Source organism: Actinocatenispora rupis, assembly GCF_016861975.1.
Classification (GTDB): Bacteria; Actinomycetota; Actinomycetes; order Mycobacteriales; family Micromonosporaceae; genus Actinocatenispora; species Actinocatenispora rupis.
Genome location: NZ_BOMB01000025.1, coordinates 57,672 through 113,750, shown reverse-complemented (window position 1 = coordinate 113,750; position 56,079 = coordinate 57,672). Strand labels below are relative to the sequence as shown.

General features: G+C 71.9%; 53 protein-coding genes (2 of these 53 running past the window's edge). 17 read left to right on the top strand and 36 right to left on the bottom strand.

Annotated elements, in window-relative coordinates:
• Together Aru02nite_RS22585 and Aru02nite_RS22580 are read right to left on the bottom strand one after the other, a co-directional pair.
• Window positions 1-912: the 5' portion of an IucA/IucC family protein gene (locus Aru02nite_RS22585; RefSeq protein WP_203660896.1), read on the bottom strand. The gene continues 717 nt to the left of window position 1, outside the view; the window shows 912 of its 1,629 coding nt (coding positions 1-912); the start codon lies at window positions 910-912; the stop codon falls past the left edge of the window.
• The gene (locus Aru02nite_RS22580; RefSeq protein ID WP_239076874.1) at window positions 909-2,396 is read right to left on the bottom strand and encodes a pyridoxal phosphate-dependent decarboxylase family protein; all 1,488 of its coding nucleotides are present in this window, start codon (window positions 2,394-2,396) and stop codon (window positions 909-911) included. The genes Aru02nite_RS22585 and Aru02nite_RS22580 overlap by 4 nt, the downstream gene beginning before the upstream one ends.
• A gap of 828 nt (window positions 2,397-3,224) precedes the next feature.
• On the opposite strand from Aru02nite_RS22580, the gene Aru02nite_RS22575 reads away from it, so the two are divergent.
• The gene (locus Aru02nite_RS22575) at window positions 3,225-4,112 is read left to right on the top strand and encodes a hypothetical protein (RefSeq protein WP_203660894.1); all 888 of its coding nucleotides are present in this window, start codon (window positions 3,225-3,227) and stop codon (window positions 4,110-4,112) included.
• 120 nt (window positions 4,113-4,232) lie between these two features.
• The gene (locus Aru02nite_RS22570) at window positions 4,233-4,883 is read left to right on the top strand and encodes a hypothetical protein (RefSeq protein WP_203660892.1); all 651 of its coding nucleotides are present in this window, start codon (window positions 4,233-4,235) and stop codon (window positions 4,881-4,883) included.
• A 36-nt stretch (window positions 4,884-4,919) separates the two neighbouring features.
• Here the strand turns inward: Aru02nite_RS22570 and Aru02nite_RS22565 are convergent, their stop codons facing one another.
• Complete coding sequence (locus Aru02nite_RS22565; protein ID WP_203660890.1) at window positions 4,920-5,435, bottom strand: PadR family transcriptional regulator; 516 nt, start codon at window positions 5,433-5,435, stop codon at window positions 4,920-4,922.
• 88 nt (window positions 5,436-5,523) lie between these two features.
• Here Aru02nite_RS22565 and Aru02nite_RS22560 point away from each other — a divergent pair, with 88 nt between their 5' ends.
• Window positions 5,524-6,096 carry a hypothetical protein gene (locus Aru02nite_RS22560; RefSeq protein WP_203660888.1) on the top strand — a complete coding sequence of 191 codons (573 nt, stop codon included), beginning with the start codon at window positions 5,524-5,526 and terminating at the stop codon, window positions 6,094-6,096.
• Here Aru02nite_RS22560 and Aru02nite_RS22555 read toward each other — a convergent pair.
• A complete protein-coding gene (locus Aru02nite_RS22555; RefSeq protein WP_203660886.1) occupies window positions 6,093-6,827 on the bottom strand; it encodes a Fic family protein in 735 nt (244 codons plus the stop codon). The two genes, Aru02nite_RS22560 and Aru02nite_RS22555, sit on opposite strands and share 4 nt — an antisense overlap.
• 216 nt (window positions 6,828-7,043) lie before the next feature.
• Here Aru02nite_RS22555 and acs point away from each other — a divergent pair, with 216 nt between their 5' ends.
• The 3 genes from acs (at window position 7,044) to Aru02nite_RS22540 (ending at window position 13,145) form a co-directional block, all read left to right on the top strand.
• Entirely contained in the window at window positions 7,044-9,041 is a 1,998-nt protein-coding gene (acs, locus tag Aru02nite_RS22550; protein WP_203660883.1) for an acetate--CoA ligase, read from the top strand.
• 430 nt (window positions 9,042-9,471) lie between these two features.
• The gene (locus tag Aru02nite_RS22545; RefSeq protein ID WP_203660881.1) at window positions 9,472-9,822 is read left to right on the top strand and encodes a hypothetical protein; all 351 of its coding nucleotides are present in this window, start codon (window positions 9,472-9,474) and stop codon (window positions 9,820-9,822) included.
• 1,025 nt (window positions 9,823-10,847) lie between these two features.
• A complete protein-coding gene (locus Aru02nite_RS22540; RefSeq protein WP_203660879.1) occupies window positions 10,848-13,145 on the top strand; it encodes an immune inhibitor A domain-containing protein in 2,298 nt (765 codons plus the stop codon).
• A gap of 214 nt (window positions 13,146-13,359) precedes the next feature.
• Here Aru02nite_RS22540 and Aru02nite_RS22535 read toward each other — a convergent pair whose 3' ends face one another.
• The 3 genes from Aru02nite_RS22535 to Aru02nite_RS22525 all read right to left on the bottom strand — a co-directional run bounded on the left by Aru02nite_RS22535 (window position 13,360) and on the right by Aru02nite_RS22525 (window position 15,834).
• Window positions 13,360-13,992 carry an HAD family hydrolase gene (locus Aru02nite_RS22535; RefSeq protein WP_203660877.1) on the bottom strand — a complete coding sequence of 211 codons (633 nt, stop codon included), beginning with the start codon at window positions 13,990-13,992 and terminating at the stop codon, window positions 13,360-13,362.
• Window positions 13,993-14,054: 62 nt separating this feature from the next.
• Window positions 14,055-14,297 carry a glutaredoxin family protein gene (locus Aru02nite_RS22530; RefSeq protein ID WP_203660875.1) on the bottom strand — a complete coding sequence of 81 codons (243 nt, stop codon included), beginning with the start codon at window positions 14,295-14,297 and terminating at the stop codon, window positions 14,055-14,057.
• On the bottom strand, window positions 14,290-15,834 hold the full coding sequence (locus Aru02nite_RS22525) for an AMP-binding protein (protein WP_239076873.1): 1,545 nt from the start codon (window positions 15,832-15,834) through the stop codon (window positions 14,290-14,292). The genes Aru02nite_RS22530 and Aru02nite_RS22525 overlap by 8 nt, the downstream gene beginning before the upstream one ends.
• A gap of 385 nt (window positions 15,835-16,219) precedes the next feature.
• On the opposite strand from Aru02nite_RS22525, the gene Aru02nite_RS22520 reads away from it, so the two are divergent.
• The 3 genes from Aru02nite_RS22520 to Aru02nite_RS36815 all read left to right on the top strand — a co-directional run bounded on the left by Aru02nite_RS22520 (window position 16,220) and on the right by Aru02nite_RS36815 (window position 19,417).
• Window positions 16,220-17,068 (top strand): ECF subfamily RNA polymerase sigma factor, BldN family, encoded by an 849-nt coding sequence (locus tag Aru02nite_RS22520; protein WP_308446273.1) that lies wholly within the window; start codon window positions 16,220-16,222, stop codon window positions 17,066-17,068.
• Between the two features lie 247 nt (window positions 17,069-17,315).
• Window positions 17,316-18,470: a DUF5667 domain-containing protein gene (locus tag Aru02nite_RS36820; RefSeq protein WP_239076872.1), complete on the top strand. Its 1,155-nt coding sequence runs from the start codon at window positions 17,316-17,318 to the stop codon at window positions 18,468-18,470.
• A gap of 32 nt (window positions 18,471-18,502) precedes the next feature.
• Entirely contained in the window at window positions 18,503-19,417 is a 915-nt protein-coding gene (locus Aru02nite_RS36815; protein ID WP_373324945.1) for an HAD family hydrolase, read from the top strand.
• On the opposite strand, the gene Aru02nite_RS22510 is transcribed toward Aru02nite_RS36815, so the two are convergent.
• Window positions 19,404-20,588, bottom strand: coding sequence for an FAD-dependent monooxygenase (locus Aru02nite_RS22510; RefSeq protein ID WP_203660871.1), 1,185 nt, complete (start codon window positions 20,586-20,588; stop codon window positions 19,404-19,406). The genes Aru02nite_RS36815 and Aru02nite_RS22510 overlap by 14 nt on opposite strands.
• A gap of 101 nt (window positions 20,589-20,689) precedes the next feature.
• Here Aru02nite_RS22510 and Aru02nite_RS22505 point away from each other — a divergent pair, with 101 nt between their 5' ends.
• Window positions 20,690-21,259, top strand: coding sequence for a TetR/AcrR family transcriptional regulator (locus Aru02nite_RS22505; RefSeq protein ID WP_203660869.1), 570 nt, complete (start codon window positions 20,690-20,692; stop codon window positions 21,257-21,259).
• A gap of 4 nt (window positions 21,260-21,263) precedes the next feature.
• On the opposite strand, the gene Aru02nite_RS22500 is transcribed toward Aru02nite_RS22505, so the two are convergent.
• The 12 genes from Aru02nite_RS22500 to Aru02nite_RS22445 form a co-directional block, all read right to left on the bottom strand.
• Entirely contained in the window at window positions 21,264-22,154 is an 891-nt protein-coding gene (locus Aru02nite_RS22500) for a lysophospholipid acyltransferase family protein (RefSeq protein WP_308446274.1), read from the bottom strand.
• A 338-nt stretch (window positions 22,155-22,492) separates the two neighbouring features.
• The gene (locus tag Aru02nite_RS22495) at window positions 22,493-23,569 is read right to left on the bottom strand and encodes an NAD-dependent epimerase/dehydratase family protein (RefSeq protein WP_203660867.1); all 1,077 of its coding nucleotides are present in this window, start codon (window positions 23,567-23,569) and stop codon (window positions 22,493-22,495) included.
• A gap of 93 nt (window positions 23,570-23,662) precedes the next feature.
• On the bottom strand, window positions 23,663-23,764 hold the full coding sequence (locus Aru02nite_RS22490) for a 30S ribosomal protein bS22 (protein ID WP_084131757.1): 102 nt from the start codon (window positions 23,762-23,764) through the stop codon (window positions 23,663-23,665).
• A 310-nt stretch (window positions 23,765-24,074) separates the two neighbouring features.
• Complete coding sequence (locus Aru02nite_RS22485; RefSeq protein ID WP_203660865.1) at window positions 24,075-24,299, bottom strand: DUF397 domain-containing protein; 225 nt, start codon at window positions 24,297-24,299, stop codon at window positions 24,075-24,077.
• Complete coding sequence (locus Aru02nite_RS22480) at window positions 24,299-25,147, bottom strand: helix-turn-helix domain-containing protein (protein ID WP_203660863.1); 849 nt, start codon at window positions 25,145-25,147, stop codon at window positions 24,299-24,301. The genes Aru02nite_RS22485 and Aru02nite_RS22480 overlap by 1 nt, the downstream gene beginning before the upstream one ends.
• A gap of 364 nt (window positions 25,148-25,511) precedes the next feature.
• Window positions 25,512-26,432, bottom strand: coding sequence for a proline dehydrogenase family protein (locus Aru02nite_RS22475; RefSeq protein ID WP_203660861.1), 921 nt, complete (start codon window positions 26,430-26,432; stop codon window positions 25,512-25,514).
• Window positions 26,433-26,614: 182 nt separating this feature from the next.
• Window positions 26,615-28,516 (bottom strand): bifunctional metallophosphatase/5'-nucleotidase, encoded by a 1,902-nt coding sequence (locus tag Aru02nite_RS22470; protein WP_203660859.1) that lies wholly within the window; start codon window positions 28,514-28,516, stop codon window positions 26,615-26,617.
• A 208-nt stretch (window positions 28,517-28,724) separates the two neighbouring features.
• Window positions 28,725-29,597 carry a helix-turn-helix domain-containing protein gene (locus Aru02nite_RS22465; RefSeq protein ID WP_203660857.1) on the bottom strand — a complete coding sequence of 291 codons (873 nt, stop codon included), beginning with the start codon at window positions 29,595-29,597 and terminating at the stop codon, window positions 28,725-28,727.
• A 94-nt stretch (window positions 29,598-29,691) separates the two neighbouring features.
• Window positions 29,692-31,482, bottom strand: a complete 1,791-nt coding sequence (locus tag Aru02nite_RS22460; protein WP_203660855.1) for a glycoside hydrolase family 36 protein — start codon at window positions 31,480-31,482, stop codon at window positions 29,692-29,694.
• 20 nt (window positions 31,483-31,502) lie between these two features.
• A complete protein-coding gene (locus tag Aru02nite_RS22455; RefSeq protein WP_203660854.1) occupies window positions 31,503-32,825 on the bottom strand; it encodes an ABC transporter substrate-binding protein in 1,323 nt (440 codons plus the stop codon).
• A 29-nt stretch (window positions 32,826-32,854) separates the two neighbouring features.
• Window positions 32,855-33,685: a carbohydrate ABC transporter permease gene (locus Aru02nite_RS22450; RefSeq protein WP_203660852.1), complete on the bottom strand. Its 831-nt coding sequence runs from the start codon at window positions 33,683-33,685 to the stop codon at window positions 32,855-32,857.
• Between the two features lie 12 nt (window positions 33,686-33,697).
• Complete coding sequence (locus Aru02nite_RS22445) at window positions 33,698-34,642, bottom strand: carbohydrate ABC transporter permease (protein ID WP_203660850.1); 945 nt, start codon at window positions 34,640-34,642, stop codon at window positions 33,698-33,700.
• A gap of 324 nt (window positions 34,643-34,966) precedes the next feature.
• Between Aru02nite_RS22445 and Aru02nite_RS22440 the strand changes: the two genes are divergently transcribed.
• Complete coding sequence (locus Aru02nite_RS22440; RefSeq protein WP_203660848.1) at window positions 34,967-35,494, top strand: CGNR zinc finger domain-containing protein; 528 nt, start codon at window positions 34,967-34,969, stop codon at window positions 35,492-35,494.
• 6 nt (window positions 35,495-35,500) lie between these two features.
• On the opposite strand, the gene Aru02nite_RS22435 is transcribed toward Aru02nite_RS22440, so the two are convergent.
• The 4 genes from Aru02nite_RS22435 to Aru02nite_RS22420 all read right to left on the bottom strand — a co-directional run bounded on the left by Aru02nite_RS22435 (window position 35,501) and on the right by Aru02nite_RS22420 (window position 38,437).
• Complete coding sequence (locus tag Aru02nite_RS22435) at window positions 35,501-36,208, bottom strand: DUF2625 family protein (protein WP_239076875.1); 708 nt, start codon at window positions 36,206-36,208, stop codon at window positions 35,501-35,503.
• 2 nt (window positions 36,209-36,210) lie between these two features.
• Entirely contained in the window at window positions 36,211-37,038 is an 828-nt protein-coding gene (locus tag Aru02nite_RS22430; protein ID WP_203660844.1) for a sugar phosphate isomerase/epimerase family protein, read from the bottom strand.
• 82 nt (window positions 37,039-37,120) lie between these two features.
• Window positions 37,121-38,050, bottom strand: coding sequence for a Ppx/GppA phosphatase family protein (locus Aru02nite_RS22425; protein WP_203660843.1), 930 nt, complete (start codon window positions 38,048-38,050; stop codon window positions 37,121-37,123).
• Between the two features lie 9 nt (window positions 38,051-38,059).
• Window positions 38,060-38,437, bottom strand: a complete 378-nt coding sequence (locus tag Aru02nite_RS22420) for a hypothetical protein (protein ID WP_203660841.1) — start codon at window positions 38,435-38,437, stop codon at window positions 38,060-38,062.
• Between the two features lie 87 nt (window positions 38,438-38,524).
• Between Aru02nite_RS22420 and Aru02nite_RS22415 the strand changes: the two genes are divergently transcribed.
• Window positions 38,525-39,328 (top strand): DUF3109 family protein, encoded by an 804-nt coding sequence (locus Aru02nite_RS22415; protein ID WP_203660926.1) that lies wholly within the window; start codon window positions 38,525-38,527, stop codon window positions 39,326-39,328.
• 409 nt (window positions 39,329-39,737) lie between these two features.
• Here the strand turns inward: Aru02nite_RS22415 and Aru02nite_RS22410 are convergent, their stop codons facing one another.
• Together Aru02nite_RS22410 and Aru02nite_RS22405 are read right to left on the bottom strand one after the other, a co-directional pair.
• Window positions 39,738-40,418 (bottom strand): response regulator, encoded by a 681-nt coding sequence (locus Aru02nite_RS22410; protein ID WP_203660839.1) that lies wholly within the window; start codon window positions 40,416-40,418, stop codon window positions 39,738-39,740.
• Window positions 40,415-41,761, bottom strand: a complete 1,347-nt coding sequence (locus tag Aru02nite_RS22405; protein ID WP_373324948.1) for a sensor histidine kinase — start codon at window positions 41,759-41,761, stop codon at window positions 40,415-40,417. The genes Aru02nite_RS22410 and Aru02nite_RS22405 overlap by 4 nt, the downstream gene beginning before the upstream one ends.
• A 283-nt stretch (window positions 41,762-42,044) precedes the next feature.
• Between Aru02nite_RS22405 and phoU the strand changes: the two genes are divergently transcribed.
• Entirely contained in the window at window positions 42,045-42,692 is a 648-nt protein-coding gene (gene phoU / locus Aru02nite_RS22400) for a phosphate signaling complex protein PhoU (RefSeq protein WP_203660837.1), read from the top strand.
• A 232-nt stretch (window positions 42,693-42,924) separates the two neighbouring features.
• On the opposite strand, the gene Aru02nite_RS22395 is transcribed toward phoU, so the two are convergent.
• Together Aru02nite_RS22395 and Aru02nite_RS22390 are read right to left on the bottom strand one after the other, a co-directional pair.
• Window positions 42,925-43,707 carry a phosphoglyceromutase gene (locus tag Aru02nite_RS22395; protein ID WP_203660835.1) on the bottom strand — a complete coding sequence of 261 codons (783 nt, stop codon included), beginning with the start codon at window positions 43,705-43,707 and terminating at the stop codon, window positions 42,925-42,927.
• A 63-nt stretch (window positions 43,708-43,770) separates the two neighbouring features.
• Window positions 43,771-44,094 (bottom strand): hypothetical protein, encoded by a 324-nt coding sequence (locus Aru02nite_RS22390; protein WP_203660833.1) that lies wholly within the window; start codon window positions 44,092-44,094, stop codon window positions 43,771-43,773.
• A gap of 300 nt (window positions 44,095-44,394) precedes the next feature.
• Between Aru02nite_RS22390 and Aru02nite_RS22385 the strand changes: the two genes are divergently transcribed.
• Window positions 44,395-45,627, top strand: coding sequence for a globin domain-containing protein (locus Aru02nite_RS22385; protein ID WP_203660831.1), 1,233 nt, complete (start codon window positions 44,395-44,397; stop codon window positions 45,625-45,627).
• 78 nt (window positions 45,628-45,705) lie between these two features.
• Here Aru02nite_RS22385 and Aru02nite_RS22380 read toward each other — a convergent pair whose 3' ends face one another.
• Window positions 45,706-46,236: a type III secretion system chaperone family protein gene (locus Aru02nite_RS22380; RefSeq protein WP_203660829.1), complete on the bottom strand. Its 531-nt coding sequence runs from the start codon at window positions 46,234-46,236 to the stop codon at window positions 45,706-45,708.
• A 12-nt stretch (window positions 46,237-46,248) separates the two neighbouring features.
• Complete coding sequence (mshA, locus tag Aru02nite_RS22375; protein WP_203660827.1) at window positions 46,249-47,598, bottom strand: D-inositol-3-phosphate glycosyltransferase; 1,350 nt, start codon at window positions 47,596-47,598, stop codon at window positions 46,249-46,251.
• Window positions 47,599-47,694: 96 nt separating this feature from the next.
• Here mshA and Aru02nite_RS22370 point away from each other — a divergent pair, with 96 nt between their 5' ends.
• The 3 genes from Aru02nite_RS22370 (at window position 47,695) to Aru02nite_RS22360 (ending at window position 50,928) form a co-directional block, all read left to right on the top strand.
• A complete protein-coding gene (locus Aru02nite_RS22370; RefSeq protein WP_203660825.1) occupies window positions 47,695-48,465 on the top strand; it encodes an SDR family oxidoreductase in 771 nt (256 codons plus the stop codon).
• A 36-nt stretch (window positions 48,466-48,501) separates the two neighbouring features.
• Window positions 48,502-49,272 (top strand): class I SAM-dependent methyltransferase, encoded by a 771-nt coding sequence (locus Aru02nite_RS22365; RefSeq protein WP_203660823.1) that lies wholly within the window; start codon window positions 48,502-48,504, stop codon window positions 49,270-49,272.
• 114 nt (window positions 49,273-49,386) lie between these two features.
• Window positions 49,387-50,928 carry an esterase-like activity of phytase family protein gene (locus Aru02nite_RS22360; protein WP_203660821.1) on the top strand — a complete coding sequence of 514 codons (1,542 nt, stop codon included), beginning with the start codon at window positions 49,387-49,389 and terminating at the stop codon, window positions 50,926-50,928.
• Between the two features lie 49 nt (window positions 50,929-50,977).
• Here the strand turns inward: Aru02nite_RS22360 and ccsB are convergent, their stop codons facing one another.
• The 6 genes from ccsB to hemL all read right to left on the bottom strand — a co-directional run.
• The gene (ccsB, locus tag Aru02nite_RS22355) at window positions 50,978-51,988 is read right to left on the bottom strand and encodes a c-type cytochrome biogenesis protein CcsB (protein WP_239076870.1); all 1,011 of its coding nucleotides are present in this window, start codon (window positions 51,986-51,988) and stop codon (window positions 50,978-50,980) included.
• A 5-nt stretch (window positions 51,989-51,993) separates the two neighbouring features.
• Complete coding sequence (locus tag Aru02nite_RS22350; RefSeq protein ID WP_239076869.1) at window positions 51,994-53,781, bottom strand: cytochrome c biogenesis protein ResB; 1,788 nt, start codon at window positions 53,779-53,781, stop codon at window positions 51,994-51,996.
• Window positions 53,782-53,881: 100 nt separating this feature from the next.
• The gene (locus Aru02nite_RS22345; RefSeq protein WP_203660819.1) at window positions 53,882-54,688 is read right to left on the bottom strand and encodes a cytochrome c biogenesis CcdA family protein; all 807 of its coding nucleotides are present in this window, start codon (window positions 54,686-54,688) and stop codon (window positions 53,882-53,884) included.
• The gene (locus Aru02nite_RS22340) at window positions 54,685-55,257 is read right to left on the bottom strand and encodes a TlpA family protein disulfide reductase (RefSeq protein WP_203660818.1); all 573 of its coding nucleotides are present in this window, start codon (window positions 55,255-55,257) and stop codon (window positions 54,685-54,687) included. Before Aru02nite_RS22340 ends, Aru02nite_RS22345 begins: the two co-directional genes overlap by 4 nt.
• A gap of 1 nt (window position 55,258) precedes the next feature.
• A complete protein-coding gene (locus tag Aru02nite_RS22335; RefSeq protein WP_203660815.1) occupies window positions 55,259-55,906 on the bottom strand; it encodes a histidine phosphatase family protein in 648 nt (215 codons plus the stop codon).
• A gap of 10 nt (window positions 55,907-55,916) precedes the next feature.
• A protein-coding gene (hemL, locus tag Aru02nite_RS22330) for a glutamate-1-semialdehyde 2,1-aminomutase (RefSeq protein WP_203660813.1) crosses the window boundary here: on the bottom strand, window positions 55,917-56,079 show its final stretch. 1,271 nt of this gene lie beyond the right edge of the window; only the last 163 of its 1,434 coding nucleotides appear in the window; the start codon falls outside the window, past its right edge — the gene reads right to left on this strand; it ends in the stop codon at window positions 55,917-55,919.

Genomic DNA, 56,079 nt, shown 5'->3' with positions numbered 1-56,079 from the left:
GGGGCCGCCGTCCGGGAACACGGCCGCCAGGTACGCGGGGTCCGCGACGATCCGGAACCCCGGGTACGCCGTGGTCACCGCGTCCGCGATCCCGGCGTCCAGCAGCCGGCAGACCTCGATGCCGCGAGCCAGTTCGGTGAGGGTGTTCTCGCGTCGGGAGTTGGTGATGCGCAGGCCGAGCGACAGCTTCAGCATCACCGGATGGCCCGGCCGGTAGACCGTACGCAGCGACGACGTCGGGTGCCACGCGGGACCGTCCGGCCCGAGCGGCGTGATCCGACCGTCCGCGACGAGTTCGCGGAAGCCGTTGCGGTGCACCAGATCCCCGGCCTGCCACGGATGCGCCGGTACGAGCACCCGCCCGGCCGTACCGGTCCGCAGCGTCGCCAACGCCTCCCCGAGTACGGGATGGTCGGCGTGGGCGGAGCGCACCAGCGCGGGGTCGACGGCGAACCAGTGCAGCGGGAAGCTGCCGCGCAACTCGGGCGCGTACCGCTCGTCCTCGGCATCGGTGATCCCGTCGCGGCTCTTCGCCGCCGGGTGCGTCAGGTGGCCGAGCAGCAGGTCCTGCTCCGCGGCGAGGAACGCATCCCCGTGCGGCACAACGGTTTCGGCCGCGCGCGCCGCCAGGTACCGACCAATCCGCGCGGTACTGTCGGCGACCAGCCCGGCGAGCGTGTCGTCCCCGATCAACCGCGCCAGCTCCACCGGCCCGAGCGGCACACCATCCACTGTGGACACCGGGCCGAACCGGTGGTGCCCGGTCGCCGACCGGTACGCCACGCTCGTCGACACCCGACCACCCGGTACCGGAATCGTGATGGTTCCGTTGTCCGGCAACGGAATTCCGCGCTCGGTGACCCAGCAGCGGAGCAGCGCGTCGGTCGCCGCGACCGTACCCCCGGCGGTCATGCGGCCACCTCCGCACCCGCCGCGGCGACCGCGGCCAGCAGCTCGTCCACGTCCTCCGGCCGCGCCGCCGGGTTCAGCATCGTCAGCTTCAGGTGCACGCCCCGCTCCGGCACCGCGGTCCGCCCGAGCAGCGCCGTTCCCGACCGCATCAGCCGCCGTCGCAGCGCCCCGTTCACCCCGTCCGTGCCGTCCCGGTACCGGAAGACGACGGTGGTCAGCGTCGCGCCGGCGGCCAGGTCGAACCGCGGGTGCGCGGCGATCCGGCGCTCCGCGTGCCGGGCCAGGTCGTGGCAGGCGTCCAGCATCCCGCCGAGCCCGTCCCGCCCGTACGCCAGGAACGTCGCGGCCACCTTCAACGCGTCCGCCCGGCGCGTGGTGGCGAGCACCGACCGGTCCAGCAGCCCGTCGTACCCGGCGGCGCCGTCGTCCGCGGGGTTCAGGTAGTCCACCCGGTGCGGCGCGAAATCGGCCGCGTCCCGGGACAGCAGCACGCTCGCCGCCGCCGGCTGCCACCCGACCTTGTGCAGGTCGAGGGTCACCGTGTCGGCACCGTCCACACCGGACAGCAGGTGCCGCAGCCGGTCCGAGAACAGCGCGCCCCCACCGTACGCGGCGTCCACGTGCAGCCGCGCCCCGTACCGCCGGGCCAGGATTCCGCACTCCCGCAACGGATCCACCGATCCGTAGTCCGTCGTACCGGCGGTGGCGACGACCGCGACCGGCACCGCGTCGTCCCCCAACGCGGCCAGTTCCCGGGCCAGCACCTCCACCCGCATCCGGTACTCCCCGTCCACCGGCACCGTGCGCACCGCGTCCGCGCCCAACCCGAGTACGGCGCAGGCCCGCGCGGTCGAGAAGTGCGCCGCGGCCGAGCAGTACACGACGGGTCGGGCCGGCCAGCCGCGCGCCGGATCCACGCCCAGCCGGCGCGCGGCCGCGTCCCGCGCGATGAGCAGCGCGTGCAGGTTCGACGCCGTACCGCCGGAGGTGAACACGCCGTCGCCGGTCGCCGGCAACCCGACCAGGTCGAGCAGCGCGCGCACCACGTGCCGCTCCAACTCCACCGCGTACGGCCCGGAGTCCCAGGTGTCGACGCTCGCGTTGAACGCCGCCGCCACCGCCTCCGCGGACACCGCAACCGTCAGCGCCGGCGGTTGCAGGTGCGCCGCCGCGGCCGGGTCCGCCAGGTCCACCGTGCCCGCCGCGTACCGCCGGACCAGGTCGACGACCGCCGCCGTCCCCCGCCCGTCCCGCGGGAGTACGCCACCGGCGAGGTCGGCGCGGACCTGCGCGGCGAGTTCGTCCGGGGTGAGCGGGGGCAGCGGCCCGGACCGGCGGCGCAGCCCGGCGCGCGCGGCCCGGGTCAGTTCGGTGACGAGCATGCCGAGCCGGGCGAGCCCGACCGGGTCGCCCGCCAGCAGGCCCACCTCGTGAGGCACCGGCTCGGTACGTCCGGGCGGCGACGACGTTGGTGACGTGATCATGACGGCAGCTTAGGGTAGCCTGACCTAAGCTCACAATCGGCCCCCGTGAACAGCGGAGAGTTGCCCGATCGACGGGTCATCCGCTCCGGACGCTGGCGTATCAGCGCAGGTCGGCGTAGAAAGGGGGTACGGACCTCGTCCAAGCTCGTGGGCGGACGTTCCCCGTCTCGGTCGAGCTCCGTGGCACGACACCGGGCACCCACGCGCGACCAGCCGCGGGAGGCGCGTCGACCGGGACCACAGGTCCCGCACCGACGAGAACAGGTGCACGCTTGGTAACCCGGCCGTCCGTGTCGAGGGGCGCCACGAGGCGCCCCTCTTCCATGTCCCCCTGGTTCCATGTCCCCTTGGGGAAACCCGACCGCAGCGGCCTGAAACACGGGGCCACCGCACCGATCCCCGCGCCGTACCGCCACGACCGCGCCCCTCGACCGTCGGCGCGAACCCGGAACGACCGGGAGACCCTGGCCGCTGCACGTTCTCCCAAGGACTCTGGCCGGTGAGGGAGGGCGTGGTCCTCGCCCGCATCCGCGCGGAAACACGAACGGCGAACACCGGGGAAACTCCACGCGCCCGCGCCGAGCTGGCCGAGTACCGGGGGATGTGCAGGTCGGGGGGCCGAGGCCGGGGGCACGGCGGCAGGGCCGGCCACCCCTGTCGCGGCTCCGATAGTCTGCAAAGCTGCCGAATGCGCCGACGTTGACGAGCAAGGAGCCCCCACCGATGCAGCCGACCGACCCGTCACAGGCGAATCCCCCCTCGCCGTACGGGCAGCCACCGCCACCGCACCCGTCCGCCGGATATCCGCAACCGCAGCAGGGGCAGCCGGTGCCACAGCAGGCGCCGGCCGCCCCGCATCCGTCGTCGGCGCCGCCCGGCCCGCCGCCGCAACAACAGCAGCAGTACGGCCAGCCGATGCCGCAACCGTCGGGTGCACCGTTCGCGAAGCTGCCCGGCCCGGGTTGGGCGCCGGAGCGGCGGATCCTGATCGGTGACGCGATGACCGCGTTCGGTGGGCTGCTCGTGTTCGTGTTCTCGTTCGCGCCGTTCGTGGGCTACTCGGACAGCCGGTTCAGCAACGACCTGGAGCGGCACCACCTGCCGACCTGGTTCAGCGCGTGGGCGACCGAGACGTTCATGGCGCCGCTGACCTGGTTCGTCGTACTCGGTGGGCTGGTCGCGATCAGCCTCGCGGCCGCGCGGATGGCGGTGCCGCGGGACCGCGAGGTCGCCGGCTTCCGTACCGGTCACCTGCAGATCGGCGTGACGATCTTCCTGTTCCTCGCCCTGTTCGGGTACGCGACGTCGTCGAAGAGCGCGATCTTCGGCCACGACTTCGCGGTGCAGTTCAGCAGCGAGACCGATTCGGCCGTGGAGATGTCGTTCTCCTGGGGCGGGTACCTGATGCTGTTCGGCGCGCTGGTCGCGGCGGTCGGCGCGGTGCTCAGCCATCTGGAGATCGGGCCGACGATCTACCCGCAGCCGCCGAGGCCGCAGGCCCCGATGCCACCGCAGGGCTACCCGCAGGCCCCGCAGTACCAGCCGGAGCAGGCCATGTACCAGCAGCCGCCGGAGGCGGCGTATCCGCAGGCCGGTGACTCGCCGACGGCACCGTACCCGGTGGTCAACCAGCCGGTGCAGCAGGCGCCGCAGGGGCAGCCGGCTCCGCAGCCGCCGATGCCGCCGCAGGGCCAGCAGTGGCCGAACCCGCAGTAGCCGGGCGGTAGCACGGACGCGATCCCTGGCCGCAGGCGATGGCCAGGGGTCGTATCCATGTCCTAGTCTCGGGCGACGCCGGCAACCACCCGGCCACACATCCCCCCGAGGAAGTCATTCATGAACCACACAGCGACTCTCGCCGTGGGCACGATCAGCGAGGGCGGCATCCGGGCCGTCGGGGTGTTCTACATCATCGCCGGTCTGATCTGCGCCGGCCTCGCGATCCTGGCCTTCGTGCGCAAGTCCGGCTCGGGCCGCACGGTGTTCACCGGGATTGTCGGCGTGGTCGGCCTGATCTACGGGCTGTACCTGGAGCTCGGCGACCCGGACAGCGTCTTCATCTCGTTCTACATCTTCATCCTGCCGATCATCGCGATCATCAACGGGATCGTGGCGCTGGTGAAGGGGAAGAACTCGACGGGCCCGGCGCAGGCCACGCCGTACGCCGCACCCCAGCCGTACGGCCAGCCGGGGCAACCGCAGCAGCAGTTCGGGGCGCCGCAGTACGGGGCGCCGCAGGGTCAGCCCGCGCAGTACGGGGCGCAGCCGCAGCAGCAGTACGGCGGCCAGCAGGGCCAGCCGGCGCAGTACGGCGCGCAGCCGCAGCAGCAGTACGGGCAGCCGCAGCAGGGCCAGCAGTACGGTCAGCCGGCGCAGCAGGGTCAGCCGACGCAGCCGCCGGCCGCCCCGTCGTACGGGCAGCAGCAGGCGCCGCCGCCTCCGCCGCCGCAGCAGACGAACCAGCCGCTCTGGCCGGGTCAGCAGTAGGTCACCGGGGTCGGGCCGGATCCACCGGCCCGACCCTCAGGTGCGGATGCGGTCGACGGCCCACTCGGCCCATTCGCGCCTGGTGTCGGTGAACCGCAGGCCGTACTCCAGGGCGAGCCGACCGTAGGTCGCCAGGTCACCGCCCTCCCAGTCGGTCCGTTCGAGAATCCCGACCAGCTCCTCGTGTTCCTGGCGCGCCTTCTCGGCGAGCCCACGCAGGTACTCCCGCGCCTGTTCCCGGTCGACCACCCCGAGGAAGAACACGCGCAGCAGGACGTCGCTGCGCTGCGGCCGGTTCGGCGGTATCTCGGTGAGCCAGTGCCGCAGCTCGGCGAGCCCGGCGTCGGTCAGCGCGTACTCCTTGCGTCCGCGCGGGCCGGCGTCGGTGACGGTGATGAGCTCGGCGGCGGCCATCTTGGTCAGCTCGGTGTAGATCTGGCTCTGGGTGGCCGGCCAGACGTTCGCGAGCGATCCGGCGAAGTCCTTGAGCAGGTCGTACCCGCTGGCGGGCTTGTCGACGAGCAGGCCGAGCAGTGCGTGACGGAGACTCATGCCGCACAGCCTACATTCCAACCTTGACATGTCGCCAGCGCACGTTCTAGTTTCGACATGTCAATGAAGGAGTGTTCAAGGAGCGCCCATGTCGTACCTGCTGGCCTTCGCCCCCTGGATCGTGTACGCGGTGGTCCCGTCCGCACAGTGGAAGTGGGCCGCGCTCACGGCGCTGGTCCTCACCGGCGCGACCCTCGTGGCCGGCTTCGCGCGACACCGCCCCGCCGCGTCGCTCATCATCGAACTCGGCTCGGTCGTCTTCTTCGCCGCGACCACTGCCTTCGCCTTCGCCGTACCGGACTCGGGCCTGCGGGCGTACATGCCGGCGATCTCCTCGCTGTGGCTCGCCCTGATCTCGTGGTTCTCGCTGGCGATCCGGCAGCCCTTCACGCTGGGCATCGCGAAGCTGAGCCAGCCCCGCGAGGTCTGGGACAAGCCGCTGTTCATCCGTACCAACGTGATCATCACGCTGGCCTGGGCCGTCGCGTTCACGCTCAGCGGCGCCATCAACCTCACGTGCGCCGCCGCGGGTGCCGGGACCACGATCGTGGTGATCGTGCACATCGCCAGCTTCGTCCTGCCGATGCTCTTCACCGTCCGGTACGTGGCGGTGGCGCAGGCCCGCGCCGCGCGGCTGCAGGCCGCGGCCGCCGAGCGCTAACCGACCAGGGTCTTCTGGACCGCCGCGGTCTCCTCGGCCGCGGCGGTCACGGCTGCCGCGTAGTGCCGCAGCCACGAGCGCACCCCGTCCGAGGTACCGGTCGCGTACGCGTTGGCCGCGCCCTGGTACTCGGGCTGGCGGGCGAGGTGCGCGACGTCGATGAGCGCGAGCCCGCGGGGGTCGACCCCGCGGGCCGTCAGCGTCAGCCGGGCGGCGGCGCGGGCGACCACCCCGTTCGGACCGGGGAACGGCGCGAGGGTCAGCAACTCGGCGTGTACGACGGCGGCGTGCAGCAGGCCCGGCCCCGGCTCGGGGTCGGCGATCAGGCCCAGCAGCCCACCGAACCTCAGCCGCGCGGACCCGGCCAGTGCCGGCCGCCCGAGCTGGTCCTCCGGCAGGATGTCGCGGGCGGCGAGCAGGTGCAGCCGGGCCAGCGCCTGCCCGGGCGCGCGTACCCAGGTGTCGCCGAGACCGGGCAGCGCCTCGGCCACCCGCAGCGCCCCCTGTACGAGGGGGTCCGTGACGGTGCCGGCCCGTACGGCGTCGAGGTCGGCCTCGGTGCCCTCCAGCTCGGCGGAGGCGTGCGCGCAGCGCAACGAGACCTCGGCGGCCAGCGGCCCCCCGGTACGGCGGAGCGCGCGATCGGCCAGGACGGTGTCGAGCGCGGCCCGGGCGGCGTCGAGATCCGTCGATACGTCGGGTAGGTCGAGCAGGCGCTTGAGCACGGTCATGCCTGGCACGGTACCTACCGGGCGCCCGTGGCGGGTGCCGGCGGAGCGCGCAGTTTCTGCACGCCCGATGACCGGTGATGACCGAAACCTACCCGTACCGATCAAGGTCCACCATGCGGTCAGGCGGACCCAGCACTCGCCATGTGTGGGTCGTCGCACTAAGTTGACCATCAGGAAACGTCGCCGGAATGGCACGTCGGAGAGGGAGTCGCGCTGATGACCGATACCGCTAGTGCAGGCGCCGCGCCAGAGGGCGGCGCCCTGTCGAACCTGCTGCACGAGACCCGCCGGTTCGATCCGCCGGCCGAGCTGGCGGCCAACGCCAACGTCACGGCCGACGCGTACCAGCGGGCCGCGGACGACCGGCTGGCGTTCTGGGCCGACGCGGCCGAGCGGCTGACCTGGACGAAGAAGTGGGACCAGGTGCTCGACTGGTCCAACGCCCCGTTCGCGAAGTGGTACGTCGGCGGCAAGCTGAACGCCGCGTACAACGCGGTGGACCGGCACGTGGAGGCCGGCAACGGGGACAAGGTCGCGTTCCACTGGGAGGGCGAGCCGGGCGACACCCGCACCATCACGTACGCGGACCTGCAGAAGATGGTGTCGCAGGCGGCGAACGCGCTGATCGAGCTGGGTGTGCAGACCGGCGACCGGGTCGCGATCTACATGCCGATGATCCCGGAGACGGTCGTCGCGATGCTCGCGTGCGCGCGGCTCGGCGCGCCGCACACGGTGGTGTTCGGCGGGTTCTCGGCGAGCGCGCTGCGGGACCGGATCCAGGACTGCGACGCGCGGATCGTCATCACCGTGGACGGGCAGTACCGGCGGGGTTCGCAGGCGGCGCTGAAGCCGGCCGTGGACGAGGCCGTCGCCGAGTGCCCCGACGTACGCAACGTGCTGGTGGTGCGGCGTACCGGGCAGGACGTGGCGTGGACCGACAAGGACCTCTGGTGGCACGACGTCGTGGACCGCCAGTCCACCACGCACACGCCCGAGTCGTTCGACGCCGAGCACCCGCTCTACGTCATGTACACGTCCGGCACGACCGGCAAGCCCAAGGGCATCCTGCACACCACGGGCGGCTACCTGACGCACGTGGCGTACACACACTGGGCGGTGTTCGACATCAAGCCGGAGACCGACGTCTTCTGGACCGCCGCGGACATCGGCTGGGTCACCGGCCACTCCTACATCGTGTACGCGCCGCTCATCAACGGCGCGACCTCCGTGATGTACGAGGGGACGCCGGACACGCCGCACCAGGGCCGCTGGTGGGAGATCATCGACAAGTACAAGGTGACGATCCTCTACACGGCGCCGACCACGATCCGCATGTTCATGAAGTGGGGCGCCGAGGTGCCCGCCCGGTACGACCTGTCCACGCTGCGGATCCTCGGCAGCGTCGGCGAACCGATCAACCCCGAGGCGTACGTCTGGTACCGGCACAACATCGGCCACGACCGTACGCCGGTCGTCGACACCTGGTGGCAGACCGAGACCGGCGGGCACATGATCAGCCCGCTGCCGGGCGTGACGGCCGGCAAGCCGGGTTCGGCGATGACCGCGATCCCCGGCGTCAGCGCCGACGTGGTCGACGACGCCGGCCAGTCCGTCGGCAACGGCCAGGGCGGCTACCTCGTACTCACCGAGCCGTGGCCGGGCATGCTGCGCACCATCTGGGGCGACGACCAGCGCTACGTGGACACGTACTGGTCGCGCTTCCCCGGGTACTACTTCGCCGGTGACGGCGCCAAGAAGGACGAGGACGGCGACCTCTGGCTGCTCGGCCGGGTCGACGACGTGATGAACGTGTCGGGCCACCGGCTGTCCACCACCGAGATCGAGTCCGCACTGGTCAGTCACGAGAAGGTCGCGGAGGCCGCGGTCGTCGGCGCGTCCGACGAGACCACCGGGCAGGCGGTCGTGGCGTTCGTGATCCTGCGCGGCGCCGTACCGAAGGAGGAGGCGCAGGGCGCCGAACTCGTCAAGGAGCTGCGCAACCACGTGGCCCACGAGATCTCGCCGATCGCCAAGCCGCGCTCCATCATGGTCGTGCCGGACCTGCCGAAGACCCGGTCCGGGAAGATCATGCGGCGGCTGCTCCGCGACGTCGCCGAGCACCGCACCATGGGCGACGTGACCACGCTCCAGGACTCGTCCGTCATGGACCTCATCTCCGCGGGTCTCGACTCCGCCAAGGGCGACGAGGACTGATCCGGTACCGCCGCGACGCGGCCCGCACCGACTTCGGTGCGGGCCGCTTTCCGTTGCGTACCAAACCCTTCCGGGTACTGTGGTCGCGTCGTCACCGGAGGAGGCGTGTCGATGGACCCGGACCACGGGGCGCAGCGCGCCGAGGCGTACGGCGCGGCCCGGCAGGCGAACCTCCACCACGGCACGCAGTACTGCTCGCCTCGACCGCGCCCGGCCCCATCCCCTACAACCTGCTCACCCGCGATCTGGCTCCGCTGCGTACCTCGGATCTCTTCGCCGCCGACATCGACCGGACGTCGTCACGGCGACCGCGGAAGACGGCCCGCCGCTGCTGCGCAGCGCTCGCATCCATCCACTCGTCCGGGCGACCACCCGGGCCGCCACCGGTGCGGCCGACGCCTCCCGGTACCGTGCGCTCCTGGTCCGGATCATGCGCGCCGTCGCGTACTCCCGAGCGGCAGGTAACCCGGCCAACGACCCCGAGGCCGTGGCGCCCTGGGCACTGCTCGCCCAACACGTCGGCGAACTCGTCGCCCAGATCGAAGCGGCACCGGACGCCGAACGGCACCTCATCCGCGCCCTCATCCCCGCGGGCATGAGGGCCGCGGACGCGCTGGAACAGGACGACGGCGTCCCGGGTACCAACGACGTGCCGCGGCGGGTCGGCCGGGCGGCGGAACTGCGGACCACCCTGCTCCGACATGCCGAGTACTGGCTCGGCCACGACGACTACCGCACCGTCGGCCTCCGCCGCGCGGTACACCCGAACCCGGGAGTCTGAGGCTGGCGCGGCCCGGCCGGCACCCGGTGCATCGAGGATTCTTCGACCGCGCTTTCGGCTCAACCGTACGGGATTCCGGCGGTGCTGTCCGGGGCGGTTGAGGGGCGGCGCCGTACGGGGTGGGCGGGGTCGGGCTGGGGCTGGGCGCCGACGGAGCTGAGCGATTACGCTCGGCCACACTGTTCAACTGTGTCATTGTTCGACAATTGGACAATGACACAGTTGAACAATGTCCAAAAAGCGTGCGTTTGAGCCGCGCGTCGCCCACGACACCAAGGTCGCCGCACGACCGCCCAGCGCCCCGACCGCCTGGCCCCCTGCCGTCCACGCGCCTCAGACCCACTTCACCGGCCGCCGCCGGCCTGACCGCGCGCCGCCACCGACACCAAGGTCCCCACGCCGACCACCCAGCACCCCGACCGCCCGGATCCCCGCCGTCCACGCGCCACCAGTACGACCACGTCCACGACGCGCGCCAGCCCCCATCCGTTGCAGTACAACGGACACAGACTGTCCTCAGTGGACGGTTCCGACCCGGCCACCCTCCGCACGTCCCAGACGGGCCGGGCGCCGGAAAGGTTGCCGGGGCGCACCCGCGAGACCCGTCACGCACGGCCGCCCGGCACCCCCCACGACCGTCCACTGTGTACGGACCGGGTCCGGCGCGGACGCGCGGTGACCTGCGGCGCGGGTACCGGCCGGGCTGCCTAAGCGGTCCTAACAGAAAGGACTGTCGGCGCCTGGCGGACTCAGGACGACGCTGCCGACGTTGTCGGCACAGTCGCATACAACACCGGTATGCGACTGCACCTCCGCCTTGGCAGCCCCGCCCTGAGCCTCGCCAGCCATCCGACGCCTTTCTGTCAGGACCTCTAAAGAGCGCCTTAAGCCGAGGTCTAAACCGGATTTCCTTTGCGGACAAGGGAAGTCGAGTGTGCCAGGGTGGGGCGGCGTGACCCCCTGACCCCAGGGGCCACCACCATCCGGCGACCCCAGCCCGCCGGAAGGACACAGAGGAGGAACTCGTGCGGAGAACCCTGGCCGGCGTCGTCGCCGGCGCCGCGGCGGGTCTGCTCGTGCTCGGCGCCGTCGGCTCCACGGCACTCGCCGGGCCGAACGGCAACACCGCCACGAAGGCACCCAAACCGGCCCGCGCCCATGCCGAGGACGACCTGCCCAGCCCGCTGTCGGACAAGCGGCGCGCGCTGATGCGCGAGGCGGCCGAGAAGCAGGCCGACGGCGTCGTCACCCCCAAGAGCATCGCCGGCTCCGATGTCGTACGGCTCGGCAAGCGCGCCGACGGCAAGCCGCAGTACGTGGAGACCAAGAGCACCCGCAAGGACCAGATCTTCACGATCCTGGTCAGCTTCGGCGACAAGACCGACCCGCGTACGGGCGGCGCCGCCGGCCCGGTCAACGGCCAGATCCCGCAGCCCGACCGGAACTGGGACGGCAGCGCGACCGACGACAACTCGACGTACTGGGTGCCCAACTTCGACACCCAGCACTACAAGGACATGTTCTTCGGCAAGAAGGACTCGTTCAAGGACTTCTACGAGAAGCAGTCGAGCGGCAAGTTCACCGTGGACGGTGACGTCAGCGGCTGGGTCACCGTGCCCTACAACGAGGCGCGGTACGGCAGCAACGAGATCGCCGAGTCCGACGGCTACTGGAACCTCGTCAAGGACTCCGTCAACGCCTGGTACCAGTCGGAGAAGGCGAACGGCGCGACCGACGAGCAGATCGACTCGTACCTGTCCCGGTTCGACCAGTGGGACCGGTACGACTACGACGGCGACGGCAACTTCAACGAGCCCGACGGGTACCTCGACCACATCGAGATCGTGCACGCCGGTGTGGGCGAGGAGGCCGGCGGCGGCACCGAGGGCGCGGACGCGGTCTGGTCCCACCGGTGGTACGCGTACTCGACGGACGCCGGCAAGACCGGCCCCGAGGGCAACCTGCTCGGCGGTACGAAGGTCGGCGACTCGCCGCTGTGGGTCGGCGACTACACCACCGAGCCGGAGAACGGCGGCCTCGGCGTGTTCGCCCACGAGTTCGGCCACGACCTCGGCCTGCCCGACGAGTACGACACGGCCGGCGGGGACAACGGCACCGGCAGCTGGACGCTGATGTCGTCCGGATCGTGGCTGGGCAAGGGCTTCGACTCGATCGGCACCACCCCCGGGTACATGAACGCGTGGGACAAGTACCAGCTGGGCTGGCTCGACTACGACGTCGTGCCGTACCGGGGCGCGAGGACCAGGCTGACGCTGGGGCCGGCCGAGCGGCAGGGCAAGAACCCGCAGGCGCTCGTCGTCACGCTGCCCGACCAGAACATCACCACCGACTACAACACGCCGGCCTCCGGCAGCTACGAGTGGTGGAGCGGCAGCAAGGACAACCTGAGCACCAGCCTGACCCGCGAGGTCGACCTCACCGGCGCCACGAAGGCCAGCATCGGCGCCAAGGCGTGGTACGAGATCGAGGAGGACTACGACTACCTCCAGGCGCAGGTCTCCACCGACGGCACCAGCTGGACCTCGCTGAACGGCGACGGGGTCACCGGCTCGTCCGACGGCACGTGGACCGACCTGTCCTACGACCTCTCCGCGTACGCCGGCAAGAAGGTGCAGGTCCGCTGGCACTACACGACCGACGGCGGCACGCACTACGCCGGTGCGTTCCTCGACGACCTGGCGCTGACCGTCGACGGCACCACCACGACCGACGACGTCGAGTCGGCCACCTCGGACTGGACCGCCTCCGGCTTCACCCGGATGACCGGCTCCACCACCGAGCAGAAGCCGCACTACTACATCGTCGAGAACCGGCAGTACGTCGACTACGACGACACGCTGCGCACCGGCCCGTACAACTTCGGCTTCGGTGACACCCGGCCGGACTGGGTCGAGCACTTCCCGTACCAGAAGGGCCTGCTCGTCTGGTACGTGAACGACGCGTACGAGGACAACAACACGCTGGCGCACCCGGGCGGCGGGCTCGTCCTGCCGGTCGACGCGCACCCGGCGGCCCTCAAGTGGTCCAACGGAACCCTTGTCGGCAACCGGATCCAGCCGTTCGACGCGACCTTCGGGCTGCACCGGACGGACGCGCTGAGCCTGCACCGCGCCGGTGGTCTCACCGCCAGCCTGCCCGCGCAGGCCGGTGTCGGGACCTTCGACGACAGCGACCCCGGTCGCTACTACGATCCGGCCAACGCCAAGGGCTCGGTCAAGGTCGCCGGCTCCGGTACGAAGATCACCGTGACCAAGGAGTACCAGGACGGTCGGCTCGGCGTCGAGGTGTCGTTCGCCAAGTGACCGGTGACGGTCGGAGGCACTGGCGGGTGCCTCCGACGCGCGGGGCGGGAGCAGTCGGATGACTCCCGCCCCGCACCATGTCCCCGGACCATGCCCGCCCGACACCATGCCCGCCCGACACCATGCCCGCCCTGGTTCCCTGCCACAGCCCCGTTCCCGGGTACGCCCGCGCCCGTCGCGGCGCGCTCGGCACGTACCGACGGCGGCCGGCGGGTCAGATACGGGTGGCGCGGGCGACCGCGGCGGGCAGCGACGGCGCGACCGGGAAACCGGTGCCGCGCAGGCGTTCCTCGTCGGTGAAGCCGCCGGTGACGAGTACGCAGTCGGCGCCCACCGCGCGCGCCGCCGCCGCGTCGTCGAGGGTGTCGCCGATCAGGACGCAGTCACCGCCGGACATCCCCAGCGCCGCCAGGTGACGTACCAGATGGTCGGTCTTGGAACCGCCGCCGACGCGGTCGCGCAGCCCGTCGATGCGGGCGAAGTGCGGGGTCAGCCCGAAACCGTCGACGAACGGGACGAGCTGGTCGTGGAACCACATCGACAGCAACGACTGCGTGCCCGGCCACGCCGCCAGCGCCTCCGCCGCACCCGCCGCGAGCCCGACCTCCCCGAGCCGCCCGTGGTACGTGTCGTGGAAGACCTTGTCCAGCCGGGCGAACTCGGCCGCGTCGACGGGCTGGCCGAGCACCTCCGCGTAGTACTCGGCGATCGGGCGGCGGAAGCGGCGCCGCAGCTCCTCCTCGTCGACGACCCGCTCCGAGCACGTCCGGAACGCGGCGTTCGTCGCCTCGGCGGTCAACCGGAAGTCGTCGAGGAGCGTGCCGTTCCAGTCCCACACCAGATGCATGGCCCGAGCGTACGAGAGCGCCGGCGCGCCGCGCATCGACGGACGTCGTCGGATGCCGGGGGTCACCCCGACGCGAGGTCGCGGAGCAGCCGGTCCTCCTCGACCCGCCAGTAGCCGTGCTCGCGGCCGTCCAGGAGGATCACCGGCAGCCGGTCCCCGTACTCCCGCTCCAGCTCGATGTCGCTCGCCACGTCGACCTCGCGCCACCCGACGCCGGCCGTGGCGGCCACCCGGGCCATCGCCACCTTCGCGTCGTCGCACAGGTGGCAGCCCTCGCGGGTCAGCAGCGTCAACCGCTCAGTCACGCCCACCAGTATCCCGCAGCACCGACTTGCGTACCTTGCCGGTCGCGCTGTGCGGCAGCTCCGCCACGAAGTCCACGCCGACCGGGCACTTGAAGTGCGCCAGGTACCGGTGGCAGTAGTCGATCAGGTCGTCCTCGCCGACGTGCGCCCCGTCGTACAGCACCACGAACGCGCGCACCGCCTGCCCGGTCAACGGATGCGGCGCGCCGACCACCGCCGCCTCGCGTACCGCCGGGTGGTCGACGAGGACCAGCTCGACCTCGCGCGGGTAGACGTTGAAGCCGGACACCAGGATCAGCTCGCCGATCCGGTCCACCAGGAACAGGTCGCCGTCCTCGTCCACGTACCCGACGTCGCCGGTGGCCCACCAGCCGTCCGCGTCCGGCCCGTCCACGCCGTCCGGCCAGTACCCGGAGAACAGGTTGGCGCCGCGGACGTGGATCTCGCCCGGATCGGTGCCCGGACTCGCGTCCGCGTCCTCCTCGTACTCCTCGGCGGAGATCGGCTCGCCGTCCGCGCCGACCAGCCGCAGCTCCACACCGGCCAACGGCCGCCCCACCGACCCCGTCGTACGCCGGGCCGGCGCGACCAGCGAACTCGTCACGACCGGCCCCGCCTCGGTCAACCCGTACCCGTCCCACGGCTCGACGCCGGCGTCCGCGAGCGCCTGCCGGGTCTCCGGGGCCAGCGGCGCCGCGCCCGTCACCGCCAACCGCACCCGCGCGAACCGCTCCGCGAACCCCGGCCGCCGCACCCACGCCGCGTACATCGACGGCACGCCGAGCACCGTGCTCACCTCGTACCGGGAGAGGTCGTCGAGGGTCGTCTCGGCGTCGAACCGCGTCACCAGTACGCCGGTCGCCGCGTGCCGGACGACCGCGTGCAGCCCCGGCCCCAGCCCGAACGCGTGGAACAGCGGCAGCGCCAGCAGCACCACGTCGTCCGGCCCGACCGGCGGCGGGTCGAGCGCGGCGAGCTGCTCGCCGTTGGCCAGCAGCGCACGGTGGCTGAGCATCGCCGCCCGTGGCGTACCGGAGGTGCCGGAGGTGTACAGCAGCACGGCGGTGTCCTCGCCGCCACGTACCGGTGCGGTCAAGTCGCCGTCGGCCCGCAGCTCGGCGAACGGCCGCGCCGCCGGGTGTGCACCACCCACCACGTACCGCGTGACGGTGTGGTCGGCGGTCGCCTCGTGCACCTCCGGCGTGCCGACGAGGACGCGGGCGCCGGAGTCGGCGAGCAGCCGCCCCAACTCCGCCCCCGTGTACGCGGGATTGCCGGGGACGACGACGAGATCCGCTGCCAGGGCGGCAAAGTACGCGACGACCCAGTCGATTCCGTTGGGTGACACCAGGGCGAGCCGGTCACCGGGACCGGGACGCAACTCCCGCAGTCCGTTGGCGGTGGCGCGCACCGCGTCGGACAGCTCGGACCACCGGACCGTCGCCGTACCGCAGCGCAGCGCGACGTGGTCCGGGCGGTCCCGGGCGGCCTGGGACAGGAGGTCGAGGATGTTACGGATGTCCTGCTCCACGGCCACCGAGTCTGGCATACGCGTGCCGCGCGGGGCGCCCCCGCGCGCCGTCCCGGGTATCGTGCGGTGATCCGCAGGACGTGGCGACCGAGGGGTACGGCCGAGGGCCACATGCAAAGTGAAAGTTGCTCGCGACAAATTAGCCCAACGGGACGGACAGCCTGTCCGTCACCGGCGGTAGGCACCCCGACACACTGTTGCTCGTAGTAGTCGAGTACACACATCAGTGTGATGTCCGGCCTATGATCATCCGGGTCGACTCACCTGAGCCTTGGGAACCGAACCCCTCGCCCGAGGAGGCCGCAGTGCCCGTCGAAGCACCGTCCTGTCACACCGTCACACCTGGCAGCGTCCGCCGAACCGGCGGGCGTCGCCATGAGGGGTGGCAGCGGTGAGCGCGAGCAGCATCCCGTACGGACCGGGCTTCGGGCCCGAACGGTTCAGCATCAGCGACGGGCTCAGGTCGCTGCGCAGCCTCGTCACCGAGATGGACACCGCCGACCGCTCCCCGTCTCTCGCCGAACGCGCCGGCCAGGCCATCCGCGGCGCCGCCACCCGGACCCGGCCGCGGCCCCGCCCGTCGCACGCCGCCGAGCGCCCCGCGGACAACACCGCGACCCAACGCATCGAGCGCGTACCGGCGCCGGACGAGCAACCGCCCGAGCAGGTACCGGAGTCGGCCACCGAGGTGTGGCGGCTGGTGCAGCGGGCGCAGGCCGGTGACACCGAGGCGTTCGGCCAGATCTACGACCGGTACTGCGACACCGTGTTCCGGTTCATCTACTTCCGGGTCAGTACCCGGCAGACCGCCGAGGACCTGACGTCCGAGACGTTCCTGCGGGCGCTGCGCCGCATCGGCAGCTTCACCTGGCAGGGCCGCGACCTCGGCGCCTGGCTCGTCACGATCGCCCGCAACCTCGTCGCCGACCACTTCAAGTCCGGCCGGTACCGGCTGGAGGTGTCGACCGCCGAGGTGCTCGACGCGGACAGCCCGGAGCGCGGGCCCGAGGGCAGCCCCGAGTCCGCCGTCGTGGACAAACTCACCAACCAGACGCTGCTGGAAGCGGTCAAGAGACTCAATCCGGAGCAGCAGGAGTGTATTGTTCTGCGGTTCCTGCAAGGGTTCTCGGTGGCGGAGACGGCGCAGACGATGGGCAAGAACGAGGGCGCGATCAAGGCGCTGCAGTACCGGGCGGTGCGGTCGCTCGCCCGGCTCCTGCCGGAGGGCTTCACCCCGTGACGTCCGCTCGTCGTACGCATCCTGTCCGGGTCGCGGCTCGCCGTCGGGCGGTCGCGACGTCCGGTGTCCGGCGGGGTGGTTGGCCGAACGGCCGACCCCCTGTCAGCCTGTCCGGGCGTAACCCGCTCGTACCGGTGCGCGTTGGTCCCCATGAGGTCGACGGTGTACGGCGGCGCATCGCTGGCTGCCCGGCCGGCTGCGTCGGTGGGCCCGGCGCGCTCTGAGACAGAAGGAGGTGCGCGCGGCGATGAACATCTTCCTGCGTCGGCGGGCCGAGCGCTTCGCTGTGCTCGCCGAGAAGCACGGCACCGCCCCGGAAGGCGGACCGTCGGGCCACCACCGATCGGGCCACCATACTCCCGACACCGACGACGCACTCGCACATCTGGTGTGTCTCGGGCAGCGGATTTCCGCCGAGCGGACGGCGTTCGAGGCGGGCACCGGCATCGATCCGGAGTTCCGGGCGAACCTGCGGGACCGGCTGATGGCCGACGCCGCGCTGCACGGCATCGGCGACGCCCGGCACGACGCGGAGCCCGACCCGACCGCACCCCGGCCCACGCACCACGCCGCGCCGCCGAACCGCCGGCCGAAGCTGCGGCTGGTCGTCGTGGGCGGCGTGGTCGCCGGCGCGCTCGGCATCTCCGGCGTCGCCGCGGCGAGTACGTCGGCGGTTCCCGGCGACCCGCTGTACGACGTGAAGCGGTCGACCGAGCGGGCCCAGATCGCCCTCGCCGGCTCCGACCTGAACTCCGGGGAGCTGTACCTGCAGTTCGCGCGTACGCGGGCGGGCGAGGCGGGCTCGGTGAAGGGCGATCCGCACAGCCTCGCGGGCGTGCTCGACGACATGGACCGCCAGACCCGCCAGGGTACGAAGCTGCTCGACTCGACCGCGGTGTCCCGGCGGGACGCGGCGTCGCTCGACGCGGTGACCACGTTCGCGGGCAACCAGCGGCCCGACGTGGTGTCGCTGCTGTCCGGGCTGTCCGGCGATTCGCGTACCCGGGCGTTGCGGTCGTTGGCGCTGGTGGACGAGGTGCAGCAGCGCGCGACGAACCTGCGCCGGCTGCTGCTGTGCACCGCCGGCAAGGCCGTCGACGCCGACGCGCTCGGGCCGATCCCGCAGACCTGTTCCGCGTTGCCGGGCGGCAGCGCGCCGGGCCCGGCGGGCAGCGGGGAGGGACGCGCGTCGCGCAGCGAGCGGCCGTCCCACGCCCCCACCCCGTCCGGTACGCCGAGCGGCCGGCCGTCGCCGAGTCCGAGCAGTTCCGGGCCGCTGTCGGGAGTACCGGGGGTGCCGCTGCCGACCGGGAGCGGGTCCGCGTCGCCGAGCCCGTCGTCCGGGTCCGGGGGCGGCGGTCTGTTCGGCACAATCGGGAAAATCCTCGGCGGTCTGCTCTGACCGGTTCCGCCGCCGGCGGATACCCTCGGCGGGTGGATGTGTTCGCCCGGCTACGCAGCCGGCGCCGGCGGCGTGCGGACCGCGCCCGGGTGGCCGGCGCGGCGAGCGCCGAGCTGGCCAGCACGGCGTACGCGGTGGGTGGGGCGCAGACCCCGGGCGTACCGCGACGGGTCAGTCCGGATCCGACGGCGGCGGCGTTCTTCGACGTGGACAACACGTTGCTGCGCGGCGCCTCCATCTTCTGGTTCGCCCGCGGGCTCGCCGCGCGCGACTACTTCACGGTCCGCGACCTGGCCGGCTTCGCGTGGAAGCACCTGAAGTTCCGGGCCACGAGTACGGAGGACGTGGAGGACATCTCGGGGGCGCGGGACACGGCGCTGGCGTTCGTGGCGGGGCGTCGGGTGGACGAGATCGTGGAGCACGGCGAGGAGATCTACGACGAGCTGCTGGCGGCGCGGATCTGGTCGGGCACCCGGGCGTTCGCGCAGCTGCACCTGGACGCCGGGCAACGGGTGTGGTTGGTGACGGCGGCGCCGGTGGAGCTGGCGGAGCTGCTGGCCCGGCGGCTCGGGCTGACCGGCGCACTCGGTACGGTCGCCGAGACCCGCGACGGCATCTACACCGGCCGGCTCGTCGGCGACCTGCTGCACGGTCCGGCGAAGGCGGAGGCGATCCGGGCGCTGGCCGCGCGGGAGAAGCTGGACCTGGACCGGTGCGTGGCGTACAGCGACTCGATCAACGACCTGCCGATGCTGACGGTGACCGGCGGCGCGGTGGCCATCAACCCGGACGCCCCGCTGCGGCGGCTGGCGCGGGCCCGCGGCTGGGAGGTGCACGACTTCCGTACCGGCCGGCGCGCCGCGAAGTACGTGCTGCCGGTGGGGTTGGCGGCGGTCGCGTTCCTCGCCGGGTACCGCTACCGGCGGCACCACGTCAGTAGGTCCTGAGCGCGATCGCGGTGGCGGCCCGGTGGATGGGCGCCACGACGCGGGCCATCATCCGGTCGTGGCCGGGGAGCCGGCCGAGGACCGACAGCATCGCCATCGACAGGCGCACCTGTCCCTTGCTGCGCAACACCATCCGCTTGACGTTCGCCGGTCCGAGCCGCTGGTTCGCGGCCACGTACGGTCGCATCGCCCGCTCGTACGCGGCGAAGCCGGTGCGGTGGTCGGGGGCCGCGGCAAGCTCGCCGGCGAGCACGTACGCGCCGACGAGCGCGAGGCTGGTGCCCTGCCCGGAGGCCGGTGACGCGGCGTACGCGGCGTCGCCGACGAGCGCCACCCGCCCGCGCGACCACGCGTCCATGTGCACCTGGGCCATCGCGTCGGCGTAGAAGTCGGGGGTGGCGGCCAGGCCGGCGAGCAGCGTCGGCACCTCCCACCCCTCCCCCCGGTACTCCTCGGCCAGCTCACGCCGCAGTTCCTCCGGGGTACGGCGGGACGCGTCGGGCGTGGCGTACAGGAACATGGCCTTGGCGCCGTCGTCGCGGGCGGTGCTGTACGTGAGCGCGGTGCGCCCGGCCCCGACGTACGTCAGCTCCTCGCGGTCCAGGTCGAGGTGGTTGGGCACGCTGTACACCGCGATCCGGTAGCCCATCGGCCGCACGTACCGCTCCTCCGGGCCGAACGCGAGGCGGCGGGTGCGCGAGTGCAGCCCGTCCGCGCCGACGACCAGGTCGTACGTCCGGACGTCGCCGCTGTCGTACGTGACGGTGACGCCGGTGTCGGTCTCGTCCAGGGCGGCGATCGCGTCGCCGAACCGGTACTCCACGTCGGTCGCCGCGCGCAGCAGGTCTGCCAGGTCGCCGCGGTGGATCTCGGCGTCGCCGTGCACGCGGCCGCCGAACGTGTCGCCGTCCATGCTGGCCACCCGCCGGCCGGTCGCGTCGACCACGTGCCCGCCGCGCACGTCGGTGGTGCGCGCGCGGATCTCGTCCAGCAGCCCCATCCGCGCCACCACGTCGAGCGCCGCACCCCGAATGTCGATCTTGTACCCGCCGGCGCGGAGGTCGGGGGCGCGCTCGACGACGGTCGGCGCCCAGCCGTGCCGGCGCAGCCAGTACGCGAGGGTCAGGCCGGCGATGCCGGCGCCGGAGATGAGGACGGTGCGGTGGGACATCGGGACTCCTCGTACGGGGGGATCGATGGCGATGACCATACAAGCGTGTCAGACGTTTGTGCAACACGTTCGTCTGACACATTCGTGTTAGGGTCGTTCGCATGGGTAACCGGGACGCGCTGCTCGACGGCGCCACAGCCTGCCTGTACGACAAGGGCTACGCGCGCACCACCGCACGGGACATCGCCACCGCCGCCGGCGTCAGCCTCGCCGCCATCGGGTACCACTTCGGGTCGAAGGAAGCCCTGCTGAACGCGGCGCTGGAACGCGCCATCGAGGAGTGGGGCGACGACCTCGCGCGCTCGCTCGCCGCACGGGGCGGCAACGCGGCAGGTGGCGAGGCGTTCGAGCAGGCGTGGACCGCGGTGCTCGCATCGCTCGCGGAGAGCCGGCCGCTGTGGGCGATCCAGTTCGAACTGATCGCGCACATCGAACGCACGCCCGAGCTGCGGCAGAGCTTCGCCGACGCCACCCGCCGCGCCCGGCTCGAACTCGCCGGCATCTTCGGTACGAGTACCGCGGACGAGGCCACCGCCGTCCGGGTCGGCGCGCTCTACCAGGCGCTGCTCGTCGGCGTCGTCGGACTCTGGCTCGTCGACCCGGCCGACGCACCGTCCGCCGCCGACCTGCTCGACGCGTTCCGTACCGTCGCGAGCGGGTTCGACGGCTGACGGGTCAGAACGTGGTGCCGCGGCGCAACAGGAGGCGGTGCAGGGTCTGCTGGATCGTCTCGCGTACCTGGTCGGCCAGGCCGAAGACGTCCATCGGATCGTCCGGGTCCACGTCCAGCGCGGACGTGTCGATCGGGTCGCCGAAGTCGATCAGCCACTTGCTCGGCAACGGTACGAGACCGAGCGGGCCGAGCCACGGAAACAGTGGCGTGACGGGAAAGTACGGGATGCCGAGCAGTCGCGCGAGCGGCTTGATGTCACCGATCAGCGGGTAGATCTCCTCCGCGCCGACGATCGACACCGGCACAATCGGCGTCCCCGTGCGCAGCGCCGCCGACACGAACCCGCCACGACCGAACCGCTGCAACTTGTACCGGTCGGCGAAGCGCTTTCCGACGCCCTTGAAACCCTCCGGGAACACGCCGACGATCTCGCCCTCACGCAGCATCCGCTCCGCGTCCGGATTGCACGCCAGCGTCGCACCCGACTTCCGCGCGAACTCCGACAGCACCGGAGTACGGAAGATGAAATCGGCGCCCAGCAGCCGCAGATGCCGGTGCGCGGGATGCTCGTCCAGCAACGCGAGCTGGAGCATCATGCCGTCCATCGCGATCGTCCCGGAATGGTTGCCGACCAGCAGCGCCGCACCGTCCGACGGCACGTTCGCCAGACCCGACACCTCGACCCGGAACCACTTCCGGTACAGCGGGCGCAACGACCGCGCCAGCACCTGCTCCGTCAACTCGGGATCGAACCCGAAGTCGTCCACCGGATAGTCGCCGGTGATGCGCCTCCGCAGGAACGCGAGCCCGTCCGCGACCCGCCGCTCCCAGACGTCCCCACCCGGTACGGCCGCCTCCCCGCCCGCGTCGCGTTCCGCACCGTCACCGGCCACGTCGGCGCTGTCCGCGTCGCCGGGCACCGCTGTGCTGTCCGTGTCGGCGCTACCGGCGTCGGTGCTGTCCGCGTCGGTGCTGTCGGTGTCGCCGGGCACGGTGGTGTTGTCCGAGGCGCCGTCCACAGCGCCACCGTGCTCGGCGGCGCTTCCCGCAGGATCGCTGTCCACGCGACCGACGCCGCTGGTCACGGCGCTGTCATCGGATTCCGTACGCTCGTCGCCCGGGGTCGCGCCGACCGGGTCACCGGCGCCCGATCCGGTACGGGACGCGTCCGGCTCCGGCGCGGTGCGGCCGACACGGCGCGCGCCGGACGACGGGTCGGCGGGTACGTCGGTCACTCGGCACCTCCCCCGCGCAGCAGTCCGCGCAGCCCGGCGACCAGCGCGCGGCCACCGGACGCGAGCGTGCGTTCGACCGAGTCGACGCTGCCCGGACTGACCGGGGCGCCCATGCCGTGCCCGGTGATGAAGTCGTCGAACGCGACCGGGGTGGAGCGCGGCTCGTAGCCGAAGTCGTCGACGAGCCGGCGGACGTCCACCACCCGCCCGTGTACGAGGAAGTCGAGCTGGTCGAGCGAGAAGTCGACGAGGCCGCTGCGGCGGGCGAGCCGGGCGACCGCGGTCATGCCCGGGTCGGGCACCGGGACCGGCACCCGGCCGGCGCGGCGGACCGCCTGCGACAGCAGCAGCACGCCCGGGCCCGCCACGTTGTACGCCCCGGGATGGTCCTCGACCACCGCGCGGCACAGCACCTCGATCGCGTCGTCCGCGTGTACGAACTGGACCCGCGGGTCGTGCCCGAGCACGGTCGGTACCAGCGGGAGCGAGAAGTACCGGGTGAGGGTGGTGTCGGCGCGGGAGCCGACGAACGGCGCGAACCGCAGCACGGTCACCGACACGTCGGGACGGCGCCGGCGGAAGCCGCGCACGTACCCCTCGATCTCGACGATGTCCTTCGCGTACCCGCCGCGGGGTAGCGCGCGCAGCCCGGTGTCCTCGGTGAAGATGGCCGGGTCGCGCGGGGACGCCCCGTACGCCGCGGTCGACGAGCGCACCACGAGGTGCCGCACCGTCTTCGACCGTTGACAGGCGGCAAGGAGCTGGAGCGTGCCGATGACGTTCAGCTCCTTCATCGCGTCCCGGCCGCCGGCCCCACCGGGACCGGCCACCACGGCCAGGTGCGCGACGGTGTCCACCGCGGCGTCCTCGATCAGCGACGCGATGGCCGGGCTGCTGATGTCGGCCCGCACGAACTCCGCGCGGCCGAGCAGCTCGGTCAGCTCGCCCGTCGGCTCGGCGACGTCGACGCCGAGCACCCGGTCGACCCGGGCGTCGGCGGCGAGCCGGCCGGCGGCCTGGGCCGCGAAGTACCGGCTGACGCCGGTGACGAGCACTGTGCGCGGATGCGACATGCGCGCCCCCAACGCGATGAGGAGTGGCCCTGTCGGCCAACGGCCGGACCGGTACGCCGCGGCGAAGCGGACGGCCCGGAACCGGGCCGCGCCCTACTTGCCCTGACGGCGACGCTGAATGCGGGTCTTGCGCAGCAGCTTGCGGTGCTTCTTCTTGGCCATCCGCTTGCGGCGCTTCTTGACGACGGAGCCCATACGTCAGTCCCCTTGTGTTGCGGTCATGCCGGGCCTGCGGGCACCAGCGTCGGGTAGTGAACACCAAACCTTAGCCGGGGGCGGCGGCGGCCGGCGCGGCGGCCACACGCGCGCGGACCGACGTCACACCAGGGTGCTCGGTCGGCCCGGCGAGGGTTGTCGAAGGTACAGCCTAACCGGCCGGGCGGTGCGGTGCCCGCGCGGCCGGTGGGCGACCGGCGGGGACGGGCCCACGACCGGCGCCGGAACACACGCTCGGGCACCAGGAAGGACCGGCGCCCGAGCGGCGAATGCGCTGGAAAATGCGAAGTCAGCTCAGGTCGAAACGACCCTCACGGACGTCGCCGAGGAACGACGTCCAGGCGTCGCCACCGAAAACGAATGCCGTACCCAGCCGATTCTTGGAATCGCGTACGCCCACGCCCGCCGACACGAACGCGACCTCGACGCAGTTGTTCCCGCCCCCGCTGCGGGTACTCTTGCGCCAGGCCGCGCCGGCCAGCTCGGTGGGGTACGCGGTGCCTACGTAGTGCATCACAGCTCCTTTGTCAGCGCGACGATGCGCTCCAATGCATTGTCCGGCTTGAGCGCCGCCGCGCGTAGGTGGTCGAACATCAAGTTATAACGACGGACCTCGACTTCGGTTTCCAGATAAAGGCCACCCGTGGCGTTGTCGAGATAAACGACATCCGGGTCCTCGGGATCGGGGAAACCGAGGATGACAAATGCGCCGTCCATGCCCGCGTGTTCGCCGCTGTCGAACGGGGCCACCTGAATCGTCACGTTGGTGTGCTCGGCGATCGCGGCGAGGTGGTGCAGTTGCTCGCGCATGACCTCGCGGCCGCCGACCCAGCGGTGCAGGACCGCCTCGTCCAGTACGAACCACAGCTCGGGCGGATCGCCCTCGGTGAGGAGTTGCTGGCGGGTCAGCCGGAGGTCGACGCGGCGCTCGATCTCCTCCGGGGTCAGGTCCGGCCGGGCCGCCCGGATCGCGGCCCGCGCGTACTCCCGGGTCTGGACGAGGCCGGGGATCAGCAGCGCCTCGTACGCGCAGATGGTGGCGGCCGCCGCCTCCAGCCCGATGTACGGCCCGACGGCGACGTCACTGTACGGGTGCCACCACGCCTTCTGCCGCGCCTCCCGGGCGATCTGGACGAGCTCCTCGCACTTCTCGCCGTCCATGCCGTAGATGTGGAGCATGAACCGGACGTCCCGGGCGGTCGGTGCGACCTGCGCGTTCTCGGTACGGGAGATCTTGGACGCCGAGCACTCCATCTTGCCGGCGACCTGGTCGATCGTGAGGCCGGCCTCCTCCCGCAACCGGCGCAGCTCCATCGCGAGCCTGCGGCGCCGCGCGGTGGGGCTCCGTCGTCTGAGGGTCATCGCCTACCTCCTCGGGCATACCGATTGGGGGTGCGGCGGCTCTCCGGCCGCGGCGAACCCCCGCCGATCTTGCACCTGTTGGTGGTCCCTGCCCAGACCGGAACGGCGATTCCCGTGCGAACCGCCGTCGGAAACCCACAACTCGTCGAGGAGTGACGACAATCGGCTACCGATCGCGGTTGCCTCGTTTCCATGGCAGAGGGGTGGTTACGGGACCTTCGACCGGCCTAACGACCCCGACCGCGCGAAGTCGCGGCCGTCCCACGGCGGAATGACCGCCGGACACCCCACCACCCCCGGGTACGACGGTGGCCGGCACCGGCGGACGGTGCCGGCCACGTGCCGGTACGAGATGGGGGGTCCGTCAGGAACGGGTGCCGAGGGACCGCAGGAAGAAGGTGAGGTTGGCGGGGCGCTCGGCGAGCCGGCGCATGAGGTAGCCGTACCACTGGACGCCGTACGGCACGTAGATGCGCATGGTGTGGCCGGCGTCGGCGAGGCGGCGCTGCTCGTGCGGCCGGATCCCGTAGAGCATCTGGAACTCGTACGAGTCGGGGGTGCGGTCGAACCAGCGGACCCGGTCCTCGGCGATGGACACCAGCCGCGGGTCGTGCGTGGCGATCATCGGGTGGCCCTCGCCGGCCATCAGGATGTTCAGGCACCGCACGTACGACCGGTCGACGTCGAGGCGGGACTGGAACGCGACCGACTCGGGCTCGGAGTACGCACCCTTGCAGAGGCGGACGCGGGAGCCGGGGCCGGACAGCTCGCGGCAGTCGGCCTCGGTGCGCCGCAGGTACGCCTGGAGGACGGCGCCGGTGTCCGGGAAGTCCTTGCGCAGCTGCATCAGCAGCTCCAGCGTGGAGTCCGTGGTGGTGTGGTCCTCCATGTCCACCGTGACGGTGGTGCCGGCGTTCGTCGCGGCCTGGCAGATCTCCCGCGCGTACGAGTACGCCAGCTTCTCGTCGAACATCTGGCCCAGCGCGGACAGCTTGATGCTGACCTCGGTCGGCGGGCAGAGGCCGGCGGCGGACAGCGCGGCGAGCAGCTCCAGGTACGACTGCCTGGTCTGTTCGGCCTGCTCCGGGCTGGTGGTGTCCTCGCCCAGATAGTCGAGGCTGACGGCGAGGCCCTGGTCCACCAGGTCCCGGCTGATGCGCAGGGCGTCGTCGACGGCGGCACCGGCCACGTAGCGCCGGACCACGTCGCGGCTCACCGGCGCGGTCTCGACGAGCCGCTCGACCCGGTCACTGCGGGCGGCGGCGAGGATCACCGATCGGAGCATGGCCCCGACTCTAGCGCCGTTCCGGGGTCCGGCGACAGGGGACCTGCCGGTGCACGACACCTCTGGTACGACGGGATCACAGGTCGATCACCGTTGATCTTTCCGTACGCCGTGCGGGGTTGGCATCGGATCGTCGGACCGGGGCGGCGGGACCGATCGGCCCCGCCGCCCGTACGGGAGTGTCAGCAGCGCACGCCGTCCGGCAGCGGCGGCCGGTCGTCCCGGCCCGCGGCCGGCGGCGGCACGTACGCCGGGGCCATGCCGCGCGCGTGCGCCGCCGTCGACGTGGCCCGCCCCAGCGCCGGCGGGTCGATCGTGCCGAGCAGCCGGACGTACCGGATGAAGCCCTCGTGGTCGAGGCTGTGCCGCACCGCGTCGGTGTACTCGGTCAGCGCCGGATACCCGTCGTACGCGAGCACGGTGTACGCGTTCGTCGCGATCCGGTACGTGGCGGCCAGGTCGATGGGGGTGCCGTCGATCGTCAGCGTCGCCGGGTCGATCCGCTGCCCCACCGGCTTCGTCGGGTCGTACGTGTAGCGGACCTGGTCGGAGACGGCGAGCGGGAAGAAGCCGACCGTACCGTTCGCCTGGGTCTGCCACTGCTGTTCCAGCCCGCGGTGGAACGCGTCGCCGGTCATCGACACCGTCACGATCGGCGAGTCGAAGCCGTACGCCGTCCACGCCTCGCCGAACAGCACCACGCCGTCGCCGTCCGCCGCGTTGGCGCCCTTCGCGTACGGCAGGTCGCCGCGCAGCGCGCTGATCCCCTTGGGCGGCTTCGCCGGCAGGAACGCGAACTGCGCGTGCCCCTGGTTGCTCTGCAGCGTGTCCCAGACGATGAAGTCGGCGACCAGGTTGCCGAACGCGCTCTCCCCGTCCGCGTTCGGTACGCGGGTCAGGTCGCCGGTCTGCCGCGCGATCGGCGTCGCGTACAGCCGGTCGGAGCTGCGGGACCAGTAGTCGGCGATGTCCTGGACCTCGGGGTCGACCGGGACGTCGCGGGTCACCGCGTGGTTGACCGAGGTGGTCAGCTCGCGGACGATGCGGCCAGTGTCCCGGTCCAGCTTGAGGTGGATCTCGTTGATGACCTGGCCGTAGTAGCCGGCCTCGACGACCGGGCGGGGCACGCCGTTCGGGTCCGGGACCATCATGTTGAAGCGGCAGTGCCAGTGGCCGGTGACGACCGCGGCGATGTCCGGGTCCGCCTTCGCCGCCACCTCGAACGCCGGCCCCGTCGGGTCGACACCCGAGTTGAAGTCCGGGCCCGCGTACCCGCCCTCGTGCATGACGATGACGATCGCGTGGACGTTGCGGCGCTTGAGTTCCGCCGCGGCACGGTTCGCCGCCGCGACGATGTCGGTGGTCCGCAACGTCGGCTGGTACGAGCAGTTGAAGCCCGGCCCCTCCACGCAGCCCTGCACCGTCAGGTGCACGAACCCGATCGGCAGCGTCCGCCCGCCGCCCGCGTCCACGTACTCCACGTTGTACGCCGGGACGATCAGCCGGCCGTTGTCGCGGTACACCACGTTGCCGCTGTAGTAACGGAAGTCGGCGCCGTGGAAGCGGCGACCCGTCGAGTCCACCAGGCTGTCGTACGGCCGGTCGATCGCATACGGCGCGCCGTGCTCCATGTGGTCGATCAGGAACGACGGGCCCTTGTCCAGCTCGTGGTTGCCGACCGAGGAGAACCGGAGCCCGAGCTTGTTGAGTACCTCGATGGTCGGCTCGTTGTTCTGCGAGTCGACGTAGTACGGCCAGCCGGAGAAGTTGTCGCCGGACGAGCAGAAGATGGAGTTCGCGTTGCCCTCGCGCAGCCGGTTCAGGTGCGTGGCAAGGTATCCGACGCCGCCGACGGTCAGCGTCACCCCGCCGGCGCCGGTGATGAGGCCGCCGTCGTTCGGCGCCGGCGGCTGGAGGTACCCGTGCAGGTCGGTGATGTTCAGCAGTTGCACGTCGACGTATCCGTTGCCGCTGGCCGGATCCGCCGAGGCGCGGGTGGAGAACGCGGTCGCGCCGACCGCCGCGGCGGCCCCGCCGGCCGCCAGCAGGGTACGGCGTCTGACCGGCATTCCGGTGCTGTCCATGGACTCTCCCGTCGTCGCGGGCGACCACACCACGACACACGGAGGGACGGTCCACAGTGGACCGCACGGGTCGGGGGGTGGTGTGCGCTGGGGACGCACGGACCGAACATAGGACCGGGCCCCCGCGTACCCCATGCATGCGCTGGCTGCGCTTTTGTCCGATCGCGCTGCCGGTGAACGGACGCGGATCCGTTGGTGTACGGCGGGATCAGGGCAGTTCGTGCCGGCGTACCCGGGAGCGGTAGTCCGACGGGGACAGCCCGAACCTGCTGCGGAACTGCCGGCTGAAGTAGTACGGCGAGGAGAAGCCGACGTCGGCGGCGATCCGGCCGACCGGCCGGTCCGAGAACTCCAGCAGCGACGCGGCCTTGCGCAGCCGGGTGGCGAGCAGCACGTTCACGATCGAGTCGCCGACCTCGCGGCGGAACAGGTGCGACAGCCGGGACGGCGACAGCGCCACCTCGCGCGCCAGGTCCTCGACGGTGACCTGCCGGGCGGGATCGGCGCCGATCCGGTCGAGTACGTGCTGGACGCGGGAGTCGGGCAGCCGCTTCTTGCGCTGCTCGTGCTCGACCACGGCCAGCAGCATGATCTCCTCGATCGCGTTGAGCGCCAGCTCGGTGGCGAACACGCCGGTCAGCTCGCGGGACGGGGTGATCTGCCGGCCCTGCGGCGCGTCGAGGGTGGACTGCATCGCGTTGCGGTGCACCCGTTCGAACGCGCCGACCGCCATGTCCAGCCGCTCGCCGGCGAAGCGGGTCAGGCTGAACCCGGGCGAGATCTCCGGCAACCGGAACCAGGTGAACCAGGCCGCGCGCGGCTGGAAGTGCGCCCACCAGTAGCCCCACGGGCCGCCGTCCGGCGCGGCGCGGTAGTGCTGCACCGCGCCGGGCGCGATCACCACGAGGTCACCCGGCCCGGTCGCCACGTGCCGGCCGCCGGCCCAGTAGTCGGCGGTGTTGGTGACGGTGAGGCTGATCATCCAGTTCCGGGCGCCGTGCTCGCGGTAGACGGTGAACCCGGGCTTCTCGTCGAACCGGCCCGCGCACAGCAGATCCGGCGCCGGAACCTCGGTGTACACGCCTCACCTCCGGCCGTACCGTGCCCGGACGCCGCCGCGGCGCCGGACGGCCGGCCAGCGCGGGCCCGCCGACCGGCCATCCTGCCAGTACCGCTCAGTGCAGCGGAACCACCGTGAGTTCCGCGAGACCCGCGCGGGGGACGGCGAGCCGGTGCAGGCCCGGACCGAGCCGGTCCGGTTGCCCCGCAAGGGTTTCGCCGCAATGATCCCGTACCGTGCGCACCGCGACCTCGGTGTCCGGTGCGATGTCGAGTACGACGCCGGCGACGCCGGTCGCGTTGACCACCACCGCCTCCGGGCCGTCCGCCGCGGCCACCGGCACCGGCACCGCCGCGTACGCCGCGGCGACGGTCCCGGCCGCACCGCGCGAGCGCACCAGCGGGTACGCCAGGTCGGGGCGGGACGGTTCGATCGTGCCGCCGACGAGCGTGTCCACGTGCTCCCGGTGGAACCCCAGCCAGTACGTGAGCATCCGGCGGTGTTCCGCCGGCAGCGCGGCCAGGTCGACCGACACCTGCGGCACGCTGAACAGCGCGCACAGCAACTGTTCCGCGGCGTACACGGCGGATTCGGCGGTGTTCCACAGGATCGGGTCGGAGTGCACGGTCCGGCCGGGCAGCAGCAGCCGTACGTCGACGGTGCGGGTGCGGTTGTCGACGATGTCCATCGGGCAGTCCGCCGCGCGGAACAGGTTGCCGAAGCGTTGCAGCGCCGGGCCCGTGTAGTTCTGCCGGAACTCCAGCAGTACGCCCGGGCGGCGCAGCGCCAGCTCGTCCCGCAGGTCGGTGAGCCACCGCGCGACCGCCGACTCGACGTCCGGTACGTCCGCGCCCGCGCCGGCCGGCGGCGGGTCGTCCACCAGCCAGGCGTCGAGGAAGTCGAGCTTGAAGCCGTCCACGCCCGCGACGTCGAGCAGCCGTACGCACACCTCGGTCAGGTGGTCGCGCACCTCCGGGTACCGCGGGTCGAGGATGTCGGCGTCCTGCGCGGACAGCGACCCGAGCGTACGGTCGGCGAACCGGGCGCGGGCCGGGCTGCGCCGGCCGAGCAGCGACGGCGCCAGCCACAGCAGGTACGTCAGGCCGGCGCGGCGTACCCGGGCGACGTGCTCGCCGAGATCGCCCATCTTGCCGGTGGCCGTCTCCCAGTCCCCGCAGTACCAGTAGCCGCGGGAGGTGTCGTCGGTCTGCCAGCCGTCGTCGACGATGATGGTCCGGAAGCCCAGCGCGTACGCCTGCTCGGCGGCGCGCTCGACCCGGTCCGCGGTCAGCTCCTGGTGCATCGCGTACCAGGTGCAGTAGGTGGGCATCCGGCCGGCGGGCGGTGCCGGCATCGGCGCCTCCGCGAAGAAACCGTCCCACCAGGACGCGATGTCGGCCAGCGCCGTCCAGTACGGCACCGGGCGCCGGTCGATCCGCAGCACCACCTCGTACTCGCCGGCCGGTACCGGAACCGTTGTGGTGCAACGGAACCGGGCCGACTCCTCGCGTACGCCCTCGCGCCGGACCTGGATCCGGCGCGAGGTCTCCGACAGCGCCCAGCTCGCCACGTTCCGGTCGGCCGCGTCGACCAGGCTGCCCACCGGTACCGACCGGAGCAGGCTGACCGACCGCCGCGACGCCCACTCCGCCGGCATGTGCCGCCGCTGCGCCCAGTCGGGCTGCCAGTAGACGGTGGCACCGTCGGTGGTCAGGTCCCAGTCGAGGGCGAGCGTCGTCGCCGGCTCGGGCGCCGTCACGTGGATCTCCAGTACGCCCGGCTCGGGCTCGACGACGTCCACCCCGGCAGGCCCGGCGTCGGTGTCGGCGTGCAGCCGGATCCCTTGCAGGTCAATCGAATCGGCCGGTGGAGCCGCGGTGGTCAGGGTGACCGGATCGGTGGGCATGCGTCCCTCTGACTTCCTTGCTACTGGGTGATGAGCTTGTTCAGGTCGCCGGCGAGCTTCTTCGTGGTGGGCCCGACCGGCTGGTCGCCCTGGAACATCGGCTTGAAGGTGTTGTCGATCTTCAACTCCGCCGCGTTCCAGATCGGGGTCACCGGCAGCAGCACGGTCTTGCCGGTCGCCGCCTTCTCGAACGGCGTCATGTCCTGCCCCTTCGCCTTCCAGTACTGGTGGTACGTCGAGGCGACGGTCTTGTTCGCCGGCCACGCGTACCCGCCGGAACCGATGATGCGTTGGGACTCCGCCGAACCGAACCACTTGACGACCTCCCAGGCCGCCTTCTGGTTCCTGCTGGTCTTCGCCATCGCGAACGACAACCCGTTGACGTTGTTGACCGCGCCGAGCGGGCCGGACGGCAGGTTGGTGACGCCGACCGTGAAGTTCACCTTCGGCACGATGTACGGCAGGATCGCGTTGACGCACGGGTACATGGCGATCTGGCCCCGGTTGAACAGATCCAGCGCGACACCGGCCGACGGCGGCGGCGAGACGTGCCACTTGGTGATGAGGTCGACCTGCCACTGCAACGCCTGTACGGCCTTCGGCTGGTCGAACGTGAACTTCCCGAACGGCTTCGACATGAACGACCCGCCGTTCTGCGGGATCCAGTTCACGTACTGCGTCTGGTTGTGGTTCTCGGCCATGAAGCCCCACTGCTTGACGTGCTGCGCGTCGAAGCCCGCCTGGTCGGGCCGCTTCCCGGTGCGGTCCCTGGTGAGTTTGCGCGCGGTCTCCAGCAGCGTGCCGGACCCGTCCGGCGCCCACGTCAGCTCACCCGGCACCGGTACGCCCGCGGCCTTGAACAGGTCCGCGTTGTACACCATGCCGGTGATGCCGAAGTCCGCCGGCATCCCGTACACGTGGCCCTGGTGCGTGTACGTGGCGAGGATCTGCGGGTAGAACTGTTTCGTGTCAACGGAATCCTGCTTGATCAGCGGGTCGAGGTTGACGAGCACGCCCTGCTGCACGAACTCCGGGAAGTACGAGACGGTGTTCCAGAAGATGTCCGGGCCCTTGCCGGCGGCCAGTTCCGTGGTGAGCTTCGACCAGTACGCCTCCCACGGCATCTGCTCGACCTTCACCGTGATGTCCGGGTGCTTGGCGTGGAACGCCGCCGCCGACTTCTTGTACCCGGGAAGCTGCTCCTCGTCCCAGATCCGGAAGACGACGGTGCCCTTGCCGCTGCCCTGACCGCCGCCCGCCGCACCGCCGCACGCGGACAGCCCGAGCGCCGCCGCACCACCGGCGACCGCACCGAGTACGGTGCGCCTGCGCATTCCAGTCATGTCTGACTCCTAGCGTCTACTGTGGACGGTCATTTCAGGCCGCTCAGTGCCACCGATCGCACGATCGACCGCTGGAAGAGCAGGAACACCACGATCAGTGGCACCAGCGCCACGAAACTGCCGGCCATCATCAGGTTGTAGTCGGCGCCCAGGTTCCCTTGCAGGGAGGCGATTCCGACCGTCACGACCTTCGTGTCGTCGCCGCTGGTGATGATCAGCGGCCACAGGAAGTTGTGCCAGGCGAACACCACGGTCAGGATGCTCAGCGTGCCGAGGATCGGCTTGCTCAGCGGCAGGATCACCCGGGTCAGGGTGGCCCACACGCCGGCGCCGTCGATCCGGGCCGCGTCCTCAAGGTCCCTCGGCAGTGTCTGGAAGAACTGCCGCATCAGGAAGATCCCGTACGGCGAACCGAACACGTACGGCGCGACCAGCCCCATCCAGGTGTCCACCCAGCCGATCTGCCGCATGATCAGGTACAGCGGGATCATCGTCACGACGTTCGGCACCATCAGCGTCGCCACGTACGCCCAGAACAGGAGTTCCCGTCCGGGGAACCGCATCCGGGCGAACGCGTACGCCGCGAGCGTCGTGAACACCAGCTGCCCGGCCGTCAGGATCGCCGTCAACAGCACCGTGTGCCACAGGTACGAGGGGAAGGCGATGTTGGCGATGGATCCGTTGAACAGCTTGGTGTAGTTCCCCAGCGTGCCCGGGATCGCCGGCAGCCACGGGGATGTGGAGTTCAGCTGCCGTCCGGTCTTGAACGACGTGAACACCACCATCAGGTACGGGAAGACGGACACGAACGCGCCGACCCCGAGCACCACGTACAGGATGGTGTTGCGAAGCCACCTCACGGACACCGTCTCCTAGCTGTAGTCGTACGTGGTGCGCTTGCGGAAATACAGCACCTGCGCGAGCGTCAGCAGCAACAGCAGGCCGAACAGCAGCATCGCCAGCGCCGAGGCGTACCCGTCGTCGAACAGCTGGAACGCGGTCTGGTAGATGGTGAAGTTCAGCACCGAGGTCGCGTCGCCCGGCCCGCCCTTGGTCATCGCGTACACCGTGTCGAACACCTGGAACGACCCGATGATGCTGGTGACCAGTACGAAGAACATGGTCGGCCGGAGCAGCGGCAGGGTGATCGCGAAGAACTGCTGCACCTTGCCGGCGCCGTCCAGCTCGGCCGCCTCGTACAGCGACTCGGGGATGCCCTGCAACCCCGCGAGGAAGAACAGCATCGTGTACCCGACGCCGCCCCACACCCCGACCGCCGCGGTCGACGGCAACGCCAGCGCGCTGGAACCCAACCAGTTCAACGGATCCACGCCGAACAGGCCGAGGAACGAGTCGAGCGCGCCGTTCTGCGTGTCGAAGATCCACTTCCACACCACGCCCATGACGACCGGCGTGGCCATCCACGGGATCACGAACAGCGCCCGCAGTACCCGGATCCCGCGCAGTTTCGTGTTGAGCAGCATCGCCAGCAGCAGCGCCAGGATCGTCTGCGTCGGGATCGTCAGCAGCACGTAGAACACGGTCACCGCGACCGAGTGCCACACGTTCCCGTCGCCGGCCATCCGGCGGTAGTTGGCCAGCCCCACGAACTCCGGCGGCGCCAGCAGGTTCCACTTGAACAGGCTGATCACCGCGACGACCACGACCGGCGCCAGCAGGAACGCCAGCACCCCGAACAGGCTCGGACCCAGGAAGAGGTACGCGACGGCCACGTCCCGCACCCGCCGTCGGCGCGGCCGTAACCTCGGCCCGGCATCGGGGTCGGCGACCGCCGGTTCGGCCACGGCAACGGGCATCCCCACCACCTCCTCGGGTACGCCCGGATGCACGCGACTGTTCCGCCGCCACGGGTCGCGGACACCGCGCCGACGCCGGCCGGCAGGCCGCCGCGACCCGGTGTTCCTGGGCGTTTGACCTCCCGAGGTTAGGTAGCCGACCGACTCTTCAGACATAGCGGCGACTGCCGCGAATTTGCACGATCCTGCTGGCCCGCCCGGTCTCGCCGCACCACCCCCGACCCGCCCCGGCGGTACCGAAGGGGCCGCGGCGGCTCGCTCTCAGGTAAGCGCCTGTCACCACGAGTGGTGGTTACGGGGGCCAACGGTGACTACCGTAGGGTGGTGGACTTCGACGCGTACGCACAGACGGCCGTCAACCTGGCCAACCTGCCACCCACGGCGCCGGTCGACCCCGAGATCGTCTTCGGCGAGGACAGCCACGCGGCCGCCGAGGTGACCGAGAAGGACCTCGGCACCCTCCGCCGCGCCGGCAAGAAGCTCCGCCACGTCTTCGAACTCGGCGCCGCCGGGGCCGACGGCGACGCGGTCGAGCAGCTCAACGCCCTGCTCGTGGCGTACCCGGTGCAGCCGCGCATCTCCGGCCACGACGCCAGCGACTGGCACATGCACGCCACCAGCCGCGGCGCCGGCGTGGCCGCGGAGTACGTGGCGGCGGCGGTGTGGGGGCTGTCGGTGTGGCTGTGCGCGCACGGCAGCGACCGGTTCGGCGTCTGCGCCGACGAGCACTGCGGCAACGTCTACCTCGACACCTCGTCGAACAACTGCCGCCGGTTCTGCTCCGAACGCTGCGCCACCCGCTCGCACGTCGCCGCGCACCGGGCCCGCAAACGCGCCGCCGCGGTCACCTGAGCCCGGTCAGCCGGCCGCGCGCTCCGCGGTCAGCTCGTCGATCAGCCCGTACAGCTCGTCGGCGGGCACGGCCTGGCGTTCCGCGTCGGCGAGCCCCGCCCGGCCCTCCTTCGTGTACACCGGCGGGTAGAGCGACAGCAGCCGGTCCAGCGGTACGCCGGGGGCCTCCGCCTCCCAGCCCGGCCAGCGCAGGTCGTGGTAGAAGTCGGCGACCGCGCCGCCCAGCATGAGCGACAACCAGTCCCGGTACGTCCACTCCAGCGGCTCCCACCGCAGCGTGTCCGGCCCCAGGTAGCAGATCTCGCCCGGCTTGCCCGGCAGTACGACACCGGCGGCGTCCGGCTCCGGGTCGCGGCCGCGGATCACGTACCGCCCGCCGAGGACGTCCGCGCCGACCAGCAGGTAGCCGGACGCCTCGGGATCCGGGTTGACCTCGGCCAGGTCGGGCAGCCGGCGGGCCGGACTGCCCCCGCCGTACACCCGGAGCCAGCCGTGGTCGACCAGCAACCCGCCGGTGTGCATGGCCATCGCGCCCAGCCAGCTGTCCACCGTCGCCCCGGTACGACGCAGGCACGCCTCGCCGGCGCCCGGGTCCACGGGTAACACCTCGACCGACACGGCGCTGTCCGACAACGTGGCCGACACGTCCGGCCACGAGGGGCTGCCCTGCATGACCAGGTCGCGGCGCGGCCTGGCCCGTCCGGTTACCGGCATCGTCAAACGTCCACGGTCGAGGAAACGGTCAGGTGCCTGCGGGCGAAGGCCAGGGTCTCGGCGAGAGCCGCCTCCCGGTCCGCCCGGTTCATCTTGCGGGTCGTCACCTCGACGCCCACCGACTGCAGATGGCCGTCGCCGGCCACCCTGCGGAGCACCTCCGCGCACGGCATCTCGCCGTGCCCGGGCACCAGATGCTCGTCGCGCCCCGCCGTACGCCCGTCGCCGAGGTGCAGGTGGGTGAGGTTAGCGCCCATCCGGTCGGCCATCGCCAGCGGGTCCGTGCCGGACGCCGCACAGTGCGAGATGTCGAGCGTGTAGTCGTCGAAGCCGGCCGCCACGGTCGGATCCCAGTCCGGCGAGTACGGCACGAACTTGCGGCCGGCCATGCGCACCCAGTACATGTTCTCGACGGCGAGGCGCACCGTACGGTGCTCGGCGCGCAGCGCGCGGACGCCCTCGCCGAAGGTGCGCGCGTACTCCCGCTGCCAGAAGAACGGCGGGTGCAGGATGACGGTCCCCGCGTTCAGCTCCTCGGCCATCAGGATGGCCCGGCGCAGCCGCTCCCACGGGTCGGGACTCCACACCCGCTGGGTCATCAGCAGGCACGGCGCGTGCACCGTGCCGATCGGGATGTTGTAGTGCTCGGACAGGCCGCGCAACGCACCCGGGTCCTGGCTGACCGCGTCGGTCCACACCATGACCTCGACGCCGTCGTACCCCAGCTTGGTGGCCAGCTCGAACGCGACGGCGGTCGGCTCGGGGTAGACCGCCGACGTCGACAGCAGGACCGGGACCGGGTGCCGACCGCGGTGGGAGTCGGATGTCACCTGTACAGCGTAATCGGCGGAGCGGATCCCGGCACCATGACCCCTCGTACGCAGATCACCGCAAAGAGCGATGTGGTACGTCTCAGGCGCCGTGCAGCCAGTCCAGCCGGCGCAGGATGACGCCCTCCCGCAGCGCCCACGGGCAGATGTCGACCCGGGACAGCTCCAGCCGGCGCAGCGTCTGCTCCGCCACCACCCCGCCGGCGAGCAGCTGGTGCGCCCGCGCCGGGCTCACCCCGTCCAGCTCGGCCAGCCCCGCCGCCGGGATCCGCCGCACGAACCCCAACACCTGGTGCAGCCCGGTACGGGTCAGCGTGCGCGGCGTCCACACGCCGGCACCGGACGGCGCCGCGCCCGCCAGCCGCGCCAGGCTCCGGAACGTCTTCGACGTCGCCACCGCCCGGTCCGGCCGTACGTCACCCAGCTGCTCGGCCAGCCCGTCCAGCGTCTTCCGCACGTACTCGGTCAGCGCGGTCAGCTCCTCGGCGGGCGGCGGGTCCGCCGACAGCCACTCCCGCGTCAGCCGCCCCGCCCCCAGCGGTACGGACAGCGCCAGGTCCGGCGACTCGTCGATGCCGTGCGCGACCTCCAGCGAACCGCCGCCGATGTCGAGTACCAGCAGGCGGCCCGCCGACCAGCCGAACCAGCGGCGTACCGCGAAGAAGGTCAGGCGTGCCTCGTCGGCGCCGGACAGTACCTGGAGGTCGACGCCGGCCTCGGTGTGCACCCGGTCGAGGACGGCGGCCACGTTCGTCGCGTCGCGTACCGCGGAGGTGGCGAACGCGAGGAGGTCGTCGGCGCCGATCCGCTCCGCCTCGACCCGCGCGTCCCGGACCGCGGCGACCAGGTTGTCGGCGCCGACGTCGTCCAGCCGGCCGTCCGGACCGATCCGCTCCGCCAGCCGCAGCGTCGACTTCACCGAACTCACCGGCCACGGGTGCGCACCCTGGTGCGCGTCCACCACCAGCAGGTGCACGGTGTTGGACCCCACGTCGATCACGCCGAGCCGCATACCGGAACCCTAGCGCCCGCGCCGGATCCGCCCGTACCGACGCCGTCGCGGCCGCCGGCGGAACGGCTCCGGCGGCGGGAACGCCGGCGCGTCGACGGCGGCCGTCGATGCCGGCGGTTCGGCCGGGTCGTGCGGCGGGACGAGGGAGATGCGGGGCGGCGACGCCGGCAGCCCAGCGACCACCAGGTACGAGACGGGGCCGGAACCGCGCAGCAGGCACCGGAACGTGGTGATCGGGACGTCCCGGTGCGATCCGTGCCGACGTCCCCCGCCCCGAACGGCGCGCCACACCACCGGTCCGCCACGCTCCCGGTACCGCCGGCCGCGGTCCCGCGCGATCTCCCGCAGCGCACCGGCCGTGCCCGGATCGTCCACCAGGCCGCCCATCCTCGGGTACTCCCGCCGGTCGGTGCCGCACTCCCCCGGTGCCCTGCGTACATTGGTGTGGTGGCAGGAAAACGCCCTCAGGTGCAGGTGACGGTCGAGGATCCGGACGAGCCGCGCAGTCGCGAGGTTCCGCTCGACTTCCCGCGCGAGTGGATCGAGTTCACCGACCCGTCCGACGACGAGCACGTCGTCCGGGCCGACCTGACGTGGCTGCTGTCCCGGTGGACGTGCATCTTCGGCAGCGGCTGCCACGGCATCGTGCCCGGCGGCGGGGAGAACGGCTGCTGCACGCACGGCGCCTTCTTCACCGACGCGGACGACGAGAAGCGGGTCCGCGCCGCCGTCAAGAAGCTCACGCCGGAGACGTGGCAGCACCACACCACCGGGTTCAAGAACTGGACCGAGGTCGACACCGTCGACGGCGAGACCGACGGCCGGAAGACCCGCGTCGTCGACGGCGCCTGCATCTTCCACAACCGACCCGGGTTCGAGGGTGGGTACGGCTGCGCCCTGCACGCCCAGGCGCTGCGCGACGGCGTGCACCCGCTGGAGTACAAGCCGGACGTGTGCTGGCAGCTGCCGATCAGGCGGCTCCAGGAATGGGAGGACCGCCCCGACGGCACCCGGGTCCTCGTCGACACGCTCGGCGAGTACGACCGGCGCGGGTGGGGCGAGGGCGGCCACGACCTGCACTGGTGGTGCACGTCCTCGCCGGAGGCGCACACCGGCGGCGAGGCCGTCTACCAGTCGTACGAGCCGGAGCTGACCGAACTGATCGGCAAGGAGGCGTACGGCCGGCTCGCCGAACTGTGCGCCCAGCGCGACAAGCGCGGCCTCATCGCCATCCACCCCGCCACCGCCGCCGCCCCCAAACCCCGCCGCCGCCGCTGACCCACCCCGCCCCCGCAAGCCAAAGCGAAGCAAGGCCCTGTCGGCCGAGGCGAAGCGAGGCGACACGGGGTTGAGGCGGAAACCGTGCTGCGCAGCCGATGCGAAGCGAGGCTGTACCGGCCGAAGCGAAGCGAGGCCACCCGGTCGGCACGGAAACCGTGCAGCGTAGCCGATGCGAAGCGAGGCTGTACCGGCCGAAGCGAAGCGAGGCCCCCACATCGTTTGCCCTGACGGTGATGTGTGGGGACGGGAGCGAGGCGAGTCCGATTCGTTCGCTCGCAAGCCGAGCACGGCCGCCGTGTGCGTCAGCACATAAGGCCGGGATCGGCGCCGCGAGCGGGCGAATCGGTTCGCCGCAGCGTCCTTGACGAGAGAGCGGGCGAATGGGTTCGCCGCAGCGTCGCAAGCCTCAGGATTCGAATTTGTATCCCAGGCCGCGGACGGTGACGATGAAGCGCGGGTTGGACGGTTCGGGTTCTATCTTCGAGCGCAGCCGCTTGACGTGTACGTCGAGGGTCTTGGTGTCGCCGACGTAGTCGGCGCCCCAGATGCGGTCGATGAGTTGGCCGCGGGTGAGGACCCGGCCGGCGTTGCGGAGGAACATCTCCAGTAGCTCGAATTCCTTGAGGGGCAGGGAGATGCCGTCGCCGCCGACGGTCACGGTGTGCCGGTCGACGTCCATGCGTACGGGGCCGGCTTCGAGGGTGGGCGGCGCGAGTTCTGCCGGTTCGGTACGGCGGCGGAGCACGGCCCGGATGCGGGCGACGAGTTCGCGCGGTGAGTACGGCTTGGTGACGTAGTCGTCGGCGCCGATCTCCAGGCCGACGACCTTGTCGATCTCCGCGTCGCGGGCGGTGACCATGATGATCGGCACGTTGGAGCGTTGCCGGATCTGCCGGCACACCTCGCTGCCGGACATCTCCGGCAGCATCAGGTCCAGCAGTACGATGTCGCCGCCGGTACGGTCGAACTCGGTCAGGGCCTCCGTTCCGGTGGCCGCGACGGAGACCTCGAAGCCCTCCTTGCGGAGCATGTACGACAGCGCGTCGGAGAACGACTCCTCGTCCTCCACGACCAGCACGCGGGTCACGGTGTTCCTCTCGTCACGGGCGCCGGGCCACCACCCACCGCACCGAGTTGTACCTCAGCTTGTCCGATGTCTTCGGCGATCTCACCCGGGTTGTGCTCCACGGCGATGGCCCGCGATGGACGGGCCGGTAACCGGAGGGTGAAAGTCGAGCCACGCCCGACGGTACTGGTCACGTCGACGCGACCGCCGTGGTTCGTGGCGATGTGTTTGACGATCGCCAGGCCGAGCCCGGTGCCTCCGGTGGCCCGGGAGCGTGCCTTGTCCGCACGGTAGAACCGCTCGAAGATGCGGTCGAGATCGTGCGGCTCGATCCCGATGCCCTGGTCGGTGACGGAGACGAGCACCGCGTCCCCGCCCCGGCGTACGTCGATGGTGACGGTGGTGCCTTCCGGCGAGTACGCGATGGCGTTCTCGACGAGGTTGGCGAGGGCGGTCGCGAGCTGCGTCTCGTTGCCGTACACGATGAGGCCACGGCGGCCGGCGGTGGCGACCGTGATCTCCTTGGCCTGCGCGGTGGTCCGGGTCCGGTCGACGACCTCGGCGACGATCCGGTCGGCCGCGACGGGCAGCGGGTCGGGCAGCGGTTCGGCGCCCTGCAGCCGGGACAGTTCCAGGAGTTCGGTGACGAGGCGGCCGAGGCGGCTGGACTCGTGCGCGATGCGTTCGGCGAAGCGGCGGGCGGCCTCGGGGTCGTCGAGCGCGTCGACGAGCGCCTCGCCGAGCAGTTGCAGCGCGCCGACGGGGGTCTTCAGTTCGTGGCTGACGTTCGCGACGAAGTCCCGCCGGACGCGGGCGACGCGGTGCGCCTCGGTGACGTCCTCGGCCTCCATCGCCACGTACCCGCCGGCGAGGCCGACGAGGCGGACCCGGACACCGAACCAGTCGGGTCCGTCGCCGTCGGCGGCGCCGGGCAGGTCGCGGCGGTTGAGTTCGAGGTCGACGTCGCGCTGCTGGCCGGGCTGCGTGACGCGGCCGCCGAGCGTACGGAGGACGGAGTGGGCAGTGAGCCCGCCGGTCTCGGTACGGACCAGGCCGAGGCGGTGCGCGGCCGGGTTGGCGAGTACGACCTGGCCGTTGCGGTCGAGGACGAGGACGCCGACGCGGAGCGCCGCGACGCTCTCCTCGGCGAGCTGGCCGAGCTCGCCGCCGGACCGCTTCTGCACTGGGGACGCTGGCATCTCCGGCACCTCGCTCGTCGGGTGGACAGCGGCGACAGGACCGTCTCCGTGGCGGGGGGTGTCGGTCGCGCCGTCGACGTGCGCACCGACCGCGGCCGGCGTACGCCCGGAACGGCGGACCAGGCCGGTGCCGATGGCTGCGCCGAGGCCGCCGCCGACGATCACCCCGGCGACCCCACCCAGGGCGAACGCTCCAGCCGGATCCACGCCGCGATCGTAGGACGGGTTACGGCGGGGTGAATAGACAATCGGGACAAAAGCCGCGCCGTTTTGCCAATGTTCACACCCAGGGCAGGCGTCGTTCACCACGGTTCACCGGGGCGATGCCCTTCCCACTTAGCGTCGCCACCGTAAGCGGGCACGACGCCGTGAACGTCGTACGCCCGGCAGGGCTCGGAGGCCGTACGTCGGGACCGCCCGGGCCGGTGAACCGAGGAGCTGGACGACGATGCGGGACGAGTACCGGGTGCAGTTGGCGGTGGTGGGCGAGCTGCTGTCGGCCATGGCGGAGCACGTCGGCCAGGCCATGCGGGAGGCGAGCCGCGGACTGCTGTCCGCCGACCGGGCCGCCGCCGACGGGGTCCTCGCCGACCACGCCGAGGTCGGCGCCCTGCGCAGCCAGGTCGAGGAGCGGACGTACGAGGTGCTCGCGCTCCAGGCGCCCGTCGCCTCCGACCTGCGCGTCGTCCTGACCGCGCAACACGTGGCCGCCGACATGGAACGCATGGGCAACCTGGCCCGGCACGTGGCGCGCGCCGCGCTGCGCCGGTACCCGGAGAACGCGGTGGTGCCGGAGCTGACCGAGGTGTTCGCGCAGATGTCGGACATCGCGGTGCGGATGGCCGACAAGATGCACACGGTCGTCGCCGAGCGCGACGCCACCCGCGCCGCCGAACTGGACCGCGACGACGACGAGCTGGATGCGTTGCACCGGCGGATGTTCGCCATCATGTTCGCCCCGGACTGGACGCACGGCGCCGAGGCGGCCGTCGACGCCGCACTCCTCGGCCGCTACTACGAGCGGTACGCCGACCACGCGGTCAACGCCGCCGCGCAGGTCATCTACCTGGTGACCGGCGAGGTCGCCGCCCCGTAGCGTCCGGTGCCGTGACGGCACCACGCATCCCCGACCCGACCGGGCCGCCCCGGCGCGCGACGGCGGGGTTCGATCTGCCCGGACGCGGGCACCACTGGTTGCTGGGCGCGACGGCGGGCGGCAGTGGTGGCCGTACGCCGTCGACTTCCACCGCCGCAGCCTGACCCGGAAACCCTTGCCACACCACCGAACCAGCGCCGGTGGATCCGCGGACGGACCCACCGGCAGCAGGTCAGCGGCCCTGGTTGGCGACCGCGGCGGCACCGGCGGCGGCGGCCTCCGGGTCCAGGTACTCCGACTTGACCTTGCGCAGCTCGTCGTCCAGCTCGTACACCAGCGGGATGCCGGTGGGGATGTTGACGCCGACGATGTCGTCGTCGGAGATCTGGTCCAGGTGCTTCACCAGCGCGCGCAGCGAGTTGCCGTGCGCCGCGACCAGCACCGTACGGCCGTCGAGCAGGTCCGGCACGATCGCGTCGTACCAGTACGGCAGGAAGCGCTCCAGCACGTCCTTCAGGCACTCGGTGCGCGGCATCAGCTCGGACGGCAGGCCCGCGTAGCGCGGGTCGCCGGCCTGCGAGTACTCGGCGTCGTCGGCGATCGCGGGCGGCGGCGTGTCGTACGACCGGCGCCAGATCATGAACTGCTCCTCGCCGAACTGCTCCAGGGTCTCCTTCTTGTTCTTGCCCTGGAGGGCGCCGTAGTGGCGCTCGTTCAGCCGCCAGGAGCGGCGCACCGGGATCCAGTGCCGGTCCACCCCGTCGAGCACGATCTGCCCGGTACGGATCGCGCGGCGCAGCAGCGACGTGTGCACCACGTCCGGCGCGATGCCGTGCTCGCGCAGCAGTTCACCGCCGCGCGTCGCCTCGGCCACGCCCTTGTCGTTCAGATCGACGTCGACCCAGCCGCTGAACAGGTTCCTGGCGTTCCACTCGCTCTCGCCGTGCCGTACCAGCACCAGCCTGCCCACCGGCCGACGCTCTTCTCGCCGCGAAGGGCGCAGGATGCTCGTCATGCCCCCATCTTGGCGTACCGCCGGGGCCGTGCTCGACAGGGGCGGCGCGGGTCCATCAGGCGGTCAGGACCACTGCCCGGAGTCCAGCTCGTACGAGGTGCCGCCGCCACCGACGCGGCGCATGACCACGCCGACGGACTCGCCGTCCAGGTCCCACGCCGCGGGCTCCCAGCCCTTCGTCTCCAGCATCTCGACGGCCCAGAACAGCCGCGCCGCGACGAGCTGCCCGCGCCCGAACGACGTCGTCATCTCCCCGTTGCTCCGGGTCACGACGAAGACGTACTTGTGCGGGTAGTCGTCCAGCGCCTGGGCGTTCTGCTCCAGGGTCTCGACCGGCAGCCAGCGCTCCTGGTGCAGCGGGTTCGCCGGGTTGGCCTGTGGATACATGGGCAAAGCCTTTGCGATCGGTACGCGCCGGGTCAGGACGGCTCGCAGTATCTCCCATCCGGGCCACCCGCGGATCGCCGCCGGTCGATGCGGAACCGGCCGCGTCCGCGTACGGCGCGGCGGCCCGGGATCTGACAAGCTACGGGCATCCGCTTTCGTCAAAAACGGAATGCCACCCCGCGGACCGTCGTTGACCGGCGGTGACGCCTGACCCCGAATGGTGACGGATCGTCCGGACTTACATCACGGCCGGTTTCCTGACACTATCCGGACTCGGACAACCTGCAACAGAAGGACACCATGACCGACGGCAAGGACTACGAGCAACTGCTCGCGCTGCATCACGCCATGCAGCTCCGTCGGTCCCTGCGCGACGGGTCACCGATGGCCGCACCCGCGCCGCGCCGCCCCACCGAGTACCGGGAGAGGTTGGCGGACCAGCGGTTGCTGGTGGCCAGCCTGGAGGCGGTCACCTCCTCGGCCGACGAGGTGGTGCGGTCGTTCTACGCGCAGCTGTTCCTCGGCCGGCCGTACCTGCGGAACCTGTTCCCCGCCGGGCTGCGGGCCGACTCCGACCGGCTGTTCAGCGCGCTGATCGGGCTCGCCGAGGCGCTGGAGAAGATCCACGAGCTGGTACCGGTGCTCGAACAGCTCGGCCGCGACCACCGCAAGTACGGCATCCGACCGGCCCACTACGACGCGGTACGCCAGGCCCTCATCGGCGCACTGGAGGAACACGCCGGGGCGAACTGGCGGCCCGAGTACGCGACGGCCTGGACCCGCGCGTACGACTACGCCGCCGGCGTCATGCAGGCCGCCGAAGCCGCCTCCACCGACCCGCCGTACTGGCAGGGCACCATCGTCACGCACGAACGCCGCTACCCCGACATCGCCGTACTCCGGATCCGCACCGACGTCCCCTACCGCTACCGCGCCGGGCAGTACGCCACCGTCGAAGTGCCGAACCAACCCCGCGTCTGGCGCCCGTACTCGATGGCCACCGCGCCACGGCCGGACGGCGTCCTGGAGTTCCACGTACGCGCGCACGAACTCGGCCAGGTGTCCACCGAACTCGTCCACCGCGCCCGGGTCGGCGACACGCTGCGCCTCGGCCCACCCATGGGTACCGCCGTCGTCGACACCGACGAGGAACGGCCACTGCTCGTCGTCGCCGGCGGCACCGGACTCGCCCCCTGCCGGGCCGTCGTCGAACAGGTCCTCACCACCCAGCCCGGCCGACCCGTCCAACTCGTCTTCGCCGTCCGCCACACCCAGGAGCTGTACGACCTGCCCACCCTCGCCGCGCTCGCCGAACGGTACCGGTCGCTCACGCTCGTACCGGTCGTCACCGAGGACCCGGACTTTCCCGGAGTCAAGGGCGAGGTACCGGACCTGATCGCGCAGTCCGGACCGTGGCACGCACACGAGGTGTACCTGTCGGGGCCGCCGGGGCTGGTGCACGCGCTGGACCGGGTGATGCGGCGGATGAGCGTGCCGCCGACCCAGGTGCATCACGACCCGGCGCCGGCTTGATGATCTTGATTGATTGTTCAATTGTGTCATTGTTCAACTGTTGAACAATGAGACAGTTGAACAATTGAACAATCAGGGTCAGTCGGAACTCTCCGTCGGTGCATCGACACGCCCCGCACCGGAATCCCGCGCAGGATCGGCGAAGTGCGCGAAGGCGCGCAGGTTCGCCAGCGACTCCCCCCGCTTGACCCGCCATTCCCATTCGCGCCGGATCGCCGTGCCGAAGCCGATTTCGAGCATCGGGTCGAAGCTCTCGTCGGCGTACGTGAGGACGGCGCCGAGCAGCCGGTCGATCTCGTCGGCGCTGACTGCGGAGAGCGGCAGCCGCCCCATCAGGTACACGTCGCCGACCTGGTCGATGGCGAAGGAGACGCCGTACAGGCGGGCGTTGCGGCGCAGCAGCCAGGCCCACAGTTCCTCGCGGTTCTCGTCGGGTTGGCGCATGACGAACGCCTCGACCCGGAGGGCGTGCTGGCCGACGACGAGGTTGCAGGTGGTCTTGAGCTTGTGCGTACCGGGCAGGGTCACCGCGTACGCGCCGTCGCCGGTGCGTTGCCAGTCGAGTCCGGAGTCGGCCAGGGTCGCCTCGATCACCGCGGTGGCAGTCATGGCGACATCACATCACGCGCTGAGCGGGCGGCGCGCCGCGTACTCCGTGATCGCGTCGGTGTAGACGGCGAGCAGGCCGTCGGCGGTGCGTTCCCAGGAGAACCGGGCGGCGTGGGGCCGGGCGGCGGCGGCGAGTGCGGCGCGCCGGGCCGGTTCGAGGAGCAGTCCGTGCAGTACCCGGGCCCAGTCGGCGGGGTCGTGCCCGTCCACCAGCGCCCCGGTACTCCCGTCGGCGACGGCGGTGGTGAGGCCGCCGACCGCGGCGGCGACGACGGGCGTGCCGCACGCCTGCGCTTCGAGCGCGACGAGCCCGAACGACTCGTTGTGGCTGGGTACGCAGACCAGGTCGGCGCACCGGTACAGCTCGGCGAGGCGGGCGGCGGGCTGCGCGGGCAGGAACCGGACCGCGTCGGCGATGCCGAGCGTTCCGGCCAGTTCGTGCAGGTACGTCGGGCGGGCGGTGCCGCTGCCGCTGGGGCCGCCGGCCACGACGGCGACGACCCGGCGGGCCAGTACGGGGTCGCGGTCGCGCAGCGCGGCCACCGCGCGCAGCAGTACGTCGGGGGCCTTGAGCGGCTGGATCCGGCCGACGAACAGCAGGATCAGCGCGTCGGTCGGCAGGTCGTGCCGGCGCCGCAGGTCGGCGGTGGTGTCCGGGCCGGTCGGCGTGAACCGGTCGCCCGGGCTGAACTGCGCCAGGTCGACGCCGGGCAGTACGACGCTGACGCGGTCGGGGTCGGCGTCGTAGTACGTGACGAGGTCGCGGGCTTCGGCGTCGGTGTTGGCGACGAGCCGGTCGGCCTCGGCGACGACGCGCTCCTCGCCGACGATGCGGGCCGCGGGTTCGGCGACGTCACCGGCGGCGAGCTGGGCGTTCTTGACCTTGGCGAGGGTGTGCGCGGTGTGCACCAGCGGTACGCCCCAGCGGTCCCGGGTCTGGTAGCCGGCCTGGCCGGACAGCCAGTAGTGCGAGTGGACCAGGTCGTACGGCCGGGCGGCGTGGGCGCGCAGGACGCCGGCGGTGAAGCCGCACAGCTGGTCGGGCAGGTCGAGTTTCGGCAGCCCCTCGAACGGGCCGGCGAGCACGTGCCGCACCCGTACGCCGGGGGCGAGGTCGGCGACGGGTGGTTCGTCGGACGAGGTGGCGCGGGTGAAGATGTCGACGGCGGCGCCGTGGGCGGCGAGCCGCTTGGCCGCCTCCACGATGTACACGTTCATGCCGCCGGAGTCGCCGGTGCCCGGTTGGTGCAGCGGGGAGGTGTGCATGGACAGCAGCGCGATCCGCTGCGGTACGAGCGGGTCGGCCCGGTGTGCCCAGCGCGGACCGTAGCCACCGCAGCTGCGAAGGCTCCGCGAGACCATGCGTCCTCCTTGTCCGGTCCCCCGGTCACCATCCTGCCGCTTCGTACGATGAGAGTCGAACGACAGTGACCGATCTCGCCGTGGCAGGATCGGGCCATGGCTGACGAGGTACGACGCCCGGTCGCGGTGGTGACCGGCGCGTCCAGCGGGATCGGCGCGGCGAGCGCGCGGCACCTGGCTGCCGCCGGGTACCACGTTGTGGCGGCGGCGCGGCGGGCCGGGCGCATCGCCGAGCTGGCCGCCGAGATCGACGGTACCGCGGTGCCGTGCGACGTCACCGATCCGGCGCAGGTGACCGCGCTCGCTGCGGCGGTCGACCGGATCGACGGCGACTGCCGGGTACTCGTCAACAACGCCGGCGGGGCGTACGGGTTGGACCCGGTGGAGACGGCGGACCTCGCCGACTGGGACACGATGTACCAGGTCAACGTGGTGGGGACGCAGCGCGTGACGGCCGCCCTGCTGCCGGCGCTCACGGCCAGCCGGCGCGGCACGATCGTGATGATCACGTCGACCGCGGCGCACGGGGTGTACGAGGGCGGCGCCGGGTACACGGCGGCCAAGCATGCCGAGCAGGCCGTGACGGAGACGCTGCGGCTGGAACTGTCCGGCCGGCCCGTCCGGGTCGTGGAGATCGCCCCGGGCATGGTCGCGACCGAGGAGTTCTCGCTGACCCGGTTCCACGGCGACAGCGACCGCGCCGCCAAGGTGTACGAGGGGGTGCCGGAGCCGCTGACCGCCGACGACATCGCCGAGTGCGTCGCGTGGACGGTCGGGCTGCCGCAGCACGTCAACGTGGACCGGCTGGTCGTCCGGCCGCTCGCGCAGGCCGCCAACCACAAGGTCTTCAAGGGCCGGATCGGTTGACGTGACCGGCCGGCGCGCGTCGCCGCCGGGACGGCCGTGACCCGGCCGCTCGGCACCGTCACCCGCGGCACCACCAATCCCAACCGGTTGCGGCGGGTCGACCGCTGGCTGGCCCGCCGGTACGGGCGGCTGCTGCGGTCCGCCGCCGACCCGCTCGTCGTCGACCTCGGGTACGGCGCGAGTCCGGTCACCACCGTCGAGCTCGCCGACCGTCTCGCCGGTACCGGCGCGCGGGTCGTCGGGGTGGAGATCGATCCGGACCGGGTGGCGCGGGCCCGTCCGCTGGCCCGGCCGGGCCTCGACTTCCGGCTCGGCGGCTTCGAACTGGCCGGCCTGCGCCCGCTGGTGGTCCGCGCGTTCAACGTGCTCCGCCAGTACGAGGAGGCGGAGGTGGCGGGGGCGTGGGCGGAGCTGCGGTCGCGGCTGGCGCCGGGCGGGGTGGCCGTGGACGGTACGTGCGACGAGCTGGGCCGGGTGGCGACCTGGGTGTGCCTGTCCGCGGCCGGCCCGACGACGCTCACCCTCGCCGCCCGTTTGTCCACTTTGGACAGTCCGGCGGTGTTCGCGGAACGGCTGCCGAAGGCGCTGATCCACCGGAACGTACCGGGTGAGCCGGTGCACGGGTTCCTCGGCGCGCTCGGCGAGCAGTGGCGGGCGGCGGCACCGTACGCCACGTTCGGTACGCGGCAACGGTTCCGGCACGCGGTCGCCGCGACCCGCGCCGCCGGCTGGCCCGTCGAACCCGACCCGCGCGCCTGGCGGCGCGGCGAGCTCACCGTCGCCTGGTCCGCCGTCGCGCCACGCTGACGTACCGCGTCTCGTGCGGTGAGTTCGGGTGGTGTTCGCGCCGCGCTCGTCCGCCGGAAACCCGGAACGGACCAGGATGTCGGCGGGTCACGACCGAGCCGACGGAGGTACGAGGTGCGCAGAACGGTGACCGCGGTGGCCGCGGCGGTACTCGCGGTCGGTGTCGCGGGGACGACGTGGGCCGCGCCGCAGCACGGGTACACGGTGCGGCCGGGCGGCGCGCTGAGCGTACCGGCGACCGGTGGGCAGGTGGTCGGGCACAGCGATCCGGCGCACGGCACGGTGTCCGTCGGCGACGACGGCCGGCTCGGCTACCGGCCCGACCCGGGCTTCACCGGCACCGACACGTTCACGTACACCAGCAGTGACGCGGTCCGGCTGTACCGCTCGGATCTGCCGCCGCTGGCCACGATCGGCGGCGTACGGATCAGCGCCGAGGGGTACGGTTCGGCGCTGGCGCCGGTGCCCGGCCACCGCGACGAGTACTACGGGCTGACCGACCGCGGGCCGAACGTGGACGGGCCGGACGGTACGAAGATCGAGCCGCTGCCGGGCTTCGCGCCGTCGATCGGCCGCTTCCGGCTGGCGCACGGCACGGCGACGCTGGTCCGTACGATCACGCTGCGCGCGGCGGACGGCACGCCGTACAACGGGCAGGTGAACACGCAGGCGTCGACCGGCGAGACGATCACCGGCCTCGACGGGAAGCCGCTGCCCGCCTCGCCGTACGGCTACGACCCGGAGGGTCTGGTCGCGGCGAAGGACGGCACGTTCTGGGTGTCGGACGAGTACGGGCCGTTCGTCACGCACTTCGCCGCGGACGGCCGGCAGCTCGGCCGACTCTCGCCGTACGACGGGACGCTGCCCGGGGAGCTGCGGCACCGGGAGCCGAACAAGGGCATGGAGGGGCTGACGGTCACGCCGGACGGCCGGACCCTCGTCGGCGTCATGCAGTCCGCGCTGCACCAGGACGACCTGACGGAGAAGGTGAAGAACGTCGCGCTGGTCCGCATCGTCACGTACGACCTGCGCAGCGGCGCCACGCACGAGTACCCGTACCTGCTGCACGACCCGGGCGACAACGGCACCGCGGTCAGCGAGATCACCGCGCTGTCGGCCACGAGGTTCCTGGTGGACGAGCGGGACGGGAACATGGAGCCCGGCGCGTTCAAGCGGCTGTACGCGGTGGATGTCAGGCACGCCACCGACATCGGCCCGGCCGCCCGCGTCCCGGGCGCCACGTACGATCCGGACCGCGGGCTGGTCGTCGCCGGTGGCACGCTCGAACGCCTCGTCGGCCGCGCCGACACCGCCGACGCCCGTACGATCCTGGCCGGCGCGCACGTCACCGCCGCCGGCAGCGACCTGGCCCTGGATCTCGCGAAGCTCGTCACCGGCCTCGACCCGCGCGGGTACTTCTTCGGCCACGACAAGGTCGAGGGCGTCGCCGTACGCGGGCACACGCTGGTGATCAGCAACGACAGCGACTTCGGCCTGGACGGCGTCAGTACCGACAGCGCGCCGTTCCGGTTGCACGCCAAGACGTTGCCGGACGGTACGCAGGACGACGGCGAGTACCTGGCGGTCGATCTGTCCGATGTGGACGGTTCGGTCGCGCCGACCCGGACGACCACGGTGACCGTGCACGTCCGCTGACCCGCGACGCGGGGCCCCGGCGCCGGGGCCCCCGTCGTACGGGTGCGGCTCAGCCGACCCCGGCGTACGAGTGGAGGCCGGAGACGACCAGGTTGACGCCGAACAGGTTGACCAGCATGACCGCCCAGCCCAGCATCGCGATCCAGCTCGACCAGCGGCCGCGGATGCTCGGCGTGGCGCGGGCGTGCAGGTACGCGGCGTAGACCACCCAGGCGATGAACGACCAGGTCTCCTTCGGATCCCAGCCCCAGTAGCGGCCCCAGGCGTGCTCGGCCCAGATCGCGCCGCACATGATGCCGAACGTCCAGATCGGGAACCCGAGGGCGTGGATGCGGAAACCCAGTCGCTCCAACGTTTCCGACGCGGGGAGCCGGTCGCCGAGGGTCAGCGGGAAGCGCAGCGGCCGGTCCGCGGCCAGCCACGCCTCGCGCCGCTCCTGGATCAGGTACAGCGCGACCGTCACGAAGCCCACCAGGAAGATGCCGGACGCCACCGTCATCGCCGACACGTGGATGACCAGCCAGTACGAGTTGAGCGCGGGCACCAGCGGGCCGGCCGTGGCGTACAGCTTGGCGGCGTCGACGCAGAGCAGGATCGCGACCACCAGCGACACGAACAGCCCGAGGTGCCGCACCGCCGGCCGCCGCCACGCGACGACCAGCCAGGCCACCGTGGCGATCAGGCACGCCGTCAGCACGTACTCGTACATGTTGCCCCACGGCACGCGGTGCGCCGCGAGCGCACGGAACACCAGGCAGGCGGTGTGCGCCGCGGCGGCCAGGGTCTGCACGACCAGCGCGATCCGGCCGATGAACGCGGCGCGCCCGGCGTCGATCGGCCGGTGCGGCTCGTCGTCGTCGCCGGTGTCGTCGGCCGCCGTCTCGACGACCTCGTCACCACCGGCGGTCACCAGAACCCTGCTGGCGCGCGGCTTCCGGGCCGCGATCCGGGCGACGACACCCTGCCGGCCGAACGCGTACTCGACCGCGTAGCCGATCATCGCCAGCATGTAGCCGAGGACCGCGGCCACCATCAGGCCGTCGGAGATCGAGGAGTACACGATCGTCAGTCCTTCCCTCGGGGTGTACCGGAGTCCGGTGGGCGCGCCGGGCCGCCCGCGGCATCGACGATCCGGTCGAACTCGGCGCGGAACCCGGCGTACTCGGTGCGGGCCAGGCCACCGGCGCTGACCGTGCTGCCCGAGCCGTCCGGGGTGAAGCGGAACCAGATCCGGCGGCGGCGGATCGTCAGCGACCCCATCAGGCCGAGCAGCAGCGCGACGCCGGCGACGAGCACGATCCGCTCGCCCGGGTCGTGCCGGACCTGGATCGTCGCCCACCGCTGCACGCCGACGAACTGGACGGTCGTCCCGTCGTCCAGCTTCCAGCAGCTCTGCGCCGTGCACTTCGTACTGGGCCGCAGCAGCTTCGGGTTCTTCCCGATCTGCCTGAGCTGCTTGTTCTGGATCTGGCTCTGGTCGAGCGAGTAGACCGAGTGCGGGACGCCCGCGTCGGTGCCCGTGTTCCCGCGGTACGCGAAGAGCAGCACGGCCGGGTCGCGCAGCCCGGGGAACGTGGACCCGTGCCCGCCCTGCTTGGAGACGGTCGGGAAGAACACGCCCTGGAACGCCATCTGCAGGTCGACGTTGCGCTTGCCGGTCTTCGGGTCGATGTTCGCGTCCGGGAAGATCGCCACACCGTCGCTGGTGAAGTTGCTGTCGCTGGGGATGAACGGGGAGACGACCGTCTGCGTCTGCCCGTACCGGTCGGTGTAGCGGAAGACCGGCGAGTAGCCGTTGCCGACCAGGTACACGGAGGCGCCGTCGACCCGCAGCGGGTGGTTGACCTCCAGCTTGTACCGCTTGCCGCCGGAGCCGCCGTCCGGCGAGTACGTCACGTCGGCGGAGTAGGCGAGGGGCTGGCCGTTGTCCTGGAACTTCGCGTGGAACCGATCCAGCGTCACGCAGAACGGCGGCAGGTCACCGCCCGACACCCGCGACCCCAGGCTGTACTCGTCGTACTGCTGGAGGTTGTTGCAGAAGGCGTTGTCCTTGCCCGCCATCAGCAGCCGCCCACCGTGCCAGCCGTACCCCGCGCCGACGGCGACCCCGACCAGCAGCGCCACCAGCGAGAAGTGGAACAGCAGGTTGCCGGTCTCGCGCAGGAAGCCCTTCTCCGCGCTGACCGTGACCGTACCGTCGTCGTGCCGGCGGGTCACCGTACGGAACCGCCTGCCGCGCAACGCCTTCCGCGCCACCTCCGCCGCGTCCGCCGCCCCGCTGCCGCTCGCGTACTCGGTGTGCACGCGCAGCCGGCGCAACGCCCGCGGCGCGTCCGGCGGGGTGCGGCGCAGGGCGCGCAGGTGTACCCGGATCCGCGGCGTCAGGCAGCCGATCAGCGACACGAACAGCAGCAGGTAGATCGCCGCGAACCAGGGCGACGAGTACACGTCGAACAGGCCGGCCTTGTCCATGGCCGGGGCCAGCGTCGGATGCTGCGTGAAGTACGTGTCGACCTTGTCCGCGTTCAGGTTGCGTTGCGGCAGCAGCGAACCGGGCGCGGCGGCCACGGCGAGCAGGAACAGCAACAGCAGCGCGGTACGCATCGAGGTCAGCTGGCGCCACCAGCGGCGGCCGGTGGCTAGCACGCCGTTGCCGGCGACGCGCCGGGCCGCGGCGGCGTCCGGGCGGCTGGACAGCGCGTTCTCGTCCTCGCGCCCGGCCTCCTCCAGTACCGGCCGCGCGCCGGCAGCCGCGCCGTCGGTCGCCCGGTCGGTGGTGTCGTCGGTCGACGGGTCGTCGGCGAGCACCGGACCGTCCCCGTCGGTACGTCCGCGGTCGCCTGTCTCGCTCATGCCACCTCCGCCGTTCCGGTACCGGCCCCGCGACGCGCGGCAGCGGTCGTGGCGACACCACGCGCGGCTGCATCGTGGGGGCGGATCGCGTCCGCGGTGCTCATACCGCAACCTTCCCGGCGCCGACCTCGGCCTGCAGCCAGATCGTGAAGCTGTCCCAGGCGCCCGTGGCGAGCGCCAGACCCACCAGGATCAGCAGGACCCCGCCGACCCGGGTCACCCACACGCTGTGCCTCCGGATCACCGCGAACACCGTCAGCAACCGGCGGAAACCCAGCCCGAAGGCCAGGAACGGCAACCCCAGGCCCACGCAGTACGCCACGGCGAGCAGGACGCCGCGGCCCACCGAGCCCTGCACCGTCGCGAGGCTGAGTACCGCACCGAGGGTCGGGCCCACGCACGGCGTCCAGCCCAGCGCGAACACCGCGCCCAGCAGCGGCGCACCGACCAGCCCCGTCGCCGGCATCCGGTGCACCCGCGCCTCCCGGGACAGCCCCGGGATCAGCCCCAGGAAACCCAGCCCCAGCACGATCACGAGGATCCCGACGATCCGCTCGACCAGCAGCCGGTGCGACAGCAGCGCGTGCCCGATCCCGGCCACCACCACGCCGGACACCACGAACACCACCGTGAACCCGGCGACGAACAGCAGGCTGCCCGCCAGGATCCGACCCCGCACCCGGGTACGCGACGCGCCGGACGACGCCACCGCCCGCCCCTTCGGATCGGTACCGAGGGCGGCGTCCAGGTCCGCCCCCGCCAGACCCGTCACGTACGAGACGTAGCCGGGGACGAGGGGCAGGACGCACGGCGACAGGAAGCTGACCAGCCCCGCGATCAGGCTCACCACCAGGGCCACCAGCAGCGGTCCGGAGGTGGCGGCGTGCGCGAAGCCGGTGCCGTTCACTGGCCCCGGACCACCTTGTCGACCATCGGCGCCAGCTCGGTGGCGAGCACCGCACGCCGCAGTACGACGGCGACCCGGCCCTGCTTGTCCAGGATGATCGTCGCGGGGATCGTGTTCGGCGGCACCTGCCGGAACGACAGCGCCACCCGCCCCGGCGGGTCGAACAGGCTCGGGTACGTCATGCCCCGGCCCTTCACGAACGCCCGCGCCTGGTCCTTCTGGTCGCGGATGTTCACCCCGACGAACCGGACGCCGTCGCCCTCCGTCTGCCGGTACACCTTCTCCAGGTCGGGAGCCTCGGCGGCGCACGGGTTGCACCAGGACGCCCAGTAGTTCACGACGACGACGTGGCCGCGCAGCGAGCGGAGGTCGAACCTTCCGCCGTCGAGCAGGTCGCCGGTCACCGTCGGCCCCGGCGTGCGGTCCTTCGGCGCGAACGTCTGCGACTCGCCGTTGCCCGCCACGTACCGGTTCTGGCCGCCGGAGTTCTGGTCGACGGCGTCGTTGCCGGTGGAGCAGCCGGCCAACGCGATCCCCGCGACGGCCAGCAGTACCAGGAACCTGCGCATGTCAGGCACCGTGCTCGGCGGCGACCGGCGAGTCGGCGACGATGTCCGCCGCGGGCTCCGAGTACGAGATGCCGGACAGGCGCTCGCCGTCGAAGTGGAACGAGGTGAGGCTGGCCAGCGAGCACTGCCGCTTCCGCGGGTCGTGCCACAGCTTCCGGCCCTCCGCGTACCGCCGGAGCAGCCAGATCGGCGACTGGTGCGAGACGCACACCGCCTCGTGCCCGGCGGCGCGGTCGCGCGCGTCGTGCAGCGCCGCCGTCATCCGCCGGGCGATCTCCACGTACGGCTCGCCCCAGGACGGCCGGAACGGGTTGCGCAGCTTCGGCCACACCGACGGGTTCTTCAACGCGCCGTCGCCGACCCCGAACCGCTTGCCCTCGAACCAGTTGCCCGACTCGATGAGCCGCTCGTCGGTGTCGGTGTCCAGCCCGAACGTCGCGCCGATCGGTGCCGCGGTCTGCTGCGCCCGTTCCAACGGGCTGGCCACCAGGTACGTCACGTCCCGGCCGGCGAGCGCGGCGGCCACCACCTCCGCCATCCGTACGCCCCGGTCGGAGAGCCGGTAGCCGGGGAGCCGGCCGTACAGGATCTTCTCCGGGTTGAACACCTCGCCGTGCCGGAGCACGTGCACCGTGGTGGTCAGCGACATGATCGGCTCCTCAGACCGCCGCGGCGGCACGCGCCGCGTACGGCAGGGCGTCGGCGATCCGGTCGAGTGCCGCCGCGTCGTGCGCGCCGGACACGAACCAGACCTCGAAGGCGCTGGGCGGCAGGTAGACCCCGCGCTCCAGCATGGCGTGGAAGAACGCCGCGTACGCGGCG

Coding starts and splice junctions, on each gene's coding strand:
- Aru02nite_RS22580 (WP_239076874.1), bottom strand. CDS start 2,396: ATGATCACGTCACCAACGTCGTCGCCGCCCGGACGTACCGAGCCGGTG.
- Aru02nite_RS22570 (WP_203660892.1), top strand. CDS start 4,233: ATGAACCACACAGCGACTCTCGCCGTGGGCACGATCAGCGAGGGCGGC.
- Aru02nite_RS22565 (WP_203660890.1), bottom strand. CDS start 5,435: ATGAGTCTCCGTCACGCACTGCTCGGCCTGCTCGTCGACAAGCCCGCC.
- Aru02nite_RS22560 (WP_203660888.1), top strand. CDS start 5,524: ATGTCGTACCTGCTGGCCTTCGCCCCCTGGATCGTGTACGCGGTGGTC.
- Aru02nite_RS22555 (WP_203660886.1), bottom strand. CDS start 6,827: ATGACCGTGCTCAAGCGCCTGCTCGACCTACCCGACGTATCGACGGAT.
- acs (WP_203660883.1), top strand. CDS start 7,044: ATGACCGATACCGCTAGTGCAGGCGCCGCGCCAGAGGGCGGCGCCCTG.
- Aru02nite_RS22545 (WP_203660881.1), top strand. CDS start 9,472: ATGCGCGCCGTCGCGTACTCCCGAGCGGCAGGTAACCCGGCCAACGAC.
- Aru02nite_RS22535 (WP_203660877.1), bottom strand. CDS start 13,992: ATGCATCTGGTGTGGGACTGGAACGGCACGCTCCTCGACGACTTCCGG.
- Aru02nite_RS36820 (WP_239076872.1), top strand. CDS start 17,316: ATGAACATCTTCCTGCGTCGGCGGGCCGAGCGCTTCGCTGTGCTCGCC.
- Aru02nite_RS22510 (WP_203660871.1), bottom strand. CDS start 20,588: ATGTCCCACCGCACCGTCCTCATCTCCGGCGCCGGCATCGCCGGCCTG.
- Aru02nite_RS22505 (WP_203660869.1), top strand. CDS start 20,690: ATGGGTAACCGGGACGCGCTGCTCGACGGCGCCACAGCCTGCCTGTAC.
- Aru02nite_RS22495 (WP_203660867.1), bottom strand. CDS start 23,569: ATGTCGCATCCGCGCACAGTGCTCGTCACCGGCGTCAGCCGGTACTTC.
- Aru02nite_RS22490 (WP_084131757.1), bottom strand. CDS start 23,764: ATGGGCTCCGTCGTCAAGAAGCGCCGCAAGCGGATGGCCAAGAAGAAG.
- Aru02nite_RS22485 (WP_203660865.1), bottom strand. CDS start 24,299: ATGCACTACGTAGGCACCGCGTACCCCACCGAGCTGGCCGGCGCGGCC.
- Aru02nite_RS22480 (WP_203660863.1), bottom strand. CDS start 25,147: ATGACCCTCAGACGACGGAGCCCCACCGCGCGGCGCCGCAGGCTCGCG.
- Aru02nite_RS22475 (WP_203660861.1), bottom strand. CDS start 26,432: ATGCTCCGATCGGTGATCCTCGCCGCCGCCCGCAGTGACCGGGTCGAG.
- Aru02nite_RS22470 (WP_203660859.1), bottom strand. CDS start 28,516: ATGGACAGCACCGGAATGCCGGTCAGACGCCGTACCCTGCTGGCGGCC.
- Aru02nite_RS22460 (WP_203660855.1), bottom strand. CDS start 31,482: ATGCCCACCGATCCGGTCACCCTGACCACCGCGGCTCCACCGGCCGAT.
- Aru02nite_RS22455 (WP_203660854.1), bottom strand. CDS start 32,825: ATGACTGGAATGCGCAGGCGCACCGTACTCGGTGCGGTCGCCGGTGGT.
- Aru02nite_RS22445 (WP_203660850.1), bottom strand. CDS start 34,642: ATGCCCGTTGCCGTGGCCGAACCGGCGGTCGCCGACCCCGATGCCGGG.
- Aru02nite_RS22435 (WP_239076875.1), bottom strand. CDS start 36,208: ATGCCGGTAACCGGACGGGCCAGGCCGCGCCGCGACCTGGTCATGCAG.
- Aru02nite_RS22425 (WP_203660843.1), bottom strand. CDS start 38,050: ATGCGGCTCGGCGTGATCGACGTGGGGTCCAACACCGTGCACCTGCTG.
- Aru02nite_RS22420 (WP_203660841.1), bottom strand. CDS start 38,437: ATGGGCGGCCTGGTGGACGATCCGGGCACGGCCGGTGCGCTGCGGGAG.
- phoU (WP_203660837.1), top strand. CDS start 42,045: ATGCGGGACGAGTACCGGGTGCAGTTGGCGGTGGTGGGCGAGCTGCTG.
- Aru02nite_RS22395 (WP_203660835.1), bottom strand. CDS start 43,707: ATGACGAGCATCCTGCGCCCTTCGCGGCGAGAAGAGCGTCGGCCGGTG.
- Aru02nite_RS22390 (WP_203660833.1), bottom strand. CDS start 44,094: ATGTATCCACAGGCCAACCCGGCGAACCCGCTGCACCAGGAGCGCTGG.
- Aru02nite_RS22385 (WP_203660831.1), top strand. CDS start 44,395: ATGACCGACGGCAAGGACTACGAGCAACTGCTCGCGCTGCATCACGCC.
- Aru02nite_RS22380 (WP_203660829.1), bottom strand. CDS start 46,236: ATGACTGCCACCGCGGTGATCGAGGCGACCCTGGCCGACTCCGGACTC.
- mshA (WP_203660827.1), bottom strand. CDS start 47,598: ATGGTCTCGCGGAGCCTTCGCAGCTGCGGTGGCTACGGTCCGCGCTGG.
- Aru02nite_RS22370 (WP_203660825.1), top strand. CDS start 47,695: ATGGCTGACGAGGTACGACGCCCGGTCGCGGTGGTGACCGGCGCGTCC.
- Aru02nite_RS22350 (WP_239076869.1), bottom strand. CDS start 53,781: ATGAGCGAGACAGGCGACCGCGGACGTACCGACGGGGACGGTCCGGTG.
- Aru02nite_RS22340 (WP_203660818.1), bottom strand. CDS start 55,257: ATGCGCAGGTTCCTGGTACTGCTGGCCGTCGCGGGGATCGCGTTGGCC.
- Aru02nite_RS22335 (WP_203660815.1), bottom strand. CDS start 55,906: ATGTCGCTGACCACCACGGTGCACGTGCTCCGGCACGGCGAGGTGTTC.